This is a genomic window from Actinomadura sp. NPDC049382 (assembly GCF_040677125.1).
Lineage (GTDB): Bacteria > Actinomycetota > Actinomycetes > Streptosporangiales > Streptosporangiaceae > Spirillospora > Spirillospora geliboluensis.
Map to the genome: position 1 here is coordinate 1 of NZ_JBFARO010000041.1, position 57671 is coordinate 57671.

At 73.1% G+C, this 57671-nt stretch carries 50 protein-coding genes and 3 tRNA genes (1 of these 53 running past the window's edge); 41 read left to right on the forward strand and 12 right to left on the reverse strand.

From position 1 onward, the window contains the following. The 3 genes from AB0K34_RS23695 to AB0K34_RS23705 form a co-directional block, all read left to right on the forward strand. A partial coding sequence (locus AB0K34_RS23695) for a KR domain-containing protein (RefSeq protein ID WP_364550886.1) occupies positions 1-628 on the forward strand: 628 nt, incomplete at its 5' end. A gap of 275 nt (positions 629-903) precedes the next feature. Further along, complete coding sequence (locus AB0K34_RS23700; protein ID WP_301175893.1) at positions 904-1683, forward strand: electron transfer flavoprotein subunit beta/FixA family protein; 780 nt, start codon at positions 904-906, stop codon at positions 1681-1683. A 24-nt stretch (positions 1684-1707) separates the two neighbouring features. Then, the gene (locus AB0K34_RS23705; protein WP_301175894.1) at positions 1708-2658 is read left to right on the forward strand and encodes an electron transfer flavoprotein subunit alpha/FixB family protein; all 951 of its coding nucleotides are present in this window, start codon (positions 1708-1710) and stop codon (positions 2656-2658) included. A gap of 64 nt (positions 2659-2722) precedes the next feature. On the opposite strand, the gene AB0K34_RS23710 is transcribed toward AB0K34_RS23705, so the two are convergent. The 3 genes from AB0K34_RS23710 to AB0K34_RS23720 all read right to left on the reverse strand — a co-directional run bounded on the left by AB0K34_RS23710 (position 2723) and on the right by AB0K34_RS23720 (position 6602). Then, entirely contained in the window at positions 2723-4549 is a 1827-nt protein-coding gene (locus AB0K34_RS23710) for a serine/threonine-protein kinase (RefSeq protein WP_364550889.1), read from the reverse strand. A gap of 84 nt (positions 4550-4633) precedes the next feature. Beyond that, positions 4634-5863, reverse strand: a complete 1230-nt coding sequence (locus tag AB0K34_RS23715; protein WP_364550891.1) for an MFS transporter — start codon at positions 5861-5863, stop codon at positions 4634-4636. A gap of 205 nt (positions 5864-6068) precedes the next feature. Beyond that, the gene (locus AB0K34_RS23720) at positions 6069-6602 is read right to left on the reverse strand and encodes a TetR/AcrR family transcriptional regulator (protein WP_138636601.1); all 534 of its coding nucleotides are present in this window, start codon (positions 6600-6602) and stop codon (positions 6069-6071) included. Between the two features lie 132 nt (positions 6603-6734). Between AB0K34_RS23720 and AB0K34_RS23725 the strand changes: the two genes are divergently transcribed. Both AB0K34_RS23725 and AB0K34_RS23730 read left to right on the forward strand, forming a co-directional pair. Continuing rightward, positions 6735-7910 (forward strand): cysteine desulfurase family protein, encoded by a 1176-nt coding sequence (locus AB0K34_RS23725; RefSeq protein WP_364550944.1) that lies wholly within the window; start codon positions 6735-6737, stop codon positions 7908-7910. 56 nt (positions 7911-7966) lie between these two features. After that, positions 7967-8803 (forward strand): DUF1206 domain-containing protein, encoded by an 837-nt coding sequence (locus tag AB0K34_RS23730; protein WP_301175898.1) that lies wholly within the window; start codon positions 7967-7969, stop codon positions 8801-8803. A 13-nt stretch (positions 8804-8816) separates the two neighbouring features. On the opposite strand, the gene AB0K34_RS23735 is transcribed toward AB0K34_RS23730, so the two are convergent. Further along, positions 8817-9899 (reverse strand): DUF695 domain-containing protein, encoded by a 1083-nt coding sequence (locus AB0K34_RS23735; protein ID WP_138636599.1) that lies wholly within the window; start codon positions 9897-9899, stop codon positions 8817-8819. 67 nt (positions 9900-9966) lie between these two features. On the opposite strand from AB0K34_RS23735, the gene mnmA reads away from it, so the two are divergent. The 5 genes from mnmA (at position 9967) to AB0K34_RS23760 (ending at position 17761) form a co-directional block, all read left to right on the forward strand. Then, complete coding sequence (gene mnmA / locus AB0K34_RS23740; protein WP_364550894.1) at positions 9967-11043, forward strand: tRNA 2-thiouridine(34) synthase MnmA; 1077 nt, start codon at positions 9967-9969, stop codon at positions 11041-11043. 189 nt (positions 11044-11232) lie between these two features. Further along, complete coding sequence (locus AB0K34_RS23745; protein WP_138636597.1) at positions 11233-12051, forward strand: LLM class F420-dependent oxidoreductase; 819 nt, start codon at positions 11233-11235, stop codon at positions 12049-12051. Positions 12052-12076: 25 nt separating this feature from the next. Then, positions 12077-13084, forward strand: coding sequence for a methionine synthase (locus AB0K34_RS23750; protein WP_364550896.1), 1008 nt, complete (start codon positions 12077-12079; stop codon positions 13082-13084). Between the two features lie 103 nt (positions 13085-13187). Continuing rightward, positions 13188-15356 carry an NAD-dependent DNA ligase LigA gene (ligA, locus tag AB0K34_RS23755; RefSeq protein ID WP_364550898.1) on the forward strand — a complete coding sequence of 723 codons (2169 nt, stop codon included), beginning with the start codon at positions 13188-13190 and terminating at the stop codon, positions 15354-15356. A gap of 257 nt (positions 15357-15613) precedes the next feature. After that, positions 15614-17761 (forward strand): bifunctional diguanylate cyclase/phosphodiesterase, encoded by a 2148-nt coding sequence (locus tag AB0K34_RS23760; RefSeq protein WP_364550900.1) that lies wholly within the window; start codon positions 15614-15616, stop codon positions 17759-17761. Between the two features lie 255 nt (positions 17762-18016). Here AB0K34_RS23760 and AB0K34_RS23765 read toward each other — a convergent pair whose 3' ends face one another. Continuing rightward, positions 18017-18262 carry a DUF6458 family protein gene (locus AB0K34_RS23765; RefSeq protein ID WP_176195798.1) on the reverse strand — a complete coding sequence of 82 codons (246 nt, stop codon included), beginning with the start codon at positions 18260-18262 and terminating at the stop codon, positions 18017-18019. Between the two features lie 164 nt (positions 18263-18426). Between AB0K34_RS23765 and gatC the strand changes: the two genes are divergently transcribed. The 3 genes from gatC to gatB all read left to right on the forward strand — a co-directional run bounded on the left by gatC (position 18427) and on the right by gatB (position 21815). Then, positions 18427-18726: an Asp-tRNA(Asn)/Glu-tRNA(Gln) amidotransferase subunit GatC gene (gene gatC / locus AB0K34_RS23770; RefSeq protein WP_138636592.1), complete on the forward strand. Its 300-nt coding sequence runs from the start codon at positions 18427-18429 to the stop codon at positions 18724-18726. 99 nt (positions 18727-18825) lie between these two features. Beyond that, on the forward strand, positions 18826-20316 hold the full coding sequence (gene gatA, locus AB0K34_RS23775) for an Asp-tRNA(Asn)/Glu-tRNA(Gln) amidotransferase subunit GatA (protein ID WP_364550946.1): 1491 nt from the start codon (positions 18826-18828) through the stop codon (positions 20314-20316). Positions 20317-20330: 14 nt separating this feature from the next. Continuing rightward, complete coding sequence (gene gatB, locus AB0K34_RS23780) at positions 20331-21815, forward strand: Asp-tRNA(Asn)/Glu-tRNA(Gln) amidotransferase subunit GatB (RefSeq protein ID WP_138636603.1); 1485 nt, start codon at positions 20331-20333, stop codon at positions 21813-21815. Between the two features lie 58 nt (positions 21816-21873). Here the strand turns inward: gatB and AB0K34_RS23785 are convergent, their stop codons facing one another. Beyond that, complete coding sequence (locus AB0K34_RS23785; RefSeq protein ID WP_364550902.1) at positions 21874-22974, reverse strand: PQQ-dependent sugar dehydrogenase; 1101 nt, start codon at positions 22972-22974, stop codon at positions 21874-21876. Positions 22975-23408: 434 nt separating this feature from the next. Between AB0K34_RS23785 and AB0K34_RS23790 the strand changes: the two genes are divergently transcribed. The 4 genes from AB0K34_RS23790 (at position 23409) to ilvC (ending at position 29838) form a co-directional block, all read left to right on the forward strand. Next, on the forward strand, positions 23409-26237 hold the full coding sequence (locus tag AB0K34_RS23790) for an EAL domain-containing protein (protein WP_364550904.1): 2829 nt from the start codon (positions 23409-23411) through the stop codon (positions 26235-26237). A gap of 126 nt (positions 26238-26363) precedes the next feature. Continuing rightward, entirely contained in the window at positions 26364-28250 is a 1887-nt protein-coding gene (locus tag AB0K34_RS23795) for an acetolactate synthase large subunit (protein ID WP_274704604.1), read from the forward strand. A gap of 5 nt (positions 28251-28255) precedes the next feature. Further along, a complete protein-coding gene (gene ilvN / locus AB0K34_RS23800) occupies positions 28256-28780 on the forward strand; it encodes an acetolactate synthase small subunit (protein WP_138636588.1) in 525 nt (174 codons plus the stop codon). Between the two features lie 74 nt (positions 28781-28854). Then, positions 28855-29838: a ketol-acid reductoisomerase gene (ilvC, locus tag AB0K34_RS23805; RefSeq protein ID WP_138636602.1), complete on the forward strand. Its 984-nt coding sequence runs from the start codon at positions 28855-28857 to the stop codon at positions 29836-29838. A 79-nt stretch (positions 29839-29917) separates the two neighbouring features. Here the strand turns inward: ilvC and AB0K34_RS23810 are convergent, their stop codons facing one another. Beyond that, positions 29918-30706 (reverse strand): hypothetical protein, encoded by a 789-nt coding sequence (locus tag AB0K34_RS23810; RefSeq protein ID WP_240807581.1) that lies wholly within the window; start codon positions 30704-30706, stop codon positions 29918-29920. 139 nt (positions 30707-30845) lie between these two features. On the opposite strand from AB0K34_RS23810, the gene AB0K34_RS23815 reads away from it, so the two are divergent. The 11 genes from AB0K34_RS23815 (at position 30846) to AB0K34_RS23865 (ending at position 44256) form a co-directional block, all read left to right on the forward strand. Continuing rightward, positions 30846-31448 carry a PadR family transcriptional regulator gene (locus AB0K34_RS23815; protein WP_364550907.1) on the forward strand — a complete coding sequence of 201 codons (603 nt, stop codon included), beginning with the start codon at positions 30846-30848 and terminating at the stop codon, positions 31446-31448. Next, positions 31445-32161: an ABC transporter ATP-binding protein gene (locus AB0K34_RS23820; protein ID WP_364550909.1), complete on the forward strand. Its 717-nt coding sequence runs from the start codon at positions 31445-31447 to the stop codon at positions 32159-32161. Before AB0K34_RS23815 ends, AB0K34_RS23820 begins: the two co-directional genes overlap by 4 nt. Next, complete coding sequence (locus AB0K34_RS23825) at positions 32158-34131, forward strand: hypothetical protein (protein ID WP_364550911.1); 1974 nt, start codon at positions 32158-32160, stop codon at positions 34129-34131. Before AB0K34_RS23820 ends, AB0K34_RS23825 begins: the two co-directional genes overlap by 4 nt. Positions 34132-34379: 248 nt before the next feature. Beyond that, complete coding sequence (locus AB0K34_RS23830; protein WP_171069115.1) at positions 34380-35918, forward strand: DUF2079 domain-containing protein; 1539 nt, start codon at positions 34380-34382, stop codon at positions 35916-35918. Positions 35919-36250: 332 nt separating this feature from the next. Further along, positions 36251-36889 (forward strand): hypothetical protein, encoded by a 639-nt coding sequence (locus AB0K34_RS23835; protein ID WP_240807859.1) that lies wholly within the window; start codon positions 36251-36253, stop codon positions 36887-36889. A 169-nt stretch (positions 36890-37058) separates the two neighbouring features. Then, the gene (gene serA / locus AB0K34_RS23840; protein ID WP_138637822.1) at positions 37059-38648 is read left to right on the forward strand and encodes a phosphoglycerate dehydrogenase; all 1590 of its coding nucleotides are present in this window, start codon (positions 37059-37061) and stop codon (positions 38646-38648) included. A gap of 408 nt (positions 38649-39056) precedes the next feature. Continuing rightward, the gene (locus AB0K34_RS23845) at positions 39057-39722 is read left to right on the forward strand and encodes a (2Fe-2S)-binding protein (RefSeq protein WP_364550914.1); all 666 of its coding nucleotides are present in this window, start codon (positions 39057-39059) and stop codon (positions 39720-39722) included. Between the two features lie 43 nt (positions 39723-39765). Next, on the forward strand, positions 39766-40815 hold the full coding sequence (locus tag AB0K34_RS23850) for a 3-isopropylmalate dehydrogenase (RefSeq protein ID WP_301176775.1): 1050 nt from the start codon (positions 39766-39768) through the stop codon (positions 40813-40815). Between the two features lie 165 nt (positions 40816-40980). Then, the gene (locus AB0K34_RS23855; RefSeq protein WP_364550916.1) at positions 40981-42084 is read left to right on the forward strand and encodes a branched-chain amino acid aminotransferase; all 1104 of its coding nucleotides are present in this window, start codon (positions 40981-40983) and stop codon (positions 42082-42084) included. A 236-nt stretch (positions 42085-42320) separates the two neighbouring features. Beyond that, positions 42321-43898, forward strand: a complete 1578-nt coding sequence (gene cimA, locus AB0K34_RS23860) for a citramalate synthase (protein ID WP_138637826.1) — start codon at positions 42321-42323, stop codon at positions 43896-43898. A 76-nt stretch (positions 43899-43974) separates the two neighbouring features. Further along, a complete protein-coding gene (locus AB0K34_RS23865; RefSeq protein WP_364550918.1) occupies positions 43975-44256 on the forward strand; it encodes a GNAT family N-acetyltransferase in 282 nt (93 codons plus the stop codon). Between the two features lie 3 nt (positions 44257-44259). Here the strand turns inward: AB0K34_RS23865 and AB0K34_RS23870 are convergent, their stop codons facing one another. After that, entirely contained in the window at positions 44260-45552 is a 1293-nt protein-coding gene (locus AB0K34_RS23870; RefSeq protein WP_301176777.1) for a cyclic nucleotide-binding domain-containing protein, read from the reverse strand. 345 nt (positions 45553-45897) lie between these two features. On the opposite strand from AB0K34_RS23870, the gene AB0K34_RS23875 reads away from it, so the two are divergent. Continuing rightward, positions 45898-46209 (forward strand): hypothetical protein, encoded by a 312-nt coding sequence (locus tag AB0K34_RS23875; protein WP_205719344.1) that lies wholly within the window; start codon positions 45898-45900, stop codon positions 46207-46209. Between the two features lie 51 nt (positions 46210-46260). Here AB0K34_RS23875 and AB0K34_RS23880 read toward each other — a convergent pair whose 3' ends face one another. After that, the gene (locus AB0K34_RS23880) at positions 46261-46920 is read right to left on the reverse strand and encodes a GNAT family N-acetyltransferase (RefSeq protein WP_364550921.1); all 660 of its coding nucleotides are present in this window, start codon (positions 46918-46920) and stop codon (positions 46261-46263) included. Positions 46921-47054: 134 nt separating this feature from the next. Beyond that, the gene (locus AB0K34_RS23885) at positions 47055-47942 is read right to left on the reverse strand and encodes a GntR family transcriptional regulator (RefSeq protein WP_364550923.1); all 888 of its coding nucleotides are present in this window, start codon (positions 47940-47942) and stop codon (positions 47055-47057) included. Positions 47943-48183: 241 nt separating this feature from the next. Between AB0K34_RS23885 and AB0K34_RS23890 the strand changes: the two genes are divergently transcribed. The 12 genes from AB0K34_RS23890 to AB0K34_RS23945 all read left to right on the forward strand — a co-directional run bounded on the left by AB0K34_RS23890 (position 48184) and on the right by AB0K34_RS23945 (position 55233). Beyond that, a complete protein-coding gene (locus tag AB0K34_RS23890; RefSeq protein ID WP_138637831.1) occupies positions 48184-48372 on the forward strand; it encodes a hypothetical protein in 189 nt (62 codons plus the stop codon). A 46-nt stretch (positions 48373-48418) separates the two neighbouring features. After that, entirely contained in the window at positions 48419-48829 is a 411-nt protein-coding gene (locus AB0K34_RS23895; protein ID WP_364550925.1) for a hypothetical protein, read from the forward strand. Between the two features lie 149 nt (positions 48830-48978). Beyond that, positions 48979-49383, forward strand: a complete 405-nt coding sequence (locus AB0K34_RS23900) for a DUF6292 family protein (protein ID WP_138637833.1) — start codon at positions 48979-48981, stop codon at positions 49381-49383. Between the two features lie 183 nt (positions 49384-49566). Continuing rightward, complete coding sequence (locus AB0K34_RS23905; RefSeq protein WP_138637834.1) at positions 49567-49938, forward strand: hypothetical protein; 372 nt, start codon at positions 49567-49569, stop codon at positions 49936-49938. 83 nt (positions 49939-50021) lie between these two features. Beyond that, a complete protein-coding gene (locus tag AB0K34_RS23910; RefSeq protein ID WP_364550927.1) occupies positions 50022-51260 on the forward strand; it encodes a cellulose binding domain-containing protein in 1239 nt (412 codons plus the stop codon). Between the two features lie 22 nt (positions 51261-51282). Continuing rightward, a complete protein-coding gene (locus tag AB0K34_RS23915) occupies positions 51283-52050 on the forward strand; it encodes a fumarylacetoacetate hydrolase family protein (RefSeq protein ID WP_138642349.1) in 768 nt (255 codons plus the stop codon). Positions 52051-52053: 3 nt separating this feature from the next. Then, positions 52054-52692, forward strand: coding sequence for a DUF2461 domain-containing protein (locus AB0K34_RS23920; RefSeq protein WP_364550929.1), 639 nt, complete (start codon positions 52054-52056; stop codon positions 52690-52692). Between the two features lie 100 nt (positions 52693-52792). Beyond that, positions 52793-52864: transfer RNA gene (locus AB0K34_RS23925), tRNA-Gln, on the forward strand. 27 nt (positions 52865-52891) lie between these two features. Next, a tRNA-Glu gene (locus tag AB0K34_RS23930) sits at positions 52892-52964 on the forward strand. Between the two features lie 408 nt (positions 52965-53372). Continuing rightward, positions 53373-53445: transfer RNA gene (locus AB0K34_RS23935), tRNA-Glu, on the forward strand. A gap of 121 nt (positions 53446-53566) precedes the next feature. Next, positions 53567-54589, forward strand: a complete 1023-nt coding sequence (locus tag AB0K34_RS23940) for an NAD(P)-dependent alcohol dehydrogenase (RefSeq protein ID WP_138642316.1) — start codon at positions 53567-53569, stop codon at positions 54587-54589. Then, complete coding sequence (locus AB0K34_RS23945; protein WP_364550931.1) at positions 54586-55233, forward strand: phosphatase PAP2 family protein; 648 nt, start codon at positions 54586-54588, stop codon at positions 55231-55233. Before AB0K34_RS23940 ends, AB0K34_RS23945 begins: the two co-directional genes overlap by 4 nt. A gap of 191 nt (positions 55234-55424) precedes the next feature. Here the strand turns inward: AB0K34_RS23945 and AB0K34_RS23950 are convergent, their stop codons facing one another. Both AB0K34_RS23950 and AB0K34_RS23955 read right to left on the reverse strand, forming a co-directional pair. Continuing rightward, positions 55425-57470, reverse strand: coding sequence for an MMPL family transporter (locus tag AB0K34_RS23950; protein WP_364550933.1), 2046 nt, complete (start codon positions 57468-57470; stop codon positions 55425-55427). 113 nt (positions 57471-57583) lie between these two features. Then, positions 57584-57671, reverse strand: partial view of a helix-turn-helix domain-containing protein gene (locus AB0K34_RS23955; protein WP_138640739.1) — the end only. 473 nt of this gene lie beyond the right edge of the window; only the last 88 of its 561 coding nucleotides appear in the window; its start codon lies off the right edge, out of view; its stop codon occupies positions 57584-57586.

Below are 57671 nucleotides of genomic sequence, written 5' to 3' on the forward strand. Positions count from 1 at the left end.
CATGGCGGGCGTTCTGGGCAACGCGGCCCAGGGCAACTACGCGGCGGCGAACGTCTTCCTCGACACGCTGGCCCAGCGCCGTCGCGCCGAGGGCTGGGCGCGGCTTCTCACCGCCATGGCCGTGGTGATCGCGGTCGCCGTCGTGGTCGTGGTGCCGGTCGCGGGGCTGGCGGCGTCGCTCGCCGCCGTGACGCTGCTGCGGCTCGCGGGCACGCCGGTGGGGACGTGGGCGAAGGGCTGGGCGGGCGCCTTCGGGGGGACGCTGCTGACCGTCCCGTACGCGGCGGCGGTCGCGGTCGCGGTGCCGGTCGTGCTGGTCGCGGCGGCGGCGTTCGGCGGGAAGATCGATTCGCTCACGGCCGGCGCGTTCGGCGCCGGCGCGGGGGCGGCGGTGCTGTGGACGGCGCCCGGCGTGCAGGGTCCGCGCCGGCAGCTGGAGCGGATGTTCCTGCCCGTCGCGCGGCGGCCCCGGACCATCGCCGGCGCCGTGCTGGGCCTCGGCGCCCTCGCCCTGGTCGCGGGGGTCGCGGCGCTGACGCTGACGCCGAGCTTCGCTCCGCTGTACGGGGCGCAGCAGTCGCTGGAGAGCGCGCTGGACCGCCTGCAGCACGCCGTCAACCGGTGGTGAGACGTGAAGTGCGTCACGTCCGGTTCGGAATGGGATTCGGCCCCTGAAACCCCCGTTCGCGTGGGTAAGGTCTCACGAACTGGGATTTGCCAGCAGGCTACTCGCTAGTAACATGGCGGGTGCACGGCCGAATCAGGGACCCGGCTCCGAAGCAGGTTCGGGTATTTGGCAGGCTGTGACTTCGAAAGCGCACGTCCGCGTCGACCCGTCATGGGCGGCGCCCCTCTGCCGCTCACCCAGCGGCCAACTGAGTGCAGGGAGGTCGGCCACCGGCCATGAACATCGTCGTCCTGGTGAAGCAGGTTCCCGATACGGAGAGCCCGCGCAAGCTGAAGTCCGATGACAGCACGCTCGACCGCGCGGCGGCGGACGGGGTCATCAACGAACTCGATGAGTACGCGATCGAAGAGGCGCTGCGCATCAAGGAGGCCCACGGCGGCGAGGTGACCGTCCTGACCATGGGTCCCGACAAGGCCACCGACTCGATCCGCAAGTCCCTGGCCATGGGCGCGGACAAGGCCGTGCACCTCGTGGACGACGGCCTCGCCGGCTCCGACGCGCTGCAGACCTCGTACGCCCTCCAGCAGGCCCTCGGCCGCACCGGGTTCGACCTGGTGATCCTCGGCTCGGAGTCCACCGACGCGCGCACCGGCGTCCTCGCCGCGATGCTCGCCGAGCGGCTCGGCGTCGCGCAGGTCTCGCTCGCCAACAAGGTCGAGATCGACGGGACGTCGATCAAGGCGCAGCGGCAGACCGACTACGGCTTCGACCGGGTCGAGGCGAGCCTGCCCGCGGTCGTCAGCGTCGTCGAGAAGATCAACGAGCCGCGCTACCCCTCCTTCAAGGGGATCATGGCGGCCAAGAAGAAGCCGGTCGAGACGCTCGGCCTGGGCGACGCCGGCATCGACGCGGCCCAGGTGGGCCTGGCGAACGCCGCGACCGAGGTGGTCGACTTCGCCGAGGCGCCGCCGCGCGCCAAGGGCGAGATCGTCACCGACGAGGGCGACGGCGGCGTGAAGATCGCCGAGTTCCTCGCGTCGAAGAAGTTCGTCTGACCGGGGAAGGGGATTTAGAGACCAATGGCTGAGATTCTCGTCCTCGTCGACCATGTCGACGGTGAGGTCAAGAAGGTCGCGCTCGAACTGCTGACGCTGGCGAACCGGCTCGGCGAGGCCGCCGCGGTATGGGTCGGCCCGGGCTATGAGAACGCCAAGGACAAGCTCGGCGAGTACGGCGCCGGCAAGGTCTACGTGGCCGCCGACGAGGAGCTGACCTCCTACGTCGTCGCCCCGAAGGCCGCGCTGCTCGCCCAGCTCGTGGCCGACAAGTCGCCCGCCGCCGTGCTGGTCGCCGCGACCGGCGAGGGCAAGGAGGTCGCGGGCCGCCTCGCGGTCAAGACCGGCTCCGGCGTGCTCACCGACGTCGTGGACGTCACCGACGGCTTCGTCGCCGAGCACTCCATCTTCGGCGGCGGCATCATCGCGCACGCCAAGGTGAAGACCGGCACGCCGATCATCGCCGTGCGGCCGAACTCCGTCGCCCCCGAGGCGGCCCCGGCCACCCCGGCCGAGGAGCAGGTGTCGGTCACGCTGTCGGACGCCGACAAGGGCGCGAAGATCGTGGAGAAGGTCGTCCAGGAGAAGGGCGAGCGCCCGGACCTGACCGAGGCCGCGATCGTCGTCTCCGGCGGCCGCGGTGTCGGCGGCGCCGAGAACTTCAAGATCATCGAGGGGCTGGCCGACTCGCTCGGCGGCGCCGTCGGCGCGTCCCGCGCCGCGACGGACGCCGGCTGGTACCCGCACTCGTTCCAGGTCGGCCAGACCGGCAAGACCGTGTCGCCGCAGCTCTACATCGCGGTCGGCATCTCCGGCGCCATCCAGCACCGGGCCGGCATGCAGACCTCGAAGACCATCGTCGCCATCAACAAGGACCCCGAGGCGCCGATCTTCGAGCTCGTCGACTACGGCATCGTGGGCGACCTCTTCCAGGTCGCGCCGCAGCTCACCGAGGAGATCACCAAGCGCAAGTGATCCTCGCGCGAAGGCCCCGGCGGCACCCGCCGCCGGGGCCTCCGGCGTTTCGGGACCGGGCGTTTCAGGATCGGGCGGGCGACGGGTACGGGACGGCCTTCAGCAGCGCGGGCTTGAGCATCTCGCTCACCTCGCCGTACGGGACGACCGTGTCCTGCAGCCCGCACGCCGACGCGTAGCCCAGGATCGCCCCGTAGAACGCCACGCGGACGCCCTTCGGCGTGAGGGCCATGGTCACGGAGCCGTCGCCGACGAACTTGGACGGGTTGTCGGTGCCGCGCGGGACCACCGTGCCGCCCGGGGTGCTCTGGCCGCTCCAGCAGTACACGCCGTCGGGCAGGTGCGCCTTGATCTTGCCGTCCAGCGGCTTGAGGCCCTGCTCGGTCGGGACGCGGAACAGGCCGGGCGCGGTGTAGGAGGCGCCCGTCTTGAGGTCGACGGTGGCCGCCTGTGACTGGTCCCAGCCCGTCCCGCGGTCGCCCTGGAGGGTGACGGTGTACCAGACCGACAGCAGCCGGTCGTTGTGCAGCAGGATCTGCGGCTTCACGACATCGGTGTAGGCGCCGCGGCCGATGTCCTTCAGGCCGCTGACGGTCTTCGTCCAGCGCTGTTCGAGCGGTGCCCGCAGCGCCGCGTTGACCTTGCGCGTGACCGCGGGCTCGCCGCCCGTGACCCGCACGACCTGGCCCTGCACCTGGAGCGTGGCCCCGTTCCCGATGTTCCGCGGCGGTTCGCTGAGCGCGGCCAGGCGCGTCGCGATCGGCTTCGGCGCCTCGTCGGCCGTGGCCACGTAGACGGCCGCGCCGCCGCCCACCGCCACGGCGGCGGCCCCGCCCGCGACGGCCGCCGCGCCCTTCGCGCCGAGCGCGCCGAGCACCCCCTGGCCCGCCGCTCCGGCACCGCCCGCCCCGGCGCCCGCTGCGCTTCCCGCTCCGGCCGCCCCGGCACCGCCCGCTGCGGCCCCGCCCGCCGCACCGGCCGCGCTCGCGCCGGCTCCGGCCGCGCCGCCCGAGCCGAGCCCGAGCGCGGTGAGCGGGAAGAGCACCGACAGCGCGGCGGCGGTGCCCGCGAGCGCCCGGACGCCGTGCCCCTCCCAGCCGGCCCCGTACGCGCCCGCCGCGACCGCCTCCAGCTCGGCGACGAACGCCGCCGCCCCCATCGGGCGGTCCCACGGGTTCTTGGCCAGGCCGCGCTCGATCAGCGGGCGGAGCGGCTCGGGGACGTCCTCCACCGGGACCGGGGCGGTGAGGTGGCGGCCCATCAGCCCGACGTGGTCATCGGCGGTGTAGGGCCGCCGCCCCGTCACGCACTCGAAGAAGACGCACGCCGCCGCGTACACGTCGGTCGCGGGGGAGGCGGGCTCGTCCCGCCACTGCTCGGGCGCCATGTAGACGGGCGTGCCGGACCGGCCGGCCGCGCCCGCGTCCACCGCGATGCCGAAGTCGATCAGCTTGCTGAGCCCGTCGCCGCGCACGATCACGTTCGCGGGCTTGTAGTCGCGGTGGACGATCCCGAGGTCGTGCGCGGCGGCGAGGCCCAGCAGCGAGCCCTTCAGCACCGCCAGGGCCGCCTCCGGCCGCAGCGGGCCCCGCTCCGCGAGCACCGCCTTGAGGGACGCCCCGTCCACCGCCTCCATCACGATGGCCGCGCCGTCCGGCCGCTCGACCAGCCCGAACAGCTGCGCGACGTACGGGTTCCGGAGCCGGCTCAGCAGCTCGGCCTCGCCGCGGAACCGCTCCCGGAACTCCGCGTCCCCGGCGAGCGACTCCCCGAGGTACTTGATCGCCGCGGGGCGTCCCGTCGCGTCGTGCCGCGCCAGGACGACCCGCCCTTGCGCGCCCTCGCCGAGCACGCGCAGCTCGCTGTACCCCGGAACCCGCCATCCCGCCATGGACCGCCCCCATCACCCGCGGGGATTCTCCCCGCAATGATTCCGCATTGGGTTATATCGGATTGCGAGCCCGGCCGCCGGGGGTCAGGCGGCGACGGGTTCGGGCCGGGTGTCGCTGGGGTCGGTGGGGCCGGTCTGGGCGGCCGGCTCGGGCACGGCGGCGGCCGTCACGTCGATGCTGGACCGGAGCGGCACGAAGCGCGCTCCGGCGGCGATGAGCAGCGCGAGGACGACGACCGTGCCGACGCCGACGCGCAGCGAGGTGGCGTCCGAGAGGAAGCCGACCACGACCGGGCCGAGCAGCAGCCCGCCGTAGCCCATCGCGCCGACCTGGGCGACGGCCGCGGCGGGACGGTCCGGCGCCGCGGTCCCCGCCAGCGAGATCGTCGTGGGGACGACCGTGCAGACGACCAGCCCGGTCACGAAGAACCCGGCGATCGCGACGGCCGGGGTCGGCGCCAGCACGACGACGGTCATGCCGACGGCGGTGCCGAGGCCCGCGCCGGTCAGCAGCCGGCGGGTGCCGACGCGCATCCGGACGCGGTCGCCGACGAGCCGGCCGAGCAGCATCGCCAGCTCGAACACCGGGTACCCGACGGCCGCGACGGCCTCCGTGGCGCCGAGCTCCTCGTGCAGGAGCAGGCCGCTCCAGTCGGCGATCGACCCCTCGGTCATGAACGCGATGAACCCGAGGACGCCGATCAGGTAGACGGCCGGGGGCAGGCGGCGCGCCCTGCGGCCCGTCCCGGCCTCGGCCGGCGCCGGCGGGTCCGGCAGGTAGGTGCGGCCGAGCGCGAGGCTCGCGGGCAGCGCCACCAGCGCGGCGGTCAGCACGGTCGTGGTGAAGCCGAGCCCGGCGGCGGCGGTCGCGACGCCGAACACCCCGCCGCTCATCGCGCCCACGCACCATCCGGCGTGCATGCCGCTCATGATGGACCGGCGGTACGCCCGCTCGACGACGCTGCCCTGCGCGTTCATCGCGATGTCGGTGATCCCGAACGTCATGCCGAACAGTGCGACCGCCGCGAGCAGCACCCCGTAGGTGGGCGCGAGCGCGACCGCCACGTAGGACAGCGCGGTCAGCGGCAGGGCCGCGCGGAGCACCGTCCGGCTGCCCGCGCGCGCCATGACGCCGCGCAGCGCCTGCATGGCCGCGATGGCGCCGAGCCCCCAGACGAGGACGACGATGCCGATCTCGCCCTCGGTCGTCCCGAACTTGGCGGCCAGCGCGGGCATGCGCGCCACCCACACTCCGGTCAGCAGGCCGGCCAGCGCGAAGGTCAGGAACGATCCGGTGCGGGCACGGAACAGCATGGTTCACCTCTTTCTCGGCTCGGCGGGGCGGGCGGCCCCCGGTTGCGGCGCCGCACGCGCGGCGTCGTCACGACGGAACTCCGGACCGCGAGGCGGCCCGGTGTCGCACGGGCGTCCCCGCACGGCAGTGCCGTGCGGGGCCGCTCGCGGTGGTTCGGGGTGGGGTGGGGCGGGCGGGACGGGAGTCAGGGGGCGGGTGCCCCCGTCATCGCTCCAGAAGGTCCAGCAGCCGCCGTTTCAGCGCTTCGAGCTGCGCGGCGTCGTACAGCTCGGGATCATGGCTCACCACTTCCCAGAGGCCCTCGGCCGCGAGCCGGACGACCATCGCGGCGCCCGGGTCCGGGTCCTCGGCGGGGTCGCGGCCGTGCCAGCGGCGCATCGCCGCGTTCAGCGGCTCGCCCTGCTCCGGGTCCGCCGCGGCGGCCGTGATGGCCGACCAGCGCCGGTAGGCGCGGGCCTCCCCGGTGAGGATCTCGAACGTGGCCTCGACGTAGGCGCGGGTGTAGGCGCTCGGCACGCCGTCCCCGTACGCGTCGACGTAGGCGGCGATCAGGTCGTCGAACTCCTCGATGACCCGCGCCACCATGGCCCGGACGAGCGCCTCCTTGGTGGGGAAGTGGTAGAGCAGCCCTCCCTTGCTGACGCCGGCGCGGTCGGCGACCGCGATGAGCGTCAGCGCCTGCGTGCCCTGCTCGGAGAGCACGGCCTCGGCGGCGTCCAGAAGGGCGTCTTTCGTCATGATGCTCCTACTGTACCGGCTGGACGGTACACACGGTGAACCGGCCCTTCCCGGCGGCTATTCCCGCCCCCGCGCGCAACGGCACGGGCGACGGCGGGGAACAGGACCGGCGCGGATAATGTTGACCGCGTGGTGACCTACCTCGACCATGCGGCGACGACCCCGATGCTGCCCGAGGCCGTCGAGGCGATGACGGCGGAGCTGCGCGAGCTGGGGAACCCGTCCTCCCTGCACGCGGTGGGACGGCGCGCCCGCCGCGTCGTCGAGGAGTCCCGCGAGATCATCGCCGAGGCGTTCGACGCCCGGCCCAGCGAGGTCGTGTTCACCTCGGGCGGCACCGAGGCCGACAACCTCGCGGTCAAAGGCGTGTTCTGGGCCCGCCGCGCCGCCGACCCCGCCCGCACCCGCGTGCTGGCGGGCGCCGTGGAGCACCACGCCGTCATGGACGCGGTGCAGTGGCTCGCCGAGCACGAGGGCGCGAAGGTCGAGTGGCTCCCGGTGGACGGGCTGGGCCGCGTCCGCCCCGAGACGCTCCGCGACGCGCTCGGCTCCGGCGACGACGTGGCGCTCACCACCGTGATGTGGGCCAACAACGAGGTCGGGACGGTCCAGCCGGTCGCCGAGCTCGCCGCCGCCGCCCGCGAGCGCGGCGTCCCCCTGCACACCGACGCCGTCCAGGCCGCCGGGCAGCTGCCCGTCGGGTTCGCGGCGAGCGGCGCGCAGGCCCTGACCATTACCGGCCACAAGCTCGGCGGCCCGATCGGCGTCGGCGCGCTGCTGCTCGCCAAGCCCAAAGAGCCCGTCTTCCTGGACCCGGTGCCCCTGCTGCACGGCGGCGGCCAGGAGCGCGACGTCCGGTCCGGGACGCTCGACACCCCGGCCATCGCCGGGTTCGCCGCCGCCGTCCAGGCCACCGTCGCCCGCCGGGAGGCCGAGGCGCGCCGCCTCACCGAGCTGCGCGACCGGCTGATCGACGCCGTCCGCGCCGCCGTGCCGGACGCCGTCCTGAACGGCGACCCCGTCGACCGCCTCCCCGGCAACGCCCACTTCTCCTTCCCCGGCTGCGAGGGCGACGCCCTGCTCATGCTGCTGGACGCGCGCGGCATCGCCTGCTCCACCGGGTCGGCGTGCTCGGCCGGCGTCTCCCAGCCCAGCCACGTCCTGCTCGCGATGGACGCGAGCACCGAGCGCGCCCGCGGCTCGCTGCGCTTCACGCTCGGCCACACCTCCACCGAGGCCGACGTGAAGGCCCTCGCCGACGCCATCGGCCCGGTGGTGGAACGCGCGCGCCGCGCCGGCCTCAGCTGACCGCCGGCCGATCCGCCCCGGGTTTGACCTTCTCTTGAACGGGGACGGCGTTGCCCGTGACGACGGACGTGAGCGACGGCATCAAGCAGGCGGCGGGACACCCCTGGTTCCACCACCTGTCCCGGGCGGGTCTCGCCGCCCGCGGACTCCTCTACCTCCTCATCGGCTGGCTCGCCCTCCAGGTGGCGTTCGGCGGCGGCGGGAAGGAGGCCGACCGCAAGGGCGCGCTGGAGGCGGTCGCCGAGAAGCCGGGCGGCCCGGTCGTCCTCGGGCTGATGGCGGCCGGTTTCGCCGCGCTCGCCCTCTGGCAGCTCGCCGAGGTCCTGTACGGGCGTCCCGTAGAGGACGGTGACAAGCCCACCAAGCGGCTGGGCTCGGCGGGGCGCGCCGTCATGTACACGGCGGGCTGCGCGGGGACCCTGGCGTTCCTGTTCGGCCACCACGGCACGTCGAGCGACCGGCAGTCCCAGACCATCACGGCGCGGCTGATGGGCGAGCCCGGCGGCCGCTGGCTCGTCCTGGCGATCGCCGCCGGGTTCGTGGTGTGGGGAGTGATCGTGGTCGTCGGCGCCGTCCGGCGCGGCTTCCTGGACGAGCTGGAGACCGCCAAGATGGGCAGGGTGGCGCGGCGGTCGGTCCAGCCCCTCGGCATCGTCGGGAACGCCGCCCGCGGCCTGGTCGGCCTCGCCGCCGGCGCGTTCCTCGCCTACGCGGCCGCCACGTTCCAGCCGGACAAGGCGCGCGGCCTCGACGGCACGCTCCGCGAGTTCGCCGACACCCCCGCCGGCGCCTGGGGCCTCGCGGCCGTCGCCGCCGGCGTGCTCACCTTCGGCCTCTACTCGTTCTGCGAGGCCCGCTGGCGCAAGGTCGACGCCACGCGCCAGGGCTGGTAGGGCGCGCGTCTTCTCACGGCTGGTAGGGCGCGAGGGCCTTCCAGCCGGGGTCGGCGGTGGAGGCGACCTTGGCCTTGCCCTCCGGCCAGCCCGCGGCGAGCTGGTCGAGCTCGGAGATGACGCCCGAGTCGGGGTCGGCGTACAGGTGGAAGACCCGCAGGCCGTCCCCCGTCTCCCGGACGGCGAGGACCGCCCGGTCGCCGAGCTTCGCCAGCTTCTTCTCGAACGAGCGCAGCGCGCCCGCCGACGGCTCGACCGGCAGCCGGTCGGGGTTGCTGTTGGCGTACGGGACGGTGATCGCCACGTGCAGGTCGCAGAGCGGGTAGTCCTGCCGGTGCAGCGGGAACCGGGCGCCGAGGCGGGCCGGGTGCCCGCGCGGGGTGCGGCCCTCGCCGGTCAGCCAGGCGGGCTCGGCGAACGGCTCGGCCACCTGCTCGACGACGGCGGGCAGCATCGACGGCACCAGCGCGTCGATCGGCGCCTCCGTCGCGATCGCGACCTCGCCGATCCAGCGGGCCACGTCGTCCTCGCCGAGCGCCCAGTACAGGACGTTCAGCGCCACCTGGAGCTGCTGCTCCTCGGCGACGAACAGGAAGTCGGGGTGGTAGGCGGTGATGTGCACGCGGGCGCGGTCGGCGTCGGCGCGCATGCCCAGCCGGACGTACTCCAGGTCGAACTCGTGGTCGCCGAGGATGAGGTCCTGCGACAGCATCTCCGGGTCGGCCTGGCGCGCCGGGTGGAAGCTCCAGCCGCCGGCCGCGGCGCCGGAGGGCGCGGAGCGGGCCCAGCGCTCGGTGAGGCCGCGCAGCTCGGGGTCGCCGCCGCCGGTCACGGTCAGCGACGGGCTCCGGTCGTCGGCGCCGCCGATCTCCCACTGCAGGCCCGGATGGATCTTGTGGACGCGGCGGGACAGCTCCTCGATCGTCTCGGCCGACAGCCCCTCGCCGGGCACGGCGGCCTCGGCCGCGTCGGGTTCGGGCCCGGCGGCCAGCGACGCCTCGATGGTGGGGCGGGCCTGCGCCCACCACTCCCAGAACTCGCTGATCGCGGGCGGTACGACGGTGGACGCCTCGCGCGGACGGCGGAAGATTCCCATAGCGGCCCCAATCGTACGCGGAAATGCGGACGGCGGACCGGGCCACGCCGCGTACCCTCGAAGGACTATGACTCTGCGCGTTCTCGCCGCCATGTCGGGCGGCGTCGACTCCGCCGTGGCCGCCGCCCGCGCCGCCGAGGCCGGGCACGACGTCACCGGGGTCCACATGGCCCTGTCCAGCAACCCGCAGTCCTACCGGACGGGGGCGCGCGGCTGCTGCACCCTGGAGGACTCCCGCGACGCCCGGCGCGCCGCCGACGTGATCGGCATCCCCTTCTACGTCTGGGACCTCGCCGAACGCTTCCACCAGGACGTCGTCGAGGACTTCGTCAGCGAGTACGCCGCCGGGCGCACCCCGAACCCGTGCCTGCGCTGCAACGAGAAGATCAAGTTCGCCGCGCTGCTCGACCGCGCCATGGCGCTCGGGTTCGACGCCGTCTGCACCGGCCACTACGCCCGCCTGGAGGACGGCGTCCTGCGCCGCGCCGTCGACCCGGCCAAGGACCAGTCCTACGTGCTGGCCGTCTGCACCCCCGAGCAGCTCGCGCACGCGCTGTTCCCGCTCGGCGACACCTCCAAGGCCGACATCCGGCGCGAGGCGGAGCGGCGCGGCCTCCAGGTCGCCGACAAGCCGGACAGCCACGACATCTGCTTCATCGCCGACGGCGATACCCGCGGCTTCCTCGCCGAGCGGCTCGGCGCCGCCAGGGGCCCGATCGTCGACACCGACGGCAACGAGGTCGGCGAGCACGACGGCGCCTACGCCTACACGATCGGCCAGCGCAAGGGCCTGCGCCTCGGCACCCCGGCGCCGGACGGCCGGCCCCGCTACGTCCTCGACATCTCCCCGGTCACGAACACGGTGACCGTCGGGTCGCGCGAGCAGCTGGACGTCCGCGAGATCACCGGCGAGCGCGCCGTGTGGCTGGGCGACGTCCCGGAGGGCCCCTTCGGCTGCCAGGTCCAGCTCCGCGCGCACGGCGAGGTCTACGACTGCACCGCCGAGCCGCACGGCGACGAGCTGCGCATGACCCTCGCCACCCCGGCCCGCGGCGTCGCGACGGGCCAGGCCGCCGTCCTCTACACCGGCGACCGCGTCCTCGCGTCCGCCACGATCGCCGACACCACCCGCGTCCCGGCCTGACCCACGTCCCCGCCTGACCCACGTCCCCGCCTGACCCGCGCCCTGCTTGACCCCGTCCTGCTTGACCCCGCCCTCTCTGAGTCCCAAGCCCCGAACGCTGCGGTGACCTAGAGGGGTTGGGGTGTGCGGGGTCCTTGCCGCTGTGACCGGTTGGCCTATCGTCTCCTGGACGGAACCTGGGAGGCGGCTGTGGAGTTCGGTGTTTCGACGTTCGTGACGGATGACGGGATCGGTCCGGCGGCGCTCGGGCGGGCGCTGGAGGAGCGCGGGCTCGGGTCGCTGTACCTGGCCGAGCACACGCACATCCCGGTGAAGCGGGAGTCGCCGTGGCCCGGCGGGGCGGAGCTGCCCCGGAAGTACTACCGGACCCTCGACCCGTTCGTGGCGCTGACCGCGGCGGCGGCCGTGACGGAGCGGCTGCGCGTCGGGACGGGCATCGCGCTGGTCGTCCAGCGCGACCCGATCGTGCTGGCGAAGGAGGTCGCGTCCCTCGACCTGGTCTCCGGCGGGCGGGCGGTGCTCGGCGTCGGCGCCGGCTGGAACCGGGAGGAGATGCGCAACCACGGCACCGACCCGAGGACGCGGATGCGGCTGCTCCGCGAGCGCGTGCTCGCCGTCAAGGAGCTGTGGACGAAGGAGCAGGCCGAGTTCCACGGCGAGTTCGTCGACTTCGACCCGGTGTTCTCCTACCCGAAGCCCGTCCAGGACCCGCACCCGCCCGTGATGATCGGCGGGTCCGGCGCGACGACGTTCGACCGGGTGGTCGAGTTCGGCGACGGCTGGATGCCGATCTACGGGCGCGGCACGGACACGCTGGCGGCGCAGATCTCCGAGCTGCGGGAGCGGGCCGGCCGCAGAGTGCCGGTCACCCTGTTCGGCGTGCCCGGGAAGAAGGAGGCCGTCGCCGAGCTGGCGGACGCCGGAGTCGACGAGGTGCTGTTCAACCTGAGGACCGAGCCCGAGGACGCGACGCTCCGGTACCTCGACCGGCTCGCGGACCTGGTCTGATCACGGCGCCGATAGGGTCGGGGACGTGACGACGAGCTACCCGTGGCAGGCGGGGACGGCGACTGGAGTGGGGTCATATCCGGGGGACGACCCTGCGGAGGCCCTGCGGGTGGTCCTCGGCGAGCTTCCCGACCTGCCGCACCTGCCGGAGCTGCCCGCGCGCGGTCCCGGCGCCGACCTCACCGGCCGGACCGCCGGGCTGCTGATCGACATGCCGGTGCGGGTCGAGCCGTCCGGCTGGCGGTTCTCCGACCGGCCGGGCCGCGACACGCTGCGCTCCCGCGACCACCTGGCCCGCGACCTCGACGTGCTGGAGGAGGTCGCGGGCGGCCACGACGGGCCGTTCAAGATCCAGGTGTGCGGGCCGTGGACGCTGGCGTCCACGATCGAGCTGCGGCACGGCGACCGGGCGCTGAAGGACCCGGGCGCCGTCCGGGACCTGACCGCCTCGCTCGCCGAGGGCGTGGCCGCGCACGTCGCGGACGTCCGGCGGCGGCTGCCCGCGGCGGAGATCGTCCTGCAGCTGGACGAGCCGGGCCTGCCCGCCGCGCTGGCCGGGACGGTCCCGACGGCCAGCGGCTTCTCGCGGCTCCGCGCCGTCGAGGAGCCCGTCGCCGAGGACGCCCTCCGCACGGTGATCGACGCCGCCGGCGCCTACCCGGTGGTGCACTGCTGCGCCCGGAACGTCCCGTACGGGCTGCTGCGCGGCGCCGGCGCGAAGGCGATCTCGACCGACCTGCGCCTCGTGCCGAAGCGCGACGACGACGCGGTGGGGGAGACCATCGACGCCGGGATCGGGCTGTTCCTCGGCGCGGTGCCCGGCACCGACGCCGCGCTGCCGTCCCTGCAGGCGACCGGCGAGCCGGTGAAGGGCCTGTGGCGGCGGCTCGGCTTCCCGCCCGCGCAGCTCGCCCGGCAGGTCGTGATCACCCCCGCTTGCGGCATGGCGGGCGCGTCGCCCCGCTATGTCCGCGACGCCCTCAAACGCTGCCGCGACACCGCCCGGATGCTCTACGAAGCCGCGGACGAGTGACCGGAGGGGCCGTCCCACCAGCGGGTCGGCGGGCCGCCAAGAAGGCGGATGACCAGGGTGCGTCACGGGTCATAATGTCGGACGCGTTGGCGACAATGGGGGCATGACCATGAGCGATGGCGTTCCCGCGGAGGCACGGCAGCGGCACCTCGAGCTGAGCCGGGAGCTCGAGGAGGCCAACTACAGGTACTACGTCCTCGACCAGCCGACGCTCACCGACGCCGAGTACGACGCGCGCATGCGGGAGATCGGCGCGCTGGAGGAGCGGCATCCCGAACTGGTCACTCCCGACTCGCCGACGCAGAAGGTCGGCGCGCCGATCGTCACCGACTTCGCGACGGTCAGCCACCTGGAGCGGATGCAGAGCCTCGACAACGCGATGAGCGCCGACGAGCTGCTCGCGTGGGACGAGCGGGTCGTCAAGGAGGTCGGCACCGTCGCCGGCTACCTGTGCGAGCTGAAGATCGACGGCCTGGCGATCGCGCTGACCTACGAGGGCGGGCGGCTGACGCGCGGCGTCACCCGCGGCGACGGGCGCACCGGCGAGGACGTCACCAACAACATCCGCACGATCGCCGACATCCCGGACCGGCTGGCCGGCGACGGCTGGCCGGACGTGCTGGAGGTCCGCGGCGAGGTGTTCCTGCCGGTCGCCGGGTTCGAGCAGGTCAACGCCGCGCAGGTGGAGGCGGGCAAGGAGCCGTTCGCCAACCCGCGCAACGCGGCGGCGGGGTCGCTGCGGCAGAAGGACCCGCGGGTCACCGCGCACCGGCCGCTCGGCATGCTCGTCCACGGGTTCGGCGCCTGGCGGGGCGGGACGCAGCCGGAGAGCCAGTCCGGGGCGTACGAGCTGATGCGCGGCTGGGGGCTGCCGGTCAGCGACCGGTACAAGGTCGTCGGCGGGCTCGACGCCGTCCGCGAGTACATCGCCGAGTACGGCGAGAACCGGCACGACCCCGCCTACGAGATCGACGGCGTCGTGGTGAAGGTCGACGAGTTCTCCCTGCAGCGGCGGCTCGGGTCGACGAGCCGGGCGCCGCGCTGGGCCATCGCGTGGAAGTACCCGCCCGAGGAGGTCAACACCCGGCTCCTCGACATCAAGGTCGGCGTCGGGCGCACCGGGCGCATCACCCCGTTCGGCGTGATGGAGCCGGTGAAGGTCGCGGGCTCCACCGTCGACCGGGCCACGCTGCACAACGCGGGCGAGGTCAAGCGCAAGGGCGTGCTGATCGGCGACACCGTCGTGCTGCGCAAGGCCGGCGACGTCATCCCGGAGATCGTCGCGCCGGTGACCGCGCTGCGGGACGGCTCCGAGCGCGAGTTCGAGATGCCGTCGCACTGCCCCGAGTGCGGCACCGAGCTGGCGTACGAGAAGGAGGGCGACGCCGACATCCGGTGCCCCAACGCGCAGTACTGCCCGGGGCAGCTGCGCGAGCGGCTGTACTTCGTGGCGAGCCGCAACGCGCTCGACGTCGAGGCGCTCGGCTACGTCGCGGCGACCGCGCTGACGCAGCCGCTGGAGCCGTCCGACCCGCCGGTGAAGAACGAGGGCGACCTGTTCCACCTGACGGTCGAGCAGCTGCTGCCGATCCGGAGCCTGGTGCTCGACTCCAAGACCGGCACCGCCAAGACCGACCCGAAGACCGGCGAGCCGAAGGTCGTGTCGTTCTTCGCCAACAAGGAGGGCGAGCCGAAGAAGACGGTCGAGATCCTCTTCGAGGAGCTGGAGAAGGCCAAGCGGCAGCCGCTGTGGCGGGTGCTGGTGGCGCTGTCGATCCGGCACGTGGGGCCGTCGGCCGCGCGCGACCTCGCCCGCGAGATGCGCTCGATGGACGCGATCGCGGCCGCGACCGAGGAGGAGCTGGCGGCGGTCGACGGCGTCGGGCCGACGATCGCGGCCTCGATCAAGAACTGGTTCGCGGTCGACTGGCACCGGGAGATCGTCGACAAGTGGCGGGCCGCGGGCGTCCGGATGGAGGACGAGGGCGCCGCGGGCCCGCGCCCGCTGGAGGGCGTCACCGTGGTGATCACCGGTTCGCTCGCGGAGTACAGCCGCGACTCGGCGACCGAGGCGGTGCAGCGGCTCGGCGGCAAGGTGTCCGGCTCGGTGTCGAAGAAAACCGGCTTCGTGGTCGTCGGCGACAGTCCAGGGTCGAAATACGACAAAGCCGTCAAGCTGGGCGTACCGGTCCTGGCGGAGGACGGCTTCCGCGTGCTGCTCGCCGATGGGCCAGATGCGGCCAAAAACGTAACTTTGCGCGCCGACGAATAACGCCGCGTGGTCATGGGGGTCCGACCAGCATCGCGTTACTCAGGGGTACACTACGATCACCCAACGGTGAGCGGTGGGTGTGATACGGCATAACGGAACGTACGCAATCGGTTTCGCGAAGTTGACCAAAGGCCGTACCCTCCCACTCATCACGACCTACACCTGAATCTCCGGACGTAACACCCGGGAGGCGTCCCCCGGGAGCGGGGACGCCCGGTGCCGGGGGCCGGCCCCCCGAACCTCCCCCCGAGGATGTGATGAAGGACCCGAACAATACGCGGAACACGGCACCGCGCCGCGGCTCCCCGTTGTGGATCTACTTCGTCGTGGTCATCCTGCTCGGCGTCACGGCCGGCGGGGCCGCGTTCTCCGGGCTGAGCGCGGCCGACCTGGACGCCCTCGTCGGCACGCCCGTCTTCTGGATCCTCGGCTGCTTCATCATCTTCGGCGAGATGCGCCCGATCATCACGCCGGGCTCCACCGAGAACAACGGCGCCACCACCTCCACCACGTTCTCGTTCGCGGCGCTGCTGTACGCCGGCCTGCCCATCGCCGCCGCGCTCCAGGCCGTCGCCGTCATCACCTGCGGCATCTTCCGCGGCCGCGCCCCGCACCGGATCGCCTTCAACGCCGCCCAGTACACCCTCAGCCTCGCCGCCGCGCAGCTCGTCCTCGCGCTGTCGGGCAACCTCGCGACCCCGTCCAGCCTGTGGGTGCCGCAGGGCTCCGACCTGCCCGCGATCGCCCTCGCCGGCGCCGTGTACTTCGTCTGCAACGACACCCTCGTCGGCTCCGCCGTCGCCCTGCACGAGCGGGTCTCGCTGGTGAAGGCGCTCCGCTTCGACCTCGGCTACCAGATCCTGGTCCACCTGGCGCTGCTCGGGCTGGCCCCGCTGATGGTCGTCGCCATGGACCGGTCCGCCCTGTTCGTGCCGCTGATCGTCCTGCCGTTCATCGCCGTCTACATGAACGCCTCGGTCTCCGTCCGGCGCGAGCACCAGGCCCTGCACGACGGGCTGACCGGGCTGCCCAACCGCAAACTGCTGATCGTCCGCACCGAGGAGGCGCTCGCCGAGGCGCGCGGCGCCAAGAGCCGCGGTGCCGAGCACCACGGCGCGCCCAAGCGCGGCGCGGAGCGGCACCGCCCCGGCCGGCTCGGCTCCCGGCGCCGCAGGCCCGCCGACCCGCCGGACCACCGCGCCGGGCTGTTCCTGCTCGACCTCGACCGCTTCAAGGAGGTCAACGACACCCTCGGGCACCCCACCGGCGACCGGCTCCTGCAACTCGTCGCGCACCGGCTCACCCACAGCGTCCGCCCCGGCGACCTCGTGGCGCGGCTCGGCGGCGACGAGTTCGCGGTGCTGCTGCCGACCGTCCGGGACGAGGCCGCCGCCCGCGAGGTCGCCGCCCGGCTGCGCGCCGCGCTCAGCGAGCCCGTCCGGCTGGACGGCATGTCGTTCGACCTGGAGGCCAGCGTCGGCATCGCGCTGTTCCCCGACCACGCGCCCGACTTCGAGCTGCTCCTGCAGCGCGCCGACGTCGCGATGTACAACGCCAAGGAGGCCCGCACCGGCGTCGAGACCTACTCGCCCGGCAAGGACCGCAACTCCCCGGCGCGGCTCAGCATGCTCGGCGACCTGCGCCGCGCCATCGACCGCTCCGAGCTGGAGCTGTTCTACCAGCCGAAGGTCTCGCTGCGGGACGGCCAGCTCGTCGGCATGGAGGCGCTGCTGCGCTGGCGCCATCCGGACCAGGGCGTCCTCGAACCCGAGGCGTTCCTGTCCGTCGCCGAGCAGACGTACCTGATGCGCTCGATCACCCACCATGTCGTGACCGCCGCGCTCGCGCAGACCGCCGCCTGGTGGCGGGAGGACCTCGCCGTCCAGGTCGCCGTGAACGTCTCCGGCCGCGACCTCCTCGACACCGGCCTCGCCGAGACGATCGAGGAGGGCCTGCTCGCCCGCGGCCTGCCCGCCGCCGCGCTCCAACTGGAGATCACCGAGCGGATCCTGATGAACGAGCCCGCCTACGCCTCCGAGACCGTCGGCGCCCTCGCCGCCCTCGGCATCCCGCTCAGCCTGGACGACTTCGGCACCGGCTACTCCTCCCTCGTCCGGCTGAAGCGGCTCCCCGTCGAGGAGATCAAGATCGACGCCTCGTTCATACACCGGCTCGCCGACTCCACCGACGACGCCGTCATCGTCCGCTCCATCGTCGACCTCGTCCGCACCCTCGGCCTGCGCTCGGTCGCCGAGGGCGTCGAGGACCCGGCCACCGCCGAGACCCTCCGCGAGATGGGCTGCGACGCCGCCCAGGGCTGGCACTTCGGCCGCCCGATGGACGCCGCGGCCGCCACCGCCTGGCTCCGCCGCCACTCCCGCAAGGCCCCAGAACCCGCGGCGTGATCTCCCAGGGGGGCGACCCCCTGGAACCCCCGTCACGAGCCGGTCGATCCTCACGCTGTGTTGGCCCAGGGGGGCGACCCCCTGGAACCCCCGTCACGAGCCGGTCGATCCTCACGCCACGGTTCTGGTCCTTGTGACCGTGCGGGTTCGTGGCGTGTCGCTGCGGTCGCCCGGCTCGGCGGGCAGGCCCGCTGCGCTCGCAGAACTCGCTCCGCGTGCCTGCCCGCGCTCCGGTGGCCGGGGCGCCGCGCTGGGTCAGTAGCGGCGGCGGGGTTCGTAGTCGTCGGCGTAGTACTCCTCGCGGACGGCCGGCGGGGGGCGGCGGTCGACGGCGCGGCGGGCGGACACGATCCGGACGATGCCGATGACCAGGCCGATCAGGCCGCCGATCATCAGGATCACGCCGACCAGGCGGATGTCGATGCCGCTGAACTCGTAGTTGACCGCGTAGGCCAGGATCGCGCCGATGATGATCAGGGCGATGCTGCCGCCGATGGTCACGGCGGGCTCCTCTCGTCGTCCCGGGGGTGGACGAGGGGAGCGTTCCCCGTGTGCGGAGATGAAACGGCGCGCCGCGATCGTGCCTGCGTAAACCGGGCGGGCCCGCGGGCGCTCGGCCCATAGGATGGGCGGGAACCCACTTCATCGCAGGAACGGTTTCCATCATGTCCGCCATCACCCGTGACGAGGTGTCGCACCTCGCCCGGCTGTCCCGGCTGGCGCTCGGCGACGACGAGCTCGACCGTCTCGCCGCCCAGCTCGACCAGATCATCTCCGCGGTCGCGCGGGTGCAGGAGGTCGCGGCGGAGGACATCCCGCCCACCTCGCACGCGCTGCCGCTGACCAACGTCTACCGGGAGGACGAGGTACGCCCGTGCCTCACCCCCGAGCAGGCCCTCTCCGGTGCCCCGGCGGCCGAGGAGCAGCGTTTCCGCGTTCCGCGGATTCTGGACGAGGAGGCCTGACCGGTGACTGGAACGGAGCGCAGCGGAGTGGAAGGCGCCGGTCAGGCGGCACGTCCCGGGGGGGCTGGGGGGTCGTCCCCCCAGAAGGACTCGAGTGAACTGGTCAGGAAGGGGGCGGCGGAGCTCGGCGAGCTGCTCGCCGCCGGCGAGGTGTCGGCCGTCGAGGTGGCCGAGGCGCACCTCGACCGCATCGCCGCCGTGGACGGGCAGGTCAACGCGTTCCTGCACGTCGACCGCGAGACGACGCTGGCGCAGGCCCGGCAGGTGGACGAGCGGCGCGCGGCGGGGGCCGAACTCGGCCCGCTGGCGGGCGTCCCGATCGCGCACAAGGACGTCTTCACCACGGCCGACATGCCCACCACCGCCGGGTCCAAGATCCTGGAGGGCTGGCGGCCGCCGTACGACGCGACCGTGACGGCGCGGCTGCGGCAGGCCGGCCTGGTGATCCTCGGCAAGACGAACATGGACGAGTTCGCGATGGGCTCGTCCACGGAGAACAGCGCCTACGGCGTGTCCCGCAACCCGTGGGACCTGGAGCGCGTCCCCGGCGGCTCGTCCGGCGGGTCGTCGGCGGCGGTCGCCGCGTACGAGGCGCCGCTGTCGACCGGTACCGACACGGGCGGCTCCATCCGGCAGCCCGCCGCCGTCACCGGCATCGTGGGCATGAAGCCGACCTACGGCGGCTCCTCCCGGTACGGCGTGATCGCGTTCGCGTCGTCGCTCGACACGCCGGGCCCGTTCGCCCGGAACGTGCTCGACGCGGCGCTGCTGCACGAGGCGTTCAGCGGCCACGACCCGATGGACTCCACCTCGGTGAGCGAGGCCGTCCCGCCGGTCGTGGAGGCGGCGCGCCGCGCCGACGTCAACGGGCTGCGGGTCGGCGTCGTCAAGGAGTTCGCCGGCGACGGCTACCAGCCGGGCGTGTCCGCCCGGTTCAACGAGGCGGTCGAGCTGCTGGAGTCGCTCGGCGCGAAGGTCGTCGAGGTGTCCTGCCCGCACTTCGCCTACGCGCTGCCCGCCTACTACCTCATCGCGCCGTCGGAGTGCTCGTCCAACCTGGCGCGGTTCGACGCCATGCGGTACGGCCTGCGCGTCGGCGACGACGGCACCCGCAGCGCCGAGGAGGTCATGGCGCTGACCCGCGCCGAGGGCTTCGGGCCCGAGGTCAAGCGGCGCATCATGCTCGGCACCTACGCGCTGTCGTCCGGCTACTACGACGCCTACTACGGCAAGGCGCAGCAGGTCCGCACGCTGATCAAGCGCGACTTCGAGGCGGCGTTCGAGCAGGTGGACGTGCTGGTCTCGCCGACCACGCCGACCACCGCGTTCCCGGTCGGCGAGCGCGCCGACGACCCGATCGCGATGTACCTGGCCGACCTGTGCACGATCCCGGCGAACCTCACCGGCAACGCCGCGATCTCGGTGCCGTGCGGCCTGGCGGACGGCCTGCCCGTCGGCCTGCAGGTCATGGCCCCCGTCCTCGGCGACGACCGCGTGTACCGCGTCGGCGCCGCCGTCGAGCGGGCCCTGGAAGACCGCTGGGGCGGCCCGCTGCTGGCGCAGGCCCCGGAACTGGTGGAGGCGAAGTGACCACCCCGACGCTGATGGACTACGACGAGGCGCTGGCGAAGTACGAGCCGGTCCTCGGGATCGAGACGCACATCGAGCTCGGCACCGCGTCGAAGATGTTCTGCGGCTGCCCGACGGAGTTCGGCGCGGAGCCGAACACGCAGGTGTGCCCGGTGTGCCTCGGGCTGCCGGGGGCGCTGCCGGTGACCAACCACGCGGCGATCGAGGGCATCATCAAGATCGGCCTGGCGCTGAACTGCGACATCGTGGAGTGGTGCCGGTTCGCCCGGAAGAACTACTTCTATCCGGACATGCCGAAGAACTTCCAGATCTCGCAGTACGACGAGCCGCTGTGCGTGGACGGCCACCTGGAGGTCGAGGTCGACGGCGAGACGTACCGGATCGAGATCGAGCGCGTCCACATGGAGGAGGACACCGGCAAGTCGCTGCACGTCGGCGGCTCGACCGGGCGCATCCACGGCGCCGAGTACTCGCTGGTCGACTACAACCGGGCCGGCATCCCGCTGGTGGAGATCGTCACCAAGCCGATCCCGGCGACCGGCGACAAGGCGCCGCTGGTGGCCCGCGCGTACGCGACGGAGCTGCGCGAGCTGGTCCGGTCGCTCGGCGTGTCGGACGTCCGCATGGAGCAGGGCTCGATGCGCTGCGACGTGAACGTCTCGCTGATGCCGCGCGGCGCGTCCGAGTGGGGCACCCGCACCGAGACCAAGAACGTCAACTCGCTGCGATCGGTGGAGCGGGCCGTCCGGTCGGAGATCGAGCGGCAGGCCGGCGTGCTGGACGCCGGGGGCCGCATCGTCCAGGAGACCCGCCACTTCCACGAGGACACCGGCCGCACCACGAGCGGGCGCAGCAAGGAGGAGGCGCAGGACTACCGCTACTTCCCCGAGCCCGACCTGGTGCCGATGGCGCCGTCCCGGGACTGGGTGGCGGAGCTGCGCGCGTCCCTGCCGGAGCTCCCGGCGGCGCGCCGGCGCCGCATCCAGGCCGAGTGGAACCTGTCGGACCTGGAGCTCCGCGACGTCGTCAACGCCGGCGCGGTCGACCTCATCGAGGCGACGGTCGCGCAGGGCACCGACGCCGGCGCGGCCCGCAAGTGGTGGATGAACGAGCTGTCGCGGCGCGCCACCGAGCAGGGCGTCGAGCTGGCCGACCTGCCGATCACGCCGGAGCAGGTCGCCCGCGTGCAGGCGATGATCACGGCCGGGGAGCTGAACGACAAGCTGGCCCGCAAGGTGTTCGAGGGCGTCCTCGCCGGCGAGGGCACGCCGGACGAGGTCGTCGCGAAGCGCGGCCTGAAGGTCGTCAGCGACGAGGGCGAGCTGTCCTCGGTCATCGACCAGGTGATCGCCGACAACGCCGACGTGGCCGACAAGATCCGCGCCGGGAAGGTCGCCGCCGCCGGCGCCCTCGTCGGCGCCGTGATGAAGGCCACCCGCGGCCAGGCCGACGCCGGCCGCGCCCGCGAACTCATCCTGGAGAAGCTCGGCGCGTCCTGATCACGCGCCCTGACACGCGGTACCGTCCCGCGCCCCTCCGATGGGCGCGGGACGGTGGTCAGTCTGGGCGGACGCTGAGGACGCGGTCGTCGTTGGGGGCGGGGTCGCCGCGGCCGTCGCGGTTGCTGGTCGTGACCCAGAGGGTGCCGTCGGGGGCCTTGGTGACGGCGCGCAGGCGCCCGAACTCGTTCTGGAGGTGTGCGACCGGGCGGCCCACCTTGCCGTTGTTCAGAGGGACCTGCCAGAGGCGCTCGCCGCGCAGCGCGGCGGCCCACAGGGAGCCGTCCGCGTAGGCGAGACCGGACGGCGACGCCTCGTCGGTCGTCCAGGTCAGCAGCGGCTTCGTGAAGCCGTCGCCGTCCTCGTCGCCCTCGACCTCGGGCCAGCCGTAGTTCTTGCCCTTCTGGATCAGGTTGATCTCGTCGAAGCGGTTCTGGCCGAACTCGGTGGCGTAGAGGCGGCCCTTGCCGTCCCAGGCGAGGCCCTGGACGTTGCGGTGCCCATAGGTCCAGACGCGGTTGCCGAACGGGTTGCCGGGGGCGGGCTTCCCGTCGGGCGTCACGCGGAGGATCTTCCCGGCGAGGGAGTTCTTGTCCTGGGCGAGGGGGCCGTCGCCGGTCTCGCCGGTGGCGATGTAGAGCATCTTGTCGGGGCCGAACGCGAGCCGCCCGCCGTCGTGGTTGGGGCCCTTCGGGATGCCGGTGACGATCGGCTCGGGCGTACCGAGGCGCCCGTCATAGGTGGCGCGGACGACACGGTTGTCCGCCGCGGCCGTGTAGTACAGGTAGACGAGATGGTCGGACGCGTACGACGGCGACACGGCCACGCCCAGTAGCCCCGCCTCACCCTGCGCCTCCACGCCGGGCACCGTGCCGACGACCGTCTTCTGCCCGGACGGCGCGACCCGCACCACGCGGCCCGAGTCCCGCTCGGTCACCAGCGCGTCGCCGCCGGGCAGGAACGCCACCGCCCACGGCACCTCCAGATCCGCGGTGACGGTGCGCGGCTTGCCGGGCGCTCCGGGCGTCCCGGACGGCGCGCCGGACGAAACCGGCGGCGACGTGCGTCCGCCGCCGTCGTCGCCCCCGCCGGACGAAGAGGACGAGCAGCCCGCGAGGAGCGCCGCGGTCGAGACCAGGACGATCGTGTGCAGTCGCATGAACGCCTCCCGTAGGTAGTACGCATCCGGCGGTCCGGTCGTTCCCCGTCACCGAGCGTCATGCCGGGCAAGCCGCCGATTCGGTGACGATCCCATTTCGGGCCTCCCAAACGGATCCGCGACGAGGTCGTTTGTCGCCGGGAGGACGCTCAGCCTCAATCGCTCCGTGACCTACCGAACGTACAGTGAGCGACACGGTGATCCCGTAGTGCAGCAACGTCGCTGATCTCCGGCAGGCGGCTCCGGCAGGCATGCTCCCCCCAGGCAGGCCGGTCGCCACCGGCCCGCGCCGACCCTGCGCGGGGCACGATCCGCGGCCTTCCGCCCGTTGTACGGGCGGCGAGGGTCGTGGACCCCGACTCTTCCCCGACGTGCGGCGTCCACCGTCCGCGGGGGCCGACACGCCCCACCGGGGGCAGGAAGGGACCGGCGCGATGAGCGGCGACTACGCCAGGCGGATGCCGCCGCGTGCGCTGCCGGTCGCCATGGCCGCGGTCGTCGGCGTGCTGTACGCCACCGGTTCGCTGCTGGGCTGGGGCGGCCGGGCGTTCATCGCGTGGGCGGAGGCGGGCGCCGCGGGCGCCGCCGCGGTCTCGCTGCTGCTGTCGTCGCGCCGGCCGGACGGCGTCCCGGCGGAGCCGGGCGCACCGGGCGGGCTCTGGCGCGCGTCGTGGCGGTGGTACGGGATCGCCGCCGCGTCCTGGTTCGTCGGCGCGCTCGGCGGGGCCCTGGCGGACGGCGCCGGCCGCACCGCGCTGTCCCTGTCGGTGCCCGACCTGTTCTACCTGTTCGCGCTGGTGGCGCTCGTCACGGGTCTCGTCGCGCCGATCCGGCTGCCGCGCGACGCGGGCACCTGGCTGCGCTACGCGGCCGACACCTATGTCTGCGCGTGCGCGCTGTTCGTGCTCGGCTGGGTCGCGCTGTTCGGCACCCTGTACCACCGGTCGGGGGAGGCGCCGCAGGAGTTCCTGCTGGAACTGCTGTACCCGCTGATCGACATCGTGTTCGTCTGCGGCGCGCTGCCGTTCGTCCTCGGCGCGGCCCGCGGGCACCGGCGGCTCGCCTGGATGGGGTACGGCGCGCTCACCGCCATCGCCGCCGCCGACATCGTGAGCACGTTCGTCCGGCTGGACGGCGGCGGGCCGTCCGACGACCCGTCCGACATCCTCCGCCTCGCCGGGCTGCTGCTCCTGCTGCTGGTGCCGTGGACGGGCCCGGTCGCCGAGCCGGACCTGCCGGTCGACGACATCCCGGCGGACGTCGAGGTGGACGGCGAGGAGCGCGGCCGCATGATCGGTCCCGGCATCGCGCCCGCCGCGGTCGCCGCCGCGGCGGCGCTGTTCATCGGGGGCCACTCGCTCACCGGCCAGAACGGCCTGGAGCCCGGCGTGTCGATCGCCGCGGGCTCGGCCGCGCTGGTGCTGATCGCGCGGCTCGCCGCGCTGCTGCACGAGAACGAGGCGCTGCGCCGGGCCGTGGACACCGGCGAGGAGCACTTCCGGGCGCTGTCGGAGAGCATCAACGACGCGGTGCTCATCTGCGACCTGGACGCGACCGTCCAGTACGCCAGCGCGGGCGCGCTGCGGACGTACCACTACACGTCCGAGGAGCTGCTCGGGCGCCCGCTGAGCGAGATCGTCCACCCGGAGGACCTGCCGCGCGTCCAGGCGGTGTTCACCGAGTTCCTGGGCGAGCAGCCGGGCAGCGGGCCCGACGACGCGCTGCGCGTGTCGTGCCGGGTGCGCGCGGCCGACGGCACCTGGCTGCCGACCGAGTCGACGATCTCGCGGTACAGCGGCTCGGCCGGGACGCCGGCGCGGCTGCTGGTGACGACGCGGGACCTGAGCGAGCAGGCGGCGCTGCAGCGGCAGGTCGCGCACCTGACGTTCCACGACGGGCTGACGGGCCTGCCGAACCGGTCCTACTTTGAGGAGCGGACGCGGGAGGTGCTGTCGCGGCAGCCGTCCGGCGGGAAGGCCGCGGTCGTGTTCGTCGACCTCGACGGGTTCACCGCGGTGAACGACTCGGAGGGCCACGCGGCCGGCGACCAGGTGCTCGCGCAGGCCGCGCGGCGGCTGCGCGCGAACGTCCTGTCGGACGACACGGTGGCGCGGTGGGGCGGCGACGAGTTCGCCGTGCTCGTGCAGCTCCCGCCGGACGACGGCGAGACCCGCGCCACGGTCGAGCTAGCCGGGCGGCTGCTGCGCGTCCTCTCGGCCGACCCCTACCAGGTGGGCGACAAGCACATCGTGCTGACGGCGAGCGTCGGCATCGCGTTCGCCGGGGACGAGGAGGAGCCCGGCGCCGGCCCCGGCGGCGCCGACGCGGGCCGCCGGGTCCGCCGCTCCGCCGCCGACCTGCTGCGCAACGGCGACCTCGCGATGGCCCGCGCGAAGGAGGCGGGCGGCGGGCGCGTCGAGGTGTACGCCCCGCACATGCACGCCGACGTCGTCCGGCGGCTGGAGCTCGGCAGCGACCTGCAGACGGCGCTCGCCGAGGAGCAGTTCGCGGTGGAGTTCCAGCCGGTGGTGGACCTCGGCACGTCCCGGGTGACCGGGGTGGAGGCGCTGCTGCGCTGGTGGCGGGGGAGCGAGGCGGTGCCGCCGGAGGAGTTCATCGGCCCGGCGGAGGAGTCCGGCCTGATGGTGCCGCTCGGCGAGTGGGTGCTGCGGGAGGCGTGCCGCGAGGTCGCCCGCTGGCGCGGCGACTCCTGGGACATCGGCCTGTCGGTGAACTTCACCGCCCGGCAGATCGCCGCGCCGCGGTTCACCGAGACGGTCGCGGCGGTGCTGGAGGAGACGGGGCTGGCGCCGAGCGCGCTCACCCTGGAGGTCCGCGAGGAGGTCCTCGTCGAGGACGCCGGGCAGAACGTGGCGCGGCTGTCGGAGCTGCGCGACCTCGGCGTCCGGCTGGCGATCGACGACTTCGGCACCGGGTACGCCTCGCTGGCCTACCTCGGGCAGCTCCCGGTGGACATCATCAAGATCGACCCGTCGTTCGTGGCGGGCCTCGGCGCGGACGAGACGCTGACGCTGCTCACCCGCACGATCGTCCGGCTCGGCAGCGACCTCGGGCTGACCGTGGTGGCGGAGGGCATCGAGCGGCCCGAGCAGCTGGAGCTGCTGCGGGAGATGGGCTGCCCGCGCGGCCAGGGCTTCCTCGTGGCGCGCCCGATGGCGGCGGGGCGGGTCGAGTCGCTGGTGCGGACGAACCTCGCCGGGCGCAACCGGCCGGGCGACGTCGCGCTGCCCCTGCCGGGCTGACCTCCGCCGCGTGAACCGCGCCACAGTTATCTCAAATCCTGAGATTTACTGTCCACGGATTTGACCGGGGGGCGGACATCGGCGAAAGTGGGCTCGTGCAGAGCACCTCCATCATCCTCGTAGTACTTGGCCGGCGCGCGGGCTGACCAAGCTTCTCGTCCTGCGCGCCTCCCCTCGACCGCTTCACGGCGGCGGGGGTTTTTTGTTGCCCGGCGAGCCAAGACTCACTCCCCAAGGAACCGCAGAATCATGACGACCGAACAGATGACGGGAGCCCAGGCGCTGGTCCGCGCCCTGGAGAACGTCGGCGTCGACACCGTGTTCGGCATTCCGGGTGGCGCGATCCTCCCGGCGTACGACCCGCTGTTCGACTCCAAGAAGCTGCGCCACGTCCTCGTCCGGCACGAGCAGGGCGCCGGACACGCCGCCCAGGGCTACGCGATGGTGACCGGCAAGGTGGGCGTCTGCATGGCCACCAGCGGCCCCGGCGCGACCAACCTCGTGACGGCGATCTCCGACGCCTACATGGACTCGGTGCCGATGGTGGCGATCACCGGCCAGGTCGCGTCCTCCCTCATCGGGACGGACGGCTTCCAGGAGGCCGACATCGCCGGCATCACGATGCCGATCACCAAGCACAACTTCCTGGTGACCAAGGCGTCGGACATCGCCCGGACGATCGCCGAGGCGTTCCACATCGCGGGCACCGGGCGGCCGGGGCCGGTCCTGGTCGACATCGCCAAGGACGCGCTCCAGGCCACCGTCGCCTTCGAGTGGCCGGTCGCGCTCCAGCTGCCCGGCTACCGGCCCGTCACCCGGCCGCACTCCAAGCAGGTCCGCGAGGCGGCACGGCTCATCGTGAACGCCGAGCGCCCGGTGCTGTACGTCGGCGGCGGCGTGCTGAAGGCCGGCGCGTCCGCCGAGCTGAAGGTGCTCGCCGAGCTGACCGGCGCGCCCGTCGTCACCACGCTGATGGCCAAGGGCGCGCTGCCCGACAGCCACCCGCTGCACATGGGCATGCCCGGCATGCACGGCGCGGTCGGCGCGGTCGGGGCGCTGCAGCGGTCCGACCTGCTGGTCACCCTCGGCGCCCGGTTCGACGACCGGGTCACCGGCAAGCTGGACGGGTTCGCGCCGCACGCCAAGGTCGTGCACGCCGACATCGACCCGGCGGAGATCTCCAAGAACCGGCACGCCGACGTCCCGATCGTCGGGGACGCCCGCGAGGTCATCGCCGACCTGATCGTCGCCGTGCAGAACGAGCACGAGCAGGGCCGCAAGGGCGACTACACCGACTGGTGGCGGCAGCTGAACGCCTGGCGGGAGACCTATCCGCTGGGCTACGACACGCCGGCCGACGGCTCGCTGTCCCCGCAGTACGTCATCGAGCGGATCGGGGAGATCGCCGGTCCGGACGCCTACTACGTCGCGGGCGTCGGCCAGCACCAGATGTGGGCCGCGCAGTTCATCAAGTACGAGCGGCCGGGCGCGTTCCTGAACTCCGGCGGCGCCGGGACGATGGGCTACGCCGTCCCGGCGGCGATGGGCGCCAAGGCGGGCGCGCCCGACACCACGGTGTGGGCGATCGACGGCGACGGCTGCTTCCAGATGACCAACCAGGAGCTCGCGACCTGCGCGATCGAGGGCATCCCGGTGAAGGTCGCGATCATCAACAACGGCAACCTGGGCATGGTCCGGCAGTGGCAGACGCTCTTCTACAACGAGCGCTACTCCAACACCGGCCTCAAGCCGCAGGCCGAGCACGCCGAGAAGCGGATCCCCGACTTCGTCAAGCTCGCCGAGGCGTACGGTTGTGTCGGCCTGCGCTGCGACAAGGCCGAGGACGTCGACGAGGTCATCGCCAAGGCCATGGAGATCAACGACGCGCCCGTCGTGATCGACTTCGTCGTGCACGAGGACGCCATGGTCTGGCCGATGGTCGCGGCCGGCACCACCAACGACGACATCAAGATCGCGCGGGACATGGCGCCCGAGTGGGAGAACGGAGACTGACCCCGATGAGCCTGCACACCCTCTCGGTGCTGGTGGAGAACAAGCCCGGCATCCTGGCCAGGGTCGCGGCGCTGTTCTCCCGGCGCGGCTTCAACATCGAGTCCCTCGCCGTCGGCGTCACCGAGCACCCGGACATCTCCCGGATGACGATCGTGGTCAACGTCGCCGACCTGCCGCTCGAGCAGGTCACCAAGCAGCTCAACAAGCTGATCAACGTGCTGAAGATCGTCGAGCTGGACTCCGGGGCGTCGGTCCAGCGCGAGCTGGTGCTGGTCAAGGTGCGGGCGGACGCGGAGACGCGCTCGCAGGTGCTGGAGACCGTCAACCTGTTCCGTGCCAAGGTGGTGGACGTCGCGCCGGACGCGGTCACGATCGAGGCGACCGGCAACCGCGACAAGCTGGACGCGTTCATCCGGGTCCTGGAGCCGTTCGGCATCAAGGAGCTGGTGCAGTCGGGCATGGTGGCCATCGGCCGCGGCGCCCGGTCCATCACCGACCGCTCGCTCCGCGCGATCGAGCGCAGCGCGTAGCCCGTGCGGGGCCCGCCCCCGCGCGCCGGCAGACCAATACAGATACAACGAAAGGCGACAGCACTGTGGCTGAGATGTTCTACGACGACGCCGCCGACCTGAGCGTGATCCAGGGCCGGCACGTGGCGGTCATCGGCTACGGCAGCCAGGGGCACGCGCACGCGCTCTCCCTGCGCGACTCCGGCGTGGACGTCCGGGTCGGGCTCCGCGAGGGGTCGGCCAGCCGGGAGCTGGCGGAGGCCGAGGGCCTGCGCGTCGTGACCCCGGCGGAGGCGGCCGAGGAGGCCGACCTCATCATGCTGCTGGCCCCGGACCACCACCACCGGGAGATCTTCGAGAAGGACATCAAGCCGGCCCTCGTCGAGGGCGACGCGCTGTTCTTCGGCCACGGTTTCAGCGTCCGCTACGGCCTCGTCCAGCCGCCGGAGGGCGTGGACGTGGCGATGGTCGCGCCGAAGGGCCCGGGGCACCTCGTCCGCCGCCAGTTCGTCGCCGGGCGCGGTGTGCCGGTGATCGTGGCCGTGGAGAAGGACGCGTCCGGCAACGCCTGGCCGCTGGCCCTCTCCTACGCCAAGGCGATCGGCGGCCTGCGCGCGGGCGGTATCAAGACCACCTTCACCGAGGAGACCGAGACCGACCTGTTCGGCGAGCAGGCCGTGCTGTGCGGCGGCGCGTCCGAGCTGGTCAAGACCGGCTTCGAGGTGCTGACCGAGGCCGGCTACCAGCCGGAGGTCGCCTACTTCGAGGTGCTGCACGAGCTGAAGCTGATCGTCGACCTCATGTACGAGGGCGGCATCTCCAAGATGTACTGGTCGGTGTCCGACAACGCCGAGTACGGCGGCTACCGCAGCGGCCCGCGCGTGATCACGCCGGAGACCAAGGCCGCGATGAAGAAGATCCTCGGCGAGATCCAGTCCGGCCAGTACGCCAAGGAGCTGGTGGACGAGTTCGAGAGCGGCCAGAAGAAGTTCAAGGAGTACCGCGAGAAGATGGCCGAGCACCCGGTCGAGAAGACGGGCGCCGAGCTGCGCCCGATGATGAGCTGGCTCAACGACTGAGCACCGCGCCGGAGGCGCGGAGGCCGGCGGCCTCCGCGCCTTCGCCGTTCTCAGGGCCCGGCCCGCGTGCCGGGGAGGCTCAGAGGCCGAACCGGCGGAGCAGCCGGGCCCGCAGCGAGGGGCCGCCGCCGGTGCCGCTGACGAAGAGCGCCAGGTGGCCGCCCCTGGTGAAGTAGACGGCGACGTCCTTCGCGCCGGCCGCCCGCCGCTGCGGGCCGGTCCGCACGCCCTCGGCGCGGACGGAGCCGAAGCGGGCCTCGCGGGTGACGCCGAGCGCGGTCGCCGCGACGTGCACGTCCCAGCGGCCGGGCGCCACGGCGGCGGGGTCGGCGACGGCCTCGAAGCCGCGGGCGCCGTCCGGGCGGGGCCCGGCGGGGAAGCCGTGTTCGACGCCGGACGTCCGCTCGCGCAGGATGAGGTCCACGGCGGTGTGGTTGGTCTCGACGCGCTGCAGCGCGGCGACGCCGCGGATGCGCACCTTGCGGCCCTGCCAGGCGACCGCGTCGAGCCGGTGCTCGACGCCGACCTCGGTGGTGATGTCGGCGTCCTGCCGGGGGACGCCGCGCAGGTACGGGTACATCGCGTAGATCCGGCCGCCGACCACCACGGCGCCCGCCGGGCTGCCCTCCACCTCGTCCCGGATCAGCCGCTCCAGTTCCTCGCGCAGGCCGTGCTGGATGCAGAACGCCCGGAGCCGCACGGACGCCGGCATGGCGGCGCGGGCGGCCTCGCTCAGCCCCTCCTCGCCGAGCACGAGGCGGGTGCCCTCCACGAGCCGCTCCCGCTGGACGCGGTCGAGGCTCAGGTAGCGGTGGTCGTACACGCGCAGCACGTCGCGCAGGACGCTGATGGTGCAGTCCGAGGTCACGGGTCTCTCCTGATCGGCCGGGGACATCGGTCACGTTAAGGCTCCGCGCCGTCGCTCACAGTGAAATCCCGGTGGTGTGTCCTCCCGGATGCATACTCGGTATTGCCTTGGGGATACGCGGTATGCATACTTGGTAGGCATGTCGATCCGTCACGGCCTGCTGGCCCTGCTGTCCCAGGGGCCCCGCTACGGCTACCAGCTGCGCGCCGAGTTCGAGTCCTCCACCGGCGGCACCTGGCCGCTCAACATCGGCCAGGTCTACTCCACCCTCTCCCGGCTCGAACGCGACGAGCTCGTCACCCGCGTCGGCGCCGACGACGAGGGCCGGTTCGTCTACCGGATCACCCCGGCGGGCGAGGCCGACGTCCGGCGGTGGTTCGCCACCCCGCTCGTCCGGGCCGACCGGCCCCGCGACGAGCTCGCGATCAAGCTGGCGATGGCCGTCACCACCCCGGGCGTGGACGTCGCCGCCGTCGTCCAGGCGCAGCGCACCGCCACGTTGCGCGCCCTCCAGGACCTCACCCGGCTGAAGGCCGACGCGCCCGCCGTCCCCGCCGACCAGGGCGACCGCGCGTGGCGGCTGGTCCTGGAGTCCATGATCTTCCAGGCGGAGGCCGAGGTGCGCTGGCTGGACCACTGCGAGTCCTACGTCGCCCGCGCCGAGACCCCCGCGGCCCCGGCGACCCCGGCCGCCGCGCCCGCCGAGGCGCTGGAGAAGGCCGACGAGGAGGCGCGGCGATGACCGTCCTGTCCCTGCGGGACGTCTCCCGCGACCACGGCAGCGGCCCCGGCCTCGTGCACGCCCTCGCGGGAGTGACGCTGGACGTCGCCGAGGGCGAGTTCGTCGCGGTGATGGGCCCGTCCGGCTCCGGCAAGTCGACCCTGCTGACGCTCGCCGGCGGGCTCGACACCCCGACGTCCGGGCAGGTCCTCGTGGCCGGCGCCGACCTCGGCGCGCTCGGCCGCGCCGCCCGCTCGGCGCTGCGCCGCCGCGCCGTCGGCTACGTCTTCCAGGACCTCAACCTCATCCCCAGCCTGACCGCCGCCGAGAACGCCATGCTGCCGCGCGAGCTGGACGGCGTCCGCGCCCGCAAGGCCCGCCGGGAGGCGCTGCAGGCGCTGGAGGAGGTCGGCATCGGCGACCTCGCCGACCGCTACCCCGACGAGATGTCCGGCGGGCAGCAGCAGCGCGTCGCGATCGCCCGGGCGCTGGTCGGCGACCGGCGGCTCGTTCTCGCCGACGAGCCGACCGGCGCGCTCGACAGCCACACCGGCGAGGACGTCATGCGGGTGCTGCGGGGCCGCTGCGACGCGGGCGCGTCCTGCCTGATGGTGACGCACGAGTCGCGGCACGCCGCCTGGGCCGACCGGGTCGTGTTCCTGCGCGACGGCCGGCTCGTCGACGCCACCCCCGCCCGCACCGGCCCGGAGACCCTGCTGCAGGAGACGACGTGACCCGCTACGGATTCGCCTTCCGCCTCGCGCGGCAGGACGCGCTGCGGTCGAAGGGCCGCACCGCGCTGGTGCTGTGCATGATCGGCCTGCCGGTCGGCGCCGTCAGCGCCCTCGCGGTCCTGCGGGCGACGACCGCGGCGCGGGACGGCGCGGGCGGCGCGGGCGCGGCGTCCGCCGCCGAGGCCGGCGTGCTGGCGCTGATCGTCGCGATGGCCGTGCTGGAGGTCGTGCTGCTGGCCGGGCCCGCGTTCGTGGTGGACGTCCGGCGGCGCCGCCGCGACCTCGCGCTCGTCGCCGCCGCCGGCGGGGCCGGCCGGCACCTGCGCGCCGTCGTGCTGACGAGCGGCGTCCTCCTCGGCGGGTCCGCGGCGCTCGGCGGGGCCGTGCTCGGCGTCGCGGGAGCGGCCGCCGTCAAGTGGATCGCCGAGGCCCGGGGCGCGGCCCCGCTCGGCCCGTTCACCGTGCCGTGGCTCCTGCTCGCCGCCGCCGTGCTGCTCGGCGCGGGCAGCGGGCTGGCGGCCGCGCTGGTCCCGGCCGCGCAGGCCGCCCGGATGGACGTCGTCGCGGCCCTCGCCGAGCGCCGCGAGCCGCCCGCCCCGGGCCGCCGCGGCTGGCCCGTCGCCGGGGCCGTGCTCGTCGCCGCGGGCGTGGCGCTGTGCCTGGAGGGCGTCCGGAGGTGGCGCGAGTTCGGCGCCGCGATCGGCGCGGCGGCGATCATCATCGGGCTCGTGCTCGCCTGCCCGTGGCTCATCGGCGCGGCCGGGCGGCTCGCGCACCGGCTGCCGCTGCCGCTCCGCCTCGCCGTCCGGGACGGCGCCCGCAACCGGGCCCGCACCGCGCCCGCGGTCGCCGCGATCATGGCGGCCGTCGCCGGGATCACCGCGCTGGCCATCGGGGGCGCCAGCGACCTCCGGCAGGAGCAGGTCGAGTACCAGGCGCGGCTGCCCATGGGCTCGGCGCTGGTCCGGCCGCCGCTGGACCGGGCGGACCAGGTCGGGGCCGCCGTCCGGGGCGACCTGCCCGGCGTGCCCGTCCTGCCGCTGAAGGCCATGCCGGGGCAGGACGGGGTCTGCGCGTCCGACGACTGGTCGCAGTGCCCCTCGGTGAGCTTCGCCGCCGAACTCGACGGGGGCGCCTCCTTCACCCTCATGGACAACGTGGTCGGCGGCGCCCGCGAGGCCAGGCTCGTCCTCGGCCGCGAGGATCCCGCCGTCACGGCCGCGCTGGCCGAGGGCAAGATCGTGCTGTTCCGGGTCAAGCCCCTGGCCGGAGGGACGACCACGGCCAAGGTGTCGTACTGGGCGGACGACAAGGAGCACACCGTCCGGACGATCGAGAACCTGCCGGCGGTCGCCGCTTCCGGCGACCCGCACGTGCGGGCCATCGTGCCCCCGGCGGCCGCCGCGAAGATCGGGCTGCCCGTCCGGACGGAGGCGTTCGGCGTCGACCGCGCCGACCACCGCGTCACCGAGGCCGAGCAGGCGCGCCTGGACAAGACCCTCGACTCCTTCACCCGCGACGACGGTTCCGTCTACGTCGAGCGCGGCTTCACCGGGTCGTTCGGCAAGGTCACGCTGATGCTGGCGGGAGCGGCGGGCGTCCTCGCGCTGGGCGGGGCGCTGATCGCGACCGGCCTGGCGTCCGCCGACGCCCGGCCCGACCTCGCGACGCTCGGCGCCGTCGGCGCCCGGCCGGGCACCCGGCGGCTGCTGGCCATGGGGCGGGCCGCGTTCATCGCGGCGCTCGGCTGCTGGCTCGGCATCGCCGGCGGGCTCGTCCCCGGGATCGCGGTGGCGCGCCCGCTCACCAGCGAGGTCCAGGAGACGGGCGCGGCGGCGCACGGTGTGATCGTCGACATCCCGTGGACGCTGCTCCTCGCGGTCGGGGTCGGCATCCCGCTGCTCGTCGCGCTCGTCGCCGGGGCAACCTCCGCCTCCCGGCTCCCGGCGACCCGCCGCACCGCGGCCTAGGAGGCCCACGCCGCGACTTGGGAACGCCGCCCCACGGCCCGCCAGGCCCGCACCGCGGTCTGGCGGGCCCCGCTCGGGGAGTGGCGGGCCCGCTCGGGGAGTGCGGGCCGCACCTGGAGAGCGGCGGCTCGCACTTGGGGAGTGGCGGCTCGCGCCCGGGGAAAGGCGCGGTCATGGAGCCGCGCCGACCGGGGAAACGCGCGGGCCGGAACTCAGCCGCGCGCCGGACCGGTGGTAGCGTCCGGCGCGTGGCCGAGGTCGTCGTGGCGCAGGAACCCGTCGGGGAGGTTCCGGCCGGCACCGGGGGAGGCGCCCGGCGCCGTCCCCGCCCGCCGCTCGCCGCGCTGATCGCGGCGAGCGCGCTGCTGTACGCGGCGTACGCGCTGATGCGGCTGCGCGCCTTCCGGACCGGAAGCTACGACCTGGTGATCTTCGACCAGGCGGTGCGCTCCTACAGCCGGTTCGACCTGCCGGTCGCCATGGTGAAGGGCGTCCACAACGGCTTCGGGCCCGGCTTCTCCGTCCTCGGCGACCACTTCTCGCCGATCCTGGCGCTGCTCGCGCCGCTCTACTGGATCCACGACGGCCCCGAGACGCTGCTGGTCGCGCAGGCCGTGCTGCTCGCGCTCGCGATCTGGCCGATCTGGCGGTACACCGAGCGCCGGCTCGGGCCCGGCGCCGCGTACTGCGCGGCGGGCGCCTACGCGCTGTCCTGGCCGATCGCCGAGGCGCTCGCGTTCGACTTCCACGAGGTCGCGTTCGTCCCGCTGCTGTCGGCGCTGCTGGTCGAGCGGTACGACGCCGGGCGGCGCGTCCACGCGGCGCTGGCGGCGGCCGCGCTGCTGCTCGTCAAGGAGGACATGGGGCTCCTCCTCACGGGCTTCGGCCTCTACCTGCTCACCCGGCCCGACGAGCCGGACGGCGAGCGGCGGCGGCTGCGCGACCTGCTGCCCCGGGGCGACCGCCGGGCCGGTCTCGCCTACGCCGCGGTCGGGCTGTGCGCCACCTGGGTCAGCTCGCGCGTGCTCATCTCGGCCTTCGGCGGCGACAACGGCTACTACTGGGCGTACGGGGCGCTCGGCCCCGACGTGCCGCACGCCGCCGTCCACGCCCTCACCCAGCCGTGGGACGTCGCCGCCGTGCTCGTCGACCCGCCGCAGAAGGTGCTGACGATGGCGCTGGTCGTCCTGCCGCTGCTCCTGCTGCCGCTGGCGTCCCCGCTGACCCTCACCGCCGTGCCGCTGCTCGCCGAGCGGATGCTCGCGAGCAGCTTCGGCAACTGGTGGGAGCCCCACTACCACTACAACGCGTTCATCGTCGCCGTGCTCGTCCTCGCGGCGGTGGACGGGGCCGCGCGGCTGCGCGGGCGCTGGGGGAGGGCGCGGCGCGTGCCGCCCGTCCTGCCGATGGCCGGAGTGCTGGCCGCGACGCTCGTCTGCGTGCCGTTCTTCGCCTACCGGCACCTGGCCGACCCGGCGCTGTGGCGGCAGAACGAGCGGGCCCGCGCGGCCGCGGCGGCGGCCGCGACGATCCCCGACGGCGCGCTCGTCGAGGCGGCCAACGGCGTCGGGCCCGCGCTGACGTCCCGCGCCCGCGTCCTGCTGTGGGACGAGCGGTCGCGCGGGGCGCCCTGGGTGGTCGCCTACGTCGGGCGGCTGGAGTTCCCGTTCCCGTCGGTCGCCGACCAGCGGCGGCGCGTCGCCGAACTGGAGGCCGCCGGGTACCGGACGGTCTTCCGGCAGTCCGGATACATCGTGCTGCACCGCGACGGCCCCGATCCCTGGTGACCCGACCGTTTGGGCGGATTGTCCAGTGACCGATGGACGACATCGCGGTCAGAATTCCAGTGAAGGTACCGTTCGGATAAATATCCCTATCGTTTCTGGGTACTTTGCCTGATACTTGAAGAAAGCCGTGACGGCCGCGGCCACTGCGTGGAGAACCTGCGCGAACACCCTTGTGACCGCCGCCGGAGCGGGTCCTGGGGCGGAGCGGATGAGCGGTGTGAGGCTGATCGAGGTCAACGGACGGACGCCGGCCGGAGGCGGTGCGCAATTCCCCGCCGGCGCGGCAATCGCGCGGCTAGTCAATTTTCTGAATAACGGTGCGGAGTCATGACATGCCGCCGCATGGGGACAAGGACGTCCGGCGCTGGGAGACGTGCGGCCTGGCGTGGATCGGCGTGCTGCGGCACGTCTGGTCCGCCGGCGAGGCCGGGCTGGAGGACGGCGGCCCCATCATCGAGGGGCCCCCGCTGCTGTTCGAGGTCAGCTCGCTGAGCTGGGAGGATCCGATCCTCCACGAGTACGGCGACCATGCCCGGCTGGTCCGGCGCGCCCAGGAGCGCACCCGCCGCGTCGTCCGCGGCCGGTACTGGCCCCGGCTGCACGACCTGGACGGGCACGACCAGATCCGCTGGGTGGTCGACCTGCTGCGGGCCAGGCCGTGGACGACCAGCGCGTGGATCTCGCTGACGATCCCCGGCGAGCCGGCCGACGGGCTGCCGGCGCTGACCGCGCTGTCGTTCCGGATCCGCGGCTACCGGCTGACCATGACCGCGATGTTCCGGTCGCAGAACGTCCACCGCGGCTACCTGATGTACATCCCGCTGCGCGAGGTGCAGCTCGGCGTCGCCGAGGAGCTCGGGCTGCCCGCCGGGCCGCTGCGGGTGTTCGTGGACGTCCCGCACGTGCACGTCGCCGACGCCGAGCGGGTGGCGTCCGTGCTCGCCGCCGTCCCGGAACCGAACGCGGCCTGACAGACCGGGGCGAACCCGTAGTTACCGGTGAGTCTTTCCCTGCCGGGAACCGGCGCGGCCCCCTGGTTATAGACTCGTCTGCCGGGGGCGAGGTCCACGACGAGGTGACTCGCGACTTCACCTGCACACAGCACACGAACATCCCACTTTTCCGAAGGACTGTTTCCTCTTGAGCAAGCCCGTCGTCCTCGTCGCAGAAGAACTCTCCCCGGCCGGCATCGCCGTGCTGGAGGCCGACTTCGACGTCCGGAGCGTCGACGGCGGTGACCGCGAGCAGCTGCTCCCGGCCGTCGCCGACGTCGACGCCCTGATCGTGCGCAGCGCCACCAAGGTCACCGCCGAGGTGTTCCAGCACGCCAAGAAGCTCCGGGTCGTCGCCCGCGCCGGCGTCGGCCTCGACAACGTCGACGTGGAGGCCGCCACCAAGGCCGGCGTCATGGTCGTCAACGCGCCCACCTCCAACATCGTCACCGCCGCCGAGCACGCGATCGCGCTGCTCCTCGCCACCGCGCGCAACGTCCCGCAGGGGCACGCCGCGCTCAAGCAGGGCGAGTGGAAGCGCTCGAAGTACACCGGCGTCGAGATGCAGGGCAAGACCGTCGGCGTCCTCGGCCTCGGCCGGATCGGCGTCCTGGTCGCCCAGCGCCTCGCCGCCTTCGACATGAACGTGATCGCGTTCGACCCCTACGTGCAGGCCGCCCGCGCCGCGCAGCTCGGCGTCAAGCTCGTCACGCTCGACGAGCTGCTCCGCGAGAGCGACTTCATCACCGTCCACCTGCCGAAGACCCCCGAGACGCTCGGCCTGGTCGGCGACGCCGAGCTCCACAAGGTCAAGCCGAACGTGCGGATCGTCAACGCCGCCCGCGGCGGGATCGTCGACGAGCAGGCCCTCGACCTCGCCCTCAAGGACGGCCGCGTCGCCGGCGCCGGGCTCGACGTGTTCAGCAGCGAGCCCTGCACCGACAGCCCGCTGTTCCACCACGACAACGTCGTGGTCACCCCGCACCTCGGCGCCAGCACCCACGAGGCGCAGGAGAAGGCCGGCACGCAGGTCGCCCGCTCGGTGAAGCTCGCGCTGTCCGGCGAGTTCGTGCCGGACGCCGTCAACGTGCAGGGCGGCGCGGTCGCCGAGGACGTCAAGCCCGGCCTGCCGCTCGCCGAGAAGCTCGGCCGCATCTTCACCGCCCTCGCCGGCGGCGTCCCCGTCCGGCTCGACGTCGTCGTCCGCGGCGAGATCGCCGAGCACGACGTGAAGGTGCTGGAGCTCGCCGCGCTCAAGGGCGTCTTCGTGGACGTCATCGAGGAGGCCGTGACCTTCGTCAACGCGCCGCTGCTGGCCCGCGACCGCGGCGTCGAGGTCACCCTCACCACCTCCGAGGACAGCCCCGACTGGCGCAACGTCGTGCAGGTGCGCGGCACGATGGCCGACGGCGACGTCGTCTCGGTCTCCGGCACGCTCACCGGCCCGAAGCACGCCGAGCGCATCATCGAGATCAACGGCTACAACATGGAGCTCGTCCCGACCGAGCACATGGCGTTCTTCTCCTACGTCGACCGCCCCGGCATCGTCGGCGCCGTCGGCAAGCTGCTCGGCGACGAGCAGGTCAACATCGCCGGCATGCAGGTCGGCCGGGACGCCAAGGGCGGCAAGGCGCTGATCGCGCTCACCGTCGACTCCGCCATCGCGCCGCAGCTCGTGGAGGCCATCACCCGCGAGGTCGGCGCCGACATGGGCCGCCGCGTCGACCTGGAGGGCTGACGCCCACCCGCTCATCTCACATACTGAGAACCTCCGCCACGGATCGGGACAACCCGCCGTGGCGGAGGTATTCTCGCAGGTAGTCATGCGGCGCTTCGTAGTAATCCTTCGCTGCCGCAGCGGGGCCTGATCATCGGCAGGCCGGCACCCGCTGCGGAGGCTCTGCCTGGCCGTGAGCCCGATTTTCGCGCCGGACCGTGCGACCCCACGCTCCCGGCAGGCCCTCCCGCCACAGCACAGCGAATCTGGAGCATTTGCCATGGACGACACCTGGAACAACACCCCGGCCGAAGAAGCCGAAGAAGAGGCCACCCGAGCCCTGCAGACCGCCCTGGACCGTAGGGCGGAATAGCCCTCCATAGTCCCGCCCGTCCCGCTCGTCCTGGCGCGGGGTGCGAGACTTGGCCGGTGGACGTTGCCGAGGGCGATGAGGTCGCCCGGGTATTGCGCGAGGTCGGCCGGCTGGGGCCCTACTTCGTGCTCCTCACGGACGACGTGGACGGCGGCGCTTGGCGCCCGTTCGCCGGGGACGTCGAGCGGCTGCGGGAACTGACCCGCGATCACGCCGTGCGGCTCCGGACGCAGGAGCGGCGAGTCGCCGCCTCCCTGCTGGTCCAGGGGCTCGCGGCGCGGTTGTGGTCGCCGGTCGCCGCGTCGGCGGCGGGCGGGCTCGTGCCCGACCTCGGGGGCCTGCGGTGGTCGTGGGCGCCCGGCGAGCCGATCAGGCTCGGCGTCCCGGAGCCGCGCGGGTGGCGGGTCGGGGGCGCGGCTGAAGCCGCCTCCGTGATCCATCCCATGGTCGTGGACGGCCTTCTCCGGCCGTTGCTGGCGGCGATGTCCGAGTTCGTCCGGCTCGCGGACGGGCTGGCCTGGGGGAACGCGGCGTCCGCGCTGGCGGGCACTCTGCGGGTGCCGGGGTCGCCGGTGCGGGCCGCGCTGGTGCGCGACCTGCTCGCGCGGGAGCCGCTGGCGGGGGCCCTGGACGACCGGTTCGTCCGCCGGAGCTGCTGCCTGTACTACCGGGTGCCCGGCGGCGGGAAGTGCGGAGATTGCGGGCTGTTGACCGAATCGTGAGACGCGAGCCCAAGCATTGAGACGTTTGCAGTAGAGTGCGCGCATGGCTTCGCGCAGCATTCGTCTGGCCGTCATCCCCGGTGACGGGATCGGCCCCGAGGTGGTCGCCGAGGGACTGAAGGTCCTCGACGCCGTGTCCGGCGACCTCACGTTCGAGCAGACCTCCTACGACCTGGGCGCCGCCCGCTGGCACCGGACGGGGGAGACGCTGCCCGACTCGGTGCTGGCCGAGCTGCGCGAGCAGGAGGTCATCCTGCTCGGCGCCGTCGGCGACCCGAGCGTGCCCAGCGGGACGTTGGAGCGCGGGCTGCTGCTGCGCACCCGCTTCGAGCTCGACCACTACGTCAACCTGCGGCCCGTGAAGCTGTTCCCGGGGGTCGCGACGCCGCTGGCCGGCGTGTCGCCCGCCGACATCGACATGGTCGTCGTCCGGGAGGGCACCGAGGGCCCGTACACCGGCGTCGGCGGGGTGCTGCGCAAGGGCACGCCGCACGAGGTCGCCACGCAGGAGAGCGTGAACACCGCGTTCGGGGTCGAGCGGGTCGTCCGGTACGCGTTCGAGGTCGCGGCGTCCCGGCCGCGCAAGAAGCTCACGCTCGTCCACAAGGACAACGTCCTGACCTTCGCCGGCGACCTGTACCAGCGGGTCCTCAAGCGGGTCGGCGAGGAGTACCCGCAGATCGCCACGGACTACGTCCACGTCGACGCGGCCACGATGTTCTTCGTCAACCAGCCGCAGCGGTTCGACGTGGTCGTCACCGACAACCTGTTCGGCGACATCATCACCGACATCGGCGCCGCGATCGCGGGCGGGATCGGGCTCGCCGCGTCCGGCAACGTCAACCCCGACCGGACGGCGCCGTCGATGTTCGAGCCGGTGCACGGCAGCGCGCCCGACATCGCCGGGCAGGGCAAGGCCGACCCGACCGCCACGATCCTGTCCGTCGCCATGCTGCTCGACCACCTCGGCGAGGGCGACGCCGCCCGCCGGGTCGAGCAGGCCGTCTCCGACGACCTGGCCGAGCGCGCCGCCCTGGGCGCCCGGTCCACGTCCCAGATCGGCGACGCGATCGCCAAGCGAGTATCCGGGTAGGGCACGCCGCCTGTCCGGACGGACCGGGCGTGCCCTCGCGGCGCGCCCGGTTTTCGGCATGCGCCGCGCGTGGAGGAGCAGGTCTAGACGAAGTACGACAATAGGGATGAGAGACGCCACAGCGGCGATGGGGCCGCCCGGCGATCCGCGAGAGGACGAACCGCGATGAGCGACACCCTGGAGTTCGAGATCACGCGCACCGAGCGGCCCGCGAGCGCCGCCGAGCGGGCCGCGGTCCTGGCCGATCCCGGCTTCGGCCGGCACTTCACCGACCACATGGTCACGATCAGGTACTCGGCCGAGCGCGGCTGGCACGACGCGAGACTCGAACCGTACGGGCCGATCCCGATGGACCCGGCCTCGCAGGTGTTCCACTACGCCCAGGAGCTCTTCGAGGGTCTCAAGGCCTACAAGCAGCCGGACGGGTCCATCGTCACCTTCCGGCCGTACATGAACGCGGCGCGGATGAACCGGTCCGCCAAGCGGATGGCGATGCCGGAGATCCCCGAGCAGCTGTTCGTCGACGCGATCGAACTGCTCGTCAGCACCGACCGGGACTGGGTCCCCGACGCCGAGGGCCACAGCCTCTACCTGCGGCCGTTCATGTTCGCCACGACCCGCGCGCTCGGCGTCAACAGCCCCGCGAACGAGTTCCTGTTCATGGTGATCGCGTCGCCGTCCGGGCTGTACTACCCGCGCGGGATCAAGCCCGTCTCGGTGTGGCTGTCGCAGGACTACACCCGCGCCGCCCCCGGCGGGACGGGCGAGGCCAAGTTCGGCGGCAACTACGCGGCGTCGTTCGCCGGGCAGGCCGAGGCCGTCGCGCAGGGCTGCGACCAGGTCGTCTGGCTCGACGCGGTGGAGCACCGCTGGGTCGAGGAGGTCGGCTCGATGAACCTCATGTTCGTCTACGGCTCCGGCGCGGACGCCCGGCTGCTCACCCCCGCGCTCACCGGCACGCTGCTCGCCGGCATCACCCGCGACTCGATGCTCAAGCTGGCGCCCGACCTCGGGGTCCCGGCCGCCGAGGGCAAGATCAGCATCGAGGAGTGGCAGCAGGGCTGCGAGTCCGGCGAGATCACCGAGGTGTTCGGCTGCGGCACCGCCGCGATCATCAGCCCGGTCGGCCGGGTCAAGGGCCGGGACAGGGAGTGGACGATCGGCGACGGCGAGCCCGGCGAGATCTCGATGCGGCTCCGCCAGGAGCTGGTCGGCATCCAGTACGGCACCCGCCCCGACCCCTACGGCTGGGTCCACAAACTCGTCTGACCTGCGGGTCCATGGGCCCCGGCCGACCGTGCGCCGGGGCCCCGCCGTCTCATCATCCGAGACGGATGTCCCAAGCATTCGACGCGTATGGCAGACTGGAGCGCATCATGCGCAACAGCCTCGTCATTATCGGCTGGCGCGCCGGCAGCTAACGGGACACCGCCGGCGCGCAGACCTCTCACGTCCGTGAGGGGTCTTTTTTGTGCCCTGGCGCCACCCTCTGGGGGTTCTCACCTATGCAAGGCGACGCGTTCCACGTCTACGACACCACCCTGCGCGACGGGTCCCAGCAGGAGGGGCTCAACCTCTCCGTGCCCGACAAGCTCGCCATCGCGCGGCACCTCGACGACCTGGGCGTCGGCTTCATCGAGGGCGGCTGGCCGGGCGCCAACCCCAAGGACACCGAGTTCTTCAGGCGCGCTCGAACAGAGCTCGACCTGAGGCACGCGCGGCTCACCGCGTTCGGCGCGACCCGCCGGGCCGGGGTGAAGGCGGCCGACGACCCCCAGGTCGCCGCCCTGCGCGAATCCGGCGCGTCCGTCGTGACCCTTGTCGCCAAGAGCCACGACAGGCACGTCGAGCTGGCCCTCCGCACCACCCTGGAGGAGAACCTCGCGATGATCCGCGACACGGTCTCCCACCTGCGTGCGGAGGGCCAACGAGTCTTCCTGGACGCCGAGCACTTCTTCGACGGCTACCAGGCCAACCGCGCCTACGCGCTGGAGGCCGTCCGCACCGCCGCCGAGGCCGGCGCGGACGTCGTCGCGCTCTGCGACACCAACGGCGGCATGCTGCCGGACGAGCTGGCCGAGGTCGTCCACGAGGTCGTCGGGTACGGCGTCCGCGTCGGCATCCACTGCCACGACGACTCCGGCTGCGCGGTGGCGAACACGCTCGCCGCGGTGAAGGCCGGCGCCACCCACGTGCAGGGCTGCGCCAACGGCTACGGCGAGCGCAGCGGTAACGCCAACCTGTTCACCGTCGTCGGCAACCTGCAGCTCAAGCGCGGCATGAACCTCGTGTCGGACGCGCAGCTCGCCGAGATGACCCGGATCGCGCACGCCGTCTCCGAGGTCACCAACGTCGCGCCCAGCTCGCAGCAGCCCTACGTGGGCGTGTCGGCGTTCGCGCACAAGGCGGGCCTGCACGCGTCGGCGGTCAAGGTCGACCCGGACCTGTACCAGCACATCGACCCGGCCGCCGTCGGCAACGACATGCGGATGCTGGTGTCGAGCATGGCGGGGCGCGCGTCCGTCGAGCTGAAGGGCCGCGAGCTCGGCTACGACCTGTCCGGCGAGAAGGCCAAGGACGTCGTCGCCAAGGTCAAGGAGCTGGAGTCCACCGGCTACACCTTCGAGGCCGCGGACGCCTCGTTCGAGCTGCTGCTGCGCGAGGAGCTGACCGGCGTCCGGCAGCGGCACTTCGAGGTCGAGTCGTGGCGGTCGATCGTGGAGCGCCGCCCCGACGGCTCCATGGTCAGCGAGGCCACCGTCAAGCTGCACGCCAAGGGCGAGCGGATCATCGCGACCGGCGAGGGCAACGGCCCCGTCAACGCCCTCGACAACGCGCTGCGCCTCGCGCTCGGCCGGCTGTACCCGGAGCTCGGGCGGCTGGAGCTGGTCGACTACAAGGTCCGCATCCTGGAGGGCGCGCACGGCACCGACGCCCGGACCCGCGTGCTGATCGAGTCCGGCGACGGCGAGCGCGAGTGGGGCACGGTCGGCGTCGAGGACAACGTCATCGCCGCGTCCTGGCAGGCCCTGGAGGAGGCCGTCACCTACTGCCTGCTGCGCGCCGGCCACGAGGCCGGCTGAGGCCGCCCGCCGCGCGCGGCCGCGCTCGGGACGCCCCGTCGGGGAATGCCACCGGCCTGCGGGGCATTATCGGGGCATGAGCACCGAGATCACGGACAACGCCGAGAAGAGCCGCTACGAGATCAGGGTGGACGGAGACCTCGCCGGGTTCGCCGAGTACGAGCACGGGGAGGGCTCCGTCGTCTTCACCCACACCGAGGTCGACTCGGCGTTCGAGGGCAAGGGCATCGGGAGCGCGCTCGCCCGCGGCGCGCTGGACGACGTGCGGGGCACGGGCCGGACGGCCGTCCCGCTGTGCCCGTTCATCAAGAAGTGGATCGAGAAGCACCCCGACTACCAGGACCTCGTGGCGTCCTGACCCTCACACCGCGCGGAGCCGGGACGCGCCGCCCTCCAGCATCAGCCACGCCGACAGCGACGCCTCCTTCAGCCGGACCCTGACCCGCGAGTAGCGGCCCGGGTCGACGAGGCCGGGGGCGGGCGTGATCACCGTGTCGTACACGAAGTCGGACGTGACGAACGCCAGGTCGGCGCCGGTCTCGGCGACGCGGCGCTTCACCGCCGGGGCGTCCACCATCCGCCGCGTCGTGATGATGGCCGTCCCGGCGACGCCCTTCGGGCCGCGCTGCACCGGGCCGACGTGCAGCGCGGCGCGCAGCTGCAGCCGGGTGGCCTCGGCGGCGCGCCGGTTGTGCCGCCGCAGCTCCGCGGCCAGGTGCGCGAGCATCGGGTCGACCACCGTGTCGGTCGGCGTGGTCGGCGGGACGACGACGAGCGCGCCGTCGCCGCGGTCCTCCTGGTAGAGCCGGCCGAAGTCGAGGCCGGACGCGGTGAACGCCTCGCCCATCAGGTCGTACATCGCGGACAGCACGTACTCGCGGTCGGCGTCGGTGCGCACCGGCGAGCTGAACCGCGTGATGTCGGTGATGAGGATCGAGCAGTTGCCCCGCACGTCCTGGACGTCGTGCTTCTCGACCTGCCGCCGGTAGACCTGCTGCTCCAGGACGGCCCGCACGCGCGGGTTGAGGTCGAGGAAGGCCCCGAACTCGTGGGCGCCGACGCGCAGCGCCTCGACGTCGCTCTCCGCCGTGACGGTCGCGGACCGGTCCCGCACCACCAGCGCCGCCCGCTCGCCGACCAGCTCCCCGGCGCCCCGGAACGCGATGATCCGCTGCTCGGCGCCCTCCCGGACCCACACCCGCGTCCAGCCGGACAGGATCACGATGACCTCGCCCGCGACCCCGCCCTCCCGGCACAGGACCTCCTCGGCGCGGTAGAGGTGCCGGTGCGCACGCGCGGCGAGGTCGTACCGCTCGGCGGGCGTCAGCGCGTCCCAGAACGCCGTCGCCGCGCCGGCCGGCGCGGCGAGGTCGGGGACCGCGAGCATGCGGGGCGCCGCCGCCAGGACCGGCGGTCCGGGCGTCTCCCGCAGCGTGCCGGCCTTCAGGTACTGGACGAGGGCGTTGGCCACGGCCACCGCCGGAAACGTCAGGAATGTCAGGAACCCGCAGACGGCGGCGGTCGCCGAGCCGCCCACCGCGTATCCGAGCACCACGGCCGCGAGCGTCACCGCGGTGATGGCCTTCGCGTTCATCGTGCCCGCGTGCGAGGCCGTGCGCCTCCGCCACCGCGCCCTCCAGCGGTTCAGTTCCACGGAGTCTTCCTTCCCCCGGGAAGGCCGGGCGTAGTGTCACCCGGCCTCTCGGCGTCGGTTCCGTCCCCACGTCTCCCACTGAAGAGAGTAGAGCGAGATACATACGAAAGCCATACGATGACTGTCTAAAGCTCGGGAACGGTTATGTCACTCGATGGCAAGACAGAGATATCGCAGGTTTCTCGCCCCGCCCGCCGGGGAACCCTTCCCGTGCATGCTGTACGTTGGGCATGGATTTGCTGACGGAGGGCTGTATGGTCGCCTGACCGGCGGGGCCTTCCGGTCCCGGCGCCGGAAGGGACGGGGCGGGCCGGGCTCCGCGCCCCCGGATAGGAGTGAGCGCTCATGACGACATCCCGAGCAGCCTCCGAGACCTCGGGCGGGTCCATGGACGCGGACGATCCCGGCCGCGCCGCGCCCGCCGGGAACCCGCGCGCGGAGGCGGTCCCGCACAGCGAGCGCGTCACGGTCAACCTGACCGGCAAGGCCGTCCAGGCCCTCCAGCGCCTCCAGGAGCAGACCGGCTACAACAAGACCGACTGCATCAACCGCGCGCTGATCATCGCCGGCGAGATCGAGGGCATGTCCCGCGAACCCGGCGCCTTCTACTGGCGCGAGACCCCCGACAGCGACCTCATGCTCGTCCGCTTCGTCTGACCCGCGTCGTGCGGCACGCCCGCACGAGGCCGGGGCGGCGGTTCGGGGACGTCAGGGGATGCGGACGTCCTGCCGGGCGGACGCCGGCTTCGCGAGCCGCTGCGGGGACTCCTCGGTGATGCGCCATGGGCGGTCCCGCCGGATCGCGGCGAGAGGTCTCTGGAAAAGGGCGCCCGAGGGTGTGTTGTCGCTGGTCGTGCGAATCGCGACATCGACGAAGCCCAAGCCGCGGTAGTAGTCGTGCAGCGCGTGGTTGTCGGTCCAGACGTCGATCCTGATCAGTTCCGCGTTCCGCTGCAGTGAGGCGCCCTTGAGGCCGGCCCAGTCGATCAGCTCGGCGCCGAGGCCCGTGCCCGCGTACCCCCGGTGGACGACGAGCCGGTGCAGGTAGACGGCCTCGGTCTCGCGCTCCTCCGCCGTCCAGAGCTCCTCCTGGCCGAGCGTCCTGATGGAGACGGTCCCGATCGGGTCGTCCGCGTCGAACAGCAGCCAGGTCTCCCCGTTGGCCAGGGCCTCGTGGACCCGCTTCATCCGCCCCTCCGGGCTCGGCCAGGGCCGCTCCCACTGCCGCGTGTCCTTCCCCCGCAGCCAGCCGGCCGCGTGGTCGATCAGGTCGAGGACGACGCGGAGCTCGTCCGGCCGGGCCGTGCGGATGCGGTACCTGGGATCAGCGGCCCGGCTGCGTCGGCGGGCCCCGGTGTCTGTGTCCACGTGCTCCTGACTCCGAGAAAAGACCGAGCCCCCGCCTCCCGGCCGGGCGACGGGAGCGCGAGGGCTCCCGTCCGGTCGGGAAGGGGGGCGTATGGGCAGTGTGGGACGGCCGCCGCGGCCGGGCGGCGGCCGGGCTATCCGCTTGCGGCGCCGTCGTCCGGCGGCGGTTCGGCCCCGGACTCCTCGGTGGACGCCAGACCGGGCGTCTTGAGGACGTCGAGGGGCACGTCGCCGTCGTTGTAGTGCAGCCGCGTGCGGTCCGCGGGCCAGACGGTCACGGTGACGCGGAACGCCTTGCCGTCGGAGGAGTAGGCGGTCCGGACGGTCTCGAACACGACGCTCGCCGCGGAGTCGCCGAGGCGGAAGAAGCGCTTCTCGTTCTCGTCCGGGACGCGGGCCTTGATCTCGTCGTGGAAGCCCACCTCGCGGTACCCGAGCGCCTCGCCCAGGTACGCCACGGCGCCCTCGGGGATGTCGCGCGGGTACAGCAGCCGGGACGCGCCGTTGGTGGCGAACTCCAGCGGGTAGAAGGACGTCTGCAGCACCCACGGCTTCTCGTCGAGGAAGATCTCCTGGTGCCGGGAGATGAACTCCGAGCCGGACTTCGTCTGCAGGTACCGGGCGATGACCTTGGTGCCCTCCTGGACCTCCACCTTGACCTGCGACACCGACGCGTTGCGGCCCGCGGGGATGGCGGCGTCGCGGTTGTACCAGTCGTCCGACACGGCGCCGGGCGCGAGCCCGAGCTCGACGGCGCGGAGCGTGACGTGGACGATGTCGGGCCGCGGCACGACGAACGTCCCCTTGCCCTGCTCCGAGACGACGTACCCCTGCTGCCGGAGCCAGGCGAGCGCGTCCCGGACCGTGTTGCGGGACGCGCGGTAGTGCAGCTCCAGTTCCTTCTCGGGAGGGAGCGGGCGCCGCCCGGACGACCCGTCCTCGGGCGCGAGGTCCCCGGAGTCGATGCGCCGGCGCAGGTCGTCGGCGATGTCACGCCAGCGGAGAGGCGTCGTGCGGGCCATCGGATCCGCTCCCTTCCTGCCGGTTCGCGGTCCGGTCGTGCCGACCGCCCGATGAGCGGGACGTGCACGGAACCGGACTTCTGAACAAGTACTTCCCATCCCAGGTGTTTGCAATCCCAAGAAAGGGTACACCTTGACTGAGAGACTTGTTGGTACAAGTCGATGAAACGAGAACAGCGACAACGGTATCAGCAGGACGTCCCAGACGTAAGGGATATCGCGAACCCGGAGGAGGTTCACCATGACCGCGCTGGTCGCGCTGTGGATCCTGGTCCCCGCGGCGCTCTTCCTGACCCTGGTCCTCTACACCGTCGGCATCGGCCTCCGGACGCGGAACGCGGACCTGCGCGGCGAGGCCGCCGCGGCGGGGGCCGACGGCCGCGCGCCGCGGCTGGTCACCGTCCGCGGCCTGGACGGGCCGCGCACATGATCCCCGGTCGCCGCGGGGCGGGCCGCTGACCTAAGGAGCGTTCGAGGTGGAAGACAGCCGGATGGACACGGCGCCGAGCGCGCCGGAGCAGCGGGGCGCGCCGGGGTGGCCCGGCCGGCCGGACCCGCCCGCCGGGGCCGGTCCGGCGGGCGGCCTCCGTGCGGTGGGGGAGCACCTCCTGGTGGACGGGCCGGCCCTGATGGATCAGCCGGGCCCGGGGGCGGTTCCGGTGCTGAGTCTGACGCCGGTCCCCGAGCCGCGCGCGGCACGGGAGCCGTGGGACGGCGCCCTGCGCCTGGCGGTCACCGGGGTGACGGTCCTGGTGATCACGGCCGAGCTGGGGCGGCGGGCGGGCGCGCCGGCGCGGCTGACCGCGGTGTGCTCGGCCGGGGCGTGCGCCATGGCCGTCGGGCCGTGGCTCGTCCCGCAGCTCGTCCCCCGGCTCGCCTCGGCCTGACACTTCGGAGAACAGGGGGTACTGAAGGGAGGAATGTGGTGAAAGGGGCTGTTTGGCCTGCCTTCAGCCAAATTTCTCCCTCAGAAACAGGGCATATGGGATCAACTTCCCTCATACTTCGTAATGAGATCGAAGAGAGGGATGACCCAGTGATCGACCGAATTCGGCCCCTGCCTCACTCGGACCCCTTCGTCGACGCCACCCGTGCCTACATCACCCGGGTCGGCGATGAGCTGCAGGCGAGCGGGGTGGCCCTCCGCGACGTCTGGCTCGACCCGTGCAGCCCCCGGGACGCGACCTTCGTCCTCGGGCTCCGGGCCGTCGTGTGGAACGAGTCCGAGGGCTTCGTGCTCGGCGAGTTCGTCTCCGGGGAGCCCGGCGTGCGGACGGTGCTGCGCGACCCCGTGCGGCTCGGAGACGGCGTGCTGCCCGACCCGCGCTCGGTCGCGCGGGCGCTGGAACGCGGCGGTGAGGGCGCGCCGGTCGCGCTGCGGTCCTACGGCGCCGGGCACGACGGCTTCGAGGACGCGCTGCTCCGCTACACCGCTGACTGAAAACCGGTCGTTCGCACGAACGAGGATGTTTCCATCGGTATCGGGGCGGCTACGCAGAAAGTTCGCCAAACTCGGCTAAACCGGTGGCGGATTTTGTGAACGGCGTCCAATATGGGGTCTGCACGGTACGCGTGGCGTTCCCGCGTGCCCGCGTCCATCGAACCGAATCGCCGGAGTGATCGCATGCCCGCTCGACCCTGGACCCCCGAGGACCTTGGGCGTCCCACGGACGGGACATGGGCCGACGTCGCCTTCGGCCTGGGCGAGATGTACGAGCACGAGGGCGACCTGGAGCAGGCCGCCGGCTGGTACCGGCGGGCCGCCGAGTCCGGCCGCGCCGACGCCGCGCTGCGCCTCGGCGCCGTGCTGGGGCGGATGGCCGACGCCGGGACCGCCGGCGACGCGGCCGGGGAGCTGATCGCCGAGGCCGCGCGCTGGCTCAGCGGGGCCCTCGACACCACCAGCACGGACGCCATCGAGCTCATCACCGACATGCTCAACCGGCAGCTGCGGCAGGCCGCGCGCCGCGGGCTGGAGCCCGCCCCGGCCGGCTGACGCCCTCCGCGCGCCGCCCGGTTCGATATGAACCGAACCGCTTCGCCCGTCGTCGGACTCCATGAGATCGACGACAGCGGAGGGTGGACGAGTTGAGCGGCGAGGAGCCCGGGTACGTGCCCCCGGACCACAAGACGACCGCCGAGTTCCGTGTCCCCGGCCGGGCCGCCGCGCCGGACGCCGGGACGGGCGGCGATGCCGCCCTCGTCGACGAACCCGCGGACGGCCCGGCGGACGCGACGGTCCAGGACGTCCCGGTGGACGATCTGGCCGGCGCCCCGGACGTCACCCTCGACGACGCCCTCCCGGTCGACGACCCGGAAGACGATCCGGAAGACGATCCGGAAGACGACCGCGAGGATGATCCCGAGGACGATCCCGAGGTGACGTCGCAGGATCTCGCCGCGGAGGGCCCCGGAGTGACGTCCCGCGATGCGCCGGAGAAGCCGTCCGCGACGGTCACCGACATCCGCCTCGAAGAGCACGCCCCGCCTCGGGAAGAGCCGGAACGGCCGGCGCCCTCGCCCCCGCCGGTCGTGGGGGAGGCCCCCTGGACGGAGCGGTTCGGCGCGGAGCAGGAGACGGCGGCTTCCGGTGCCGCCGCGCCGGCGGCGGCCGCCTTCGCCATGCCGTCGCCGGACCCCGCCGGGGCCGCCGGCGCCCAGCCCGACGCGACCGCCCCGGCGATGCCGGCCGGCGCAGTGCCGCCGGCGCGGTCCAGGCGCCCGATGATCCTGATCGCGGTGGTCGGGGCCGTGGTGCTGCTGGCCGCCGCCGCGCTCGTGGCACTCCTGTTCTCGGGGAACGACTCGAAGGACGAGAAGGCCGCCCCGGAACCGGCTCCTCCGGCGGCGTCCGCCCCCGCGGCCGGCGGGCCCGCCCCGGTGCCGTCGTCCGGCGCGCCCACCCCGGGCGAGACGCCGCCCGCGGCGCCGCCCGCGAACGGTCAGCCGCCTGCGGAGCAGCCCAGCGGGCCGCCTCCGGTGACCACCGCCCCGATCGGCCCGCTCGTCGGCGGCGACGGGATCACCTACCAGCTCGTCCAGCAGGACGAGGGGTACTTCGAGGGCAGGATGGTCATCACCAACCGCACCGGCCGTCCCATGACGACGTGGACGCTGACGTTCCGCGCCCCCGGCGCGGACGTGAAGAACATCTGGGGCGCGGCGCTCGTGCACGGCGGCACCGAGGTCGAGATCCGGAACCTGGACGGCGCCCGCGCGATCCCGCCCGGCGGCACCTGGGAGATCCAGTACGGCGCGGCGGGGCGGGCGTCCACGCCGAAGGGCTGCGAGCTCAACGGCGAGGCATGCGGCTTCTGACCGGGGTACTAGGCTCTCGAACATGCGTATCGCCAGGTTCTCCACCGACGACGGCATGTCCTTCGGTGTGGTGGAGGAGAACACCGTCGCCGCCATCGCGGCCCACCCGTTCGGGGAGCCGACGTTCACCGGGCAGCGCCTCCCGCTCGCCGACGTCCGGCTGCTCGCGCCGATCCTGCCCAGCAAGATCATCGCGATCGGGAAGAACTACGCCGACCACGTCCGCGAGATGGGCGGGGACGCGCCGCCCGCCGAACCGGTGATCTTCTCCAAGCCGTCCACCGCCGTGATCGGCCCGGGCGAGGCGATCACGTACCCGGAGAAGCTGTCCGAGCGCGTCGACCACGAGGGCGAGCTCGCCGTCGTCATCGGCCGCATGTGCCGCGAGGTGCCCGCGTCCCGCGCCGCCGAGGTCATCCTCGGCTACACCTGCGCCAACGACGTCACCGCCCGCGACCTGCAGCAGAAGGACGGGCAGTGGACGCGGGCCAAGGGCTTCGACACGTTCTGCCCGATCGGCCCCTGGATCGAGACCGAGGCCGACCCCGCCGACCTGGCGATCACCACCTCCGTCAACGGCGAGGTCCGCCAGGACGCCCGGACGTCCCAGCTGCTGCACGATGTCCCGGCCCTCGTCGAGTACGTCAGCCAGGTCATGACGCTCCTGCCCGGCGACGTCATCCTCACCGGCACCCCCGCCGGCGTCGGCCCGATGCAGATCGGGGACGAGGTGACCGTCACCATCGAGGGCATCGGCAGCCTCACCAACCGCGTCGTCTCCCGCGACTGAGCCATGGCGTTCGGCGGCTTCACCGACGAGGCGTTCTCCTTCTACGAGGGCTTGCAGGGCGACAACAGCAAGCCCTACTGGACGTCCCACAAAGAGACCTACGAGCGCCATGTGCGCCAACCGCTGACCGAACTGTGCGCCGAGCTCGAAGACGAGTTCGGCGCGGTCAAGCTCTTCCGGCCCTACCGGGACGTCCGCTTCAGCAAGGACAAGACGCCCTACAAGACGCACCAGGGCGGGCACACCGCCGAAGGGTTCTACATCCAGATCGACGCCGACGGCCTGATGGTCGCCGGCGGGATGTACGCGCCCACCCCGGACCAGCTCCGCCGCTACCGCGAGGCCGCCGCGTCCGACACCTTCGGCGGCGAGCTCCAGTCCATCGTGGACGACCTCCGCGCCGCCGGCATGGAGATCGCCGGCGACCGGCTCAAGACCCGCCCCCGCGGCACGCCCCCCGACCACCCGCGCCTCGAACTCCTGCGGCACCGCTCCCTGTACGCCCACACAGGCTGGCCCGCCGACCCGTGGGCGGCGGACCCCGACGAGGTCCGCACGCGCGTACGGACGTCCTGGCGGCGCCTGCGCCCCCTCGTGGACTGGGGACGGGAGCACATCGGGCCGCCCGACTTCACCCGCTGAGACCCGCCCCGCCAATCGTTTTGGCGGTTCTCCCAAGACCCTGTATTCTCATCGAGGCGCGAGCGACCAGCCGGAAACGGAACGGAAGCTCGTACCTCACTGGGGTATGGTGTAATCGGCAGCACGAGTGATTCTGGTTCACTTAGTCTAGGTTCGAGTCCTGGTACCCCAGCTGCGTCCGTCCTGCAGGCGGACACACGCCCCCGTCGTCTAGTGGCCTAGGACGCCGCCCTCTCAAGGCGGTAACGGCGGTTCGAATCCGCTCGGGGGTACTTGCCTACGGCTGCTCATCGGCCTTTGGCCGATTTCGCCGCCCTCTGGTGTTTCCCAGGGGGGCGACCCCCTGGAACCCCCGATGTTCGGGCTTCGCCCTCACGGTGGCTGGGGCGTACTCGGAGGATCCTTTTCTGCGACGTCCAAGAGCGTTCCTGTGCGGACGTGTATGGGCTTCTTGCTTGCTCCTCATCCCTTGGCAGTTGATGGGACCCGTCGGTGTGCCCGCTGCTCGCCTGTTAGACGAGCGTGCCGTCGGTGCTGTGGGGTTGGGTGGGGGCTTCTGTGTGGTCTACGTGTGTGATCTACATGTGGGGGCTGCGGGGGGAAATCTGGTCGAGGCGGGGGGCTGCGTCCGGTAGGCTGGGCGAGGCCCGGGCGGGAGATCGCACCGGGTGAAAAGTCCGGCCCCCGTCGTCTAGTGGCCTAGGACGCCGCCCTCTCAAGGCGGTAACGGCGGTTCGAATCCGCTCGGGGGTACACGTGGAACCGCAGGGGAACCTGCGGTTTTTTCTTTTTGCGGGTCTGCCCGTTGGAAGGGCGGTTGCCGGGCGATCACCACCGGGCATGCGTGGGTAGGGGCGTGTCCATGAGCAGCACTATGCGGGCCGTGCAGGTCATCGGGTACGGCGAGGATCTACGGATGGCCGAGGTGCCCGTCCCCGTGGCGGACGGGCCGTTCGACGTCGTGGTGAGGATCGGCGGGGCCGGGGTGTGCCGGACGGACCTGCACATCCTCGAAGGGCAGTGGGCCGAGAAGTCCGGGGTGGAACTGCCGTACACGATCGGGCACGAGAACGCCGGGTGGGTGCACGCCGTCGGGACGGCGGTCACGAACGTCGCCGAGGGCGACAAGGTGATCCTGCATCCGATCGTCACCTGCGGGCTGTGCCGGGCCTGCCGGTCGGGCGACGACGTGCACTGCACCGACAGCAGGTTCCCCGGCATCGACTCCGACGGCGGATACGCCGACTATCTGAAGACGTCCGCGCGCAGCGTGGTGAAGCTGGACGAGTCGCTGGAGCCGGCGGACGTCGCGGCCTTCGCCGACGCGGGCCTCACCGCCTACCACGCGGCGGCGAAGGCGGCGCGGCGGCTCACACCGCGCGACCGGTGCGTGCTGATCGGGGCCGGTGGCCTCGGGCACATCGGCGTCCAGGTGCTCAAGGCGATCAGCCCCGCCGAGCTGATCGTGGTGGACCGCGAACCGGACGCGGTGCGGCTCGCGACCGAGATCGGCGCCGACCACGGGATCGTCGCGGACGGCGACCACGTCGAACGGGTCCTCGACCTCACCGGCGGCGGCGCCGAGGTCGTCCTCGACTTCGTCGGCGAGGGCGGCACGACCGCCGAGGGGCTGCGGATGCTGCGGGAGGCGGGCGACTACCACGTGGTCGGCTACGGCGAGAACATCGACGTCCCGACGATCGACATCATCTCCGCCGAGATCAACATCATCGGGAACCTCGTCGGCTCCTACAACGACCTGTGCGACCTGATGGCGCTCGCGGCCCGCGGCGCCGTCACGCTGCACACGCGCGAGTACGCGCTGGACGACTTCCAGTCCGCGGTCGGCGACCTGGACGCCGGACGCGTGCGGGGCCGCGCGATCCTCACGCCGTGAGGGCGGAGACGGCGGTGCGCGGGCATGCCGCGTCCGTGCGGTGGGGGGCGTACGCGCTCCCCGTCGCGATCATGGTGCTGGTCACCGTGGACGTGCTCCTCGACGGCCCGCTCAGGCGGCTCGACTGGACGGCCCACGAGTTCTTCGACGCGCACGTCCGGGACGGCCTGCTCACGGCCGTCCACCTCGCCACGAAGTTCGGCCAGCGCGGCGACCTGGTCCTGCTCATCCTTCCGCTGTCCGTCATCGCCTGCGTCCGGACGCGGTCGCCCCGGCCCCTCCTGGCGAGCGCGGTGATCGTGGTCGGCCTGTCGCTGCTGCAGAACGGCCTGAAGGCGGTGATCCCGCGGACCTACCCCTACAGCGGCATGGACGTGCTGTTCGCCCAGGGGAACGCCTATCCGTCCGGCCACACCCTCAACGCGTTCGTGCTCATCTGGCTCATCCTGGAACTGCTGGTGGTCGCGTTTCCCGCCGTCCGGCTGCCCGCGCACCGCCGCCGCGGCATCGCGCTGGCGACCGGCTGCGTCACGGCGGTGGCGCTGACCGTCGCGGACGAGCACTGGTTCACCGACGTGCTGTTCAGCCTCGCCCTGGGCCCGGTCCTGCTGTCACTGCTGATCCGGTGGCGCCCGATCAGGTGACGTAGGGGAGCCCGATGCCGAAGAGGCTCACCACGAATCCGACCAGTCCCGCCGCGGACCACAGGGCGGCCTTCTTGCGGGCGCGGGCTCGGACGGCCTGGCGCGCGTAGTCGTCAGGCCGCGAGTCGTCGGAGGTGGCGATGACGTGCTCGTGCGGGACCGCCGGCCCGCCGGCCTGCCTTTTTACGTGGTCAGTGGTGTGCCGGCTGCTTTGGGTGGGCTTGTGCGGCCGGGTGGGGGGTGCGGCGGGCGGGCCACCAGAAGCGGGGGCCCGCGTCGAGGGCCAGGGCGGGGACGATGACCGAGCGGACGAAGAAGGTGTCCAGGAGGACGCCGAGGGAGACCAGGACGCCTATCTGCACCATCATCGTGACCGGCATGGCGGCGAGGACGCCGAACGTGGCGGCGAGGACGAGCCCGGCGCTGGAGATGACGCCGCCGGTGACGCCCAGGCCGCGCAGGACGCCGGTCCGGTGGCCGGCGCGCACCGTCTCCTCGCGGACGCGGGAGACGAGGAACAGGTTGTAGTCCACGCCCAGGGCGACCATGAACAGGAAGCCCATGAGCGCGACCTGGATGTCGAGGGCGGGGAAGCCGAACACGTGCCTGAACAGCAGCCAGGAGGCGCCGAGGGCGGCGAAGTAGGACCCGACGACCGTCGCGACCACCAGGATCGGCGCGACGAGCGCGCGGAGCAGGGCGATGAGGATGAGCAGCACGACGGCCAGGACGAGCGGGATCACCACTGTGCGGTCGTGGGCCTGGGCGTCGGCCAGGTCGATCTCGGCGGCGGTGCTCGCCCCGAACAGCGCGTCGGGGACGGCCGCGCGGAGGTCGCGGACGGTCCGCTTCGCCGCCGCGCTGTCGGGCGGCGCGGCGAGGACGACCTCGAACCTGGCCAGGCGGCCGTCCGCGGAGGTCTGCGGCGTTCCCACGCGGGCGACGCCGGGGGCGTCGCGGAGTGCGGCGGTGACGGTGTCCGGCTTCTCGGTGACCACCTGGAGCGGGCGGCCCTGGCCGCCGGGGTAGTGCTGGGCGAGCAGCCTCTCGCCGACGGTGGAGCTGGGCGTGCTCGTGAGGAAGTGGGCGCGGTCCAAGCCGGTGCTGATGCCGAGGCAGGCGGCGGCGAGCGCGCCGAGGACGGCCAGGCCGCCGATCCAGACCAGGCGGGGCCGGGCCGCGATGCGGTGGCCGATGCGGTCCCAGGCGCCGCGGCCGGACGGGGTGTCGCCGCAGCGGGGGATGCGCGGCCAGAACACCCGGCGGCCGAGGATCACGAGGAGCGCGGGCAGCAGCGACATGACGACCAGCAGGCCGCCGGCGACGCCGATGGCGCCGACCGGGCCTAGGGCGTAGTTGAAGCCCATGCGGGCGGCGAGCAGGCACAGCAGGCCGAGCGAGACCGTCGCGGCGGACGCGGCGATGGGCGCGGCGGCGCGGCGCAGCGCGGCCCGCATCGCGTCGTGCCGGTCGGGGTGGCGGCGGAGCTCCTCGCGGTAGCGGGCGAGGAGGAGCAGCGCGTAGTCGGTCGAGACGCCGAACACGAGGGCGTTGAGGATCGTGGACGTCCCGTCCGCGACGTAGAGGCCGGCGTGCCTGCCGAGCAGGTAGACGACCGCGCCGGTCACCTGGAGGGCGATCGCCGCGTTCACGATCGGCAGCAGCCACAGGACCGGGCTGCGGTAGGTGAGCAGCAGCACGATGGCGACCAGCGCGACCGTGGCGATCAGGACGGGCTTGTCGACCTTCTCGAAGGCGTCGCCGACGTCGAGGGCGGCGCCCGCCGGGCCGGCCAGGCGCACCTCCAGGCCGGGCGGGGCGTTGGAGAAGGCCCGGTCGCGGAGCCGCTCGGCCCGGTCGGTGAGGGCGTCGTCGTCCTTCAGCGGCACGGTGAGCATCAGCGCCCTGCCGTCGGCGGACGGGACGGCCCGCCCGATCGGCCCGGCGGCGAGCGGGGCGAGGGCGGTCCGGTCGGTCTCGGCCTTCGCGCGGTCGGCCGGGGTGATGCCCGCCTGCCGGACGTAGGCGATGACGCCCGGCGCGAGTTCGCCGCCGGGGAAGCGGGGGACGAGTTCCTCGACCCGCGTGGACTGGGCGCCGCGCGGCAGTTCCGCCGACGAGTTCGCCTGGACGACGTCCGAGAGGCGGCCCGCGAGGGGCGTCGCGAGGATCGTGACCACGACCCAGGTCAGCAGGACCGCCCATGTGAGGAGGCGGCGTTTGCGTGAGAGCAGCATGAGGTGCTCTCCTTTCCGGTGGGGGTTCGCGTTGCGTGGAACACGCCGTTCGGCGTGGTGATGCGGGCTTCCGCCCGTCCGGGCCGGCGAGGGGCAACTCGGCGGCCCGGGCTCTAGACCTCCGGGAACGCCAGGAACCTGGCGTGGAGGGTGCGCGCGCCGGGCGGCGGGTCGTCGTCGGCGCGCTTGTAGCGGTAGAGG

Excerpts from the sequence above, each read along its gene's own strand:
- AB0K34_RS23700 (WP_301175893.1), top strand. The coding sequence starts at position 904 with ATGAACATCGTCGTCCTGGTGAAGCAGGTTCCCGATACGGAGAGCCCG.
- AB0K34_RS23705 (WP_301175894.1), top strand. The coding sequence starts at position 1,708 with ATGGCTGAGATTCTCGTCCTCGTCGACCATGTCGACGGTGAGGTCAAG.
- AB0K34_RS23710 (WP_364550889.1), bottom strand. The coding sequence starts at position 4,549 with ATGGCGGGATGGCGGGTTCCGGGGTACAGCGAGCTGCGCGTGCTCGGC.
- AB0K34_RS23715 (WP_364550891.1), bottom strand. The coding sequence starts at position 5,863 with ATGCTGTTCCGTGCCCGCACCGGATCGTTCCTGACCTTCGCGCTGGCC.
- AB0K34_RS23720 (WP_138636601.1), bottom strand. The coding sequence starts at position 6,602 with ATGACGAAAGACGCCCTTCTGGACGCCGCCGAGGCCGTGCTCTCCGAG.
- AB0K34_RS23735 (WP_138636599.1), bottom strand. The coding sequence starts at position 9,899 with ATGGGAATCTTCCGCCGTCCGCGCGAGGCGTCCACCGTCGTACCGCCC.
- mnmA (WP_364550894.1), top strand. The coding sequence starts at position 9,967 with ATGACTCTGCGCGTTCTCGCCGCCATGTCGGGCGGCGTCGACTCCGCC.
- ligA (WP_364550898.1), top strand. The coding sequence starts at position 13,188 with ATGACCATGAGCGATGGCGTTCCCGCGGAGGCACGGCAGCGGCACCTC.
- AB0K34_RS23760 (WP_364550900.1), top strand. The coding sequence starts at position 15,614 with ATGAAGGACCCGAACAATACGCGGAACACGGCACCGCGCCGCGGCTCC.
- gatC (WP_138636592.1), top strand. The coding sequence starts at position 18,427 with ATGTCCGCCATCACCCGTGACGAGGTGTCGCACCTCGCCCGGCTGTCC.
- gatB (WP_138636603.1), top strand. The coding sequence starts at position 20,331 with ATGGACTACGACGAGGCGCTGGCGAAGTACGAGCCGGTCCTCGGGATC.
- AB0K34_RS23785 (WP_364550902.1), bottom strand. The coding sequence starts at position 22,974 with ATGCGACTGCACACGATCGTCCTGGTCTCGACCGCGGCGCTCCTCGCG.
- AB0K34_RS23790 (WP_364550904.1), top strand. The coding sequence starts at position 23,409 with ATGAGCGGCGACTACGCCAGGCGGATGCCGCCGCGTGCGCTGCCGGTC.
- ilvN (WP_138636588.1), top strand. The coding sequence starts at position 28,256 with ATGAGCCTGCACACCCTCTCGGTGCTGGTGGAGAACAAGCCCGGCATC.
- ilvC (WP_138636602.1), top strand. The coding sequence starts at position 28,855 with ATGTTCTACGACGACGCCGCCGACCTGAGCGTGATCCAGGGCCGGCAC.
- AB0K34_RS23815 (WP_364550907.1), top strand. The coding sequence starts at position 30,846 with ATGTCGATCCGTCACGGCCTGCTGGCCCTGCTGTCCCAGGGGCCCCGC.
- AB0K34_RS23820 (WP_364550909.1), top strand. The coding sequence starts at position 31,445 with ATGACCGTCCTGTCCCTGCGGGACGTCTCCCGCGACCACGGCAGCGGC.
- AB0K34_RS23835 (WP_240807859.1), top strand. The coding sequence starts at position 36,251 with ATGCCGCCGCATGGGGACAAGGACGTCCGGCGCTGGGAGACGTGCGGC.
- AB0K34_RS23850 (WP_301176775.1), top strand. The coding sequence starts at position 39,766 with ATGGCTTCGCGCAGCATTCGTCTGGCCGTCATCCCCGGTGACGGGATC.
- AB0K34_RS23855 (WP_364550916.1), top strand. The coding sequence starts at position 40,981 with ATGAGCGACACCCTGGAGTTCGAGATCACGCGCACCGAGCGGCCCGCG.
- cimA (WP_138637826.1), top strand. The coding sequence starts at position 42,321 with ATGCAAGGCGACGCGTTCCACGTCTACGACACCACCCTGCGCGACGGG.
- AB0K34_RS23865 (WP_364550918.1), top strand. The coding sequence starts at position 43,975 with ATGAGCACCGAGATCACGGACAACGCCGAGAAGAGCCGCTACGAGATC.
- AB0K34_RS23875 (WP_205719344.1), top strand. The coding sequence starts at position 45,898 with ATGACGACATCCCGAGCAGCCTCCGAGACCTCGGGCGGGTCCATGGAC.
- AB0K34_RS23885 (WP_364550923.1), bottom strand. The coding sequence starts at position 47,942 with ATGGCCCGCACGACGCCTCTCCGCTGGCGTGACATCGCCGACGACCTG.
- AB0K34_RS23890 (WP_138637831.1), top strand. The coding sequence starts at position 48,184 with ATGACCGCGCTGGTCGCGCTGTGGATCCTGGTCCCCGCGGCGCTCTTC.
- AB0K34_RS23905 (WP_138637834.1), top strand. The coding sequence starts at position 49,567 with ATGCCCGCTCGACCCTGGACCCCCGAGGACCTTGGGCGTCCCACGGAC.
- AB0K34_RS23915 (WP_138642349.1), top strand. The coding sequence starts at position 51,283 with ATGCGTATCGCCAGGTTCTCCACCGACGACGGCATGTCCTTCGGTGTG.
- AB0K34_RS23920 (WP_364550929.1), top strand. The coding sequence starts at position 52,054 with ATGGCGTTCGGCGGCTTCACCGACGAGGCGTTCTCCTTCTACGAGGGC.
- AB0K34_RS23940 (WP_138642316.1), top strand. The coding sequence starts at position 53,567 with ATGCGGGCCGTGCAGGTCATCGGGTACGGCGAGGATCTACGGATGGCC.
- AB0K34_RS23950 (WP_364550933.1), bottom strand. The coding sequence starts at position 57,470 with ATGCTGCTCTCACGCAAACGCCGCCTCCTCACATGGGCGGTCCTGCTG.